This window comes from Vreelandella venusta (genome assembly GCF_007989605.1).
Lineage (GTDB): Bacteria > Pseudomonadota > Gammaproteobacteria > Pseudomonadales > Halomonadaceae > Vreelandella > Vreelandella venusta.
Genome location: NZ_BJUL01000023.1, coordinates 1 through 41,103, shown reverse-complemented (window position 1 = coordinate 41,103; position 41,103 = coordinate 1). Strand labels below are relative to the sequence as shown.

Here is a 41,103-nt window from a genome sequence, read left to right as displayed (position 1 = left end):
ATCTCGCATTTTTCGTAGCACTGTTTGTTGTACGCGGGAATAGCTCAGTGGTAGAGCATCGCCTTGCCAAGGCGAGGGTCGAGAGTTCGAATCTCTTTTCCCGCTCCATACAACGGTTTTACATAGGTGCCAAGGGTCGAGAGCTGGAACGCCAGCCCGGTCGAATCTCTTTTCCCGCTCCAAACAACGGTTTTACACAAGTGCCAAAGGTCGATAGCTGGAGCGCCAGTCTGATCGATTTCTTTTCACGCTCCAAAAAAACACTCCTTTTCTTCCCCTTTGTTACTTTTTTCCTATGTTTTGAACACTGTATCGCACATCAATTGGCGATATTTTCGCGTGGCCGTCTTTCGAGCGACTTGAAAAAATATACGGATGCCCCGATATCCTCTCGTCTAACTTGTTTTTCTTGTGCTCCCCATTTGCTGACAGGACATATTCATGGCCGAACCGGCATTGTCTATCCGTGGCCTCACAAAAGTGTATGGCAACGGCTTTCAAGCGTTAAAAGGTATTGATTTGGACGTCCAGCAGGGCGATTTTTTTGCTTTGTTAGGGCCTAACGGAGCGGGTAAGTCGACCACCCTGGGGGTGGTCTGCTCGCTGGTGCAGAAATCCGCCGGTAAGGTGTCGATTTTTGGTATCGACATCGATAAAGATTTCGCGAAAGCCAAATACCAGCTTGGCGTGGTGCCCCAGGAGTTCAATTTCAACCAGTTTGAAAAGGTCATTGATATCATTTTGGCCCAGGCGGGGTATTACGGAATGACCCGTAATGAGGCGTTGCCCCGTGCTAAGCAGCTGCTCACTGACCTTGGGCTATGGGACAAGCGTAACGGCAGTGCGCGTATGCTTTCGGGCGGTATGAAGCGTCGTTTGATGATTGCCCGTGCGCTGATGCATCGTCCGAAGTTACTGATTCTTGATGAGCCAACGGCAGGGGTCGATATCGAGCTGCGTCGCAGTATGTGGGAATACATGCGGCGTATTAATCGCGATGAAGGCACTACCATTATTCTCACAACACACTATCTCGAAGAAGCCGAAAGCTTGTGTCGCAATATCGCCATTATCAATCAAGGCGAAATCGTGCGTAACACCAGTGTGCGTGAACTGTTGACCGAGCTGAACACTGAAACCTTCCTGCTCGACTTGTCCGCCCCGGTTGAGCAAGCGCCCGTCGTTGAAGGGTTTGAAATTCAGCAAATCGAGCCTTCCCAACTGGCGTTAGTGATTCATCGTGGTCAGCAGCTTAACGACGTGTTCAGTGCCTTAAGCGAACAGGGGCTAAACGTGGTTTCCATGCGCAACCGCGCCAACCGCTTAGAGGAGATGTTTGTTTCCATGGTGGAAAGTAGCCAGCAAGCGATTGATCAACGTAAGCAGCAGGAGGCGCGGATATGAATGCAACGCAGACCCTCATTGCGCTGTGGACCTTAGTGCTTAAAGAGATCAAACGCTTTACGCGGATTTGGCCGCAAACCTTGCTGCCGCCATCAATCACCATGGCGATGTACTTCATCATTTTCGGTAACTTGATTGGTTCGCGCATTGGCGATATGGACGGCTTCAGCTACATGGACTTCATTGTGCCAGGGCTGATTATGATGTCGGTGATCACCAACAGTTACTCCAACGTGGCCTCTAGCTTCTTTTCCAATAAGTTTCAGCGCTCTATCGAAGAGATGATGGTCTCTCCCATGCCTAACTGGGTGATCTTATCCGGCTTTATTTTGGGCGGTATGGCCCGCGGCTTGGGGGTGGGGTTAATTGTTACGTTGGTATCGCTGTTTTTTACCCGTTTAACTGTCGAGCATCCACTGCTCACGGTGCTGGTCGTTGTGCTGACCTCGGCACTGTTTTCCATCGGCGGTTTTATTAACGCGCTGCTGGCCAATAAGTTCGATGATATCTCCATCGTGCCGACGTTTATTTTGACCCCGCTGACATATTTAGGCGGCGTGTTTTACTCGATTTCGATGCTGCCCGATTTCTGGCAAGGCGTCTCCATGCTCAACCCAATACTGTATATGGTGAACGTCTTCCGCTACGGCTTTTTAGGCGTTTCTGATATTCCAGTCGTCTGGGCGTTGGCCGCTATCTTTGCCTTTATCGTTGTGCTGTTTATGGTGGCGCTTACCATGCTAGAGCGCGGCAAAGGCATTCGCAGTTAGACGTGTGATAACGCCCAGTAGAAAGCGCGCTACTAATCAAGCATAACTGGTCAAGAGAGTAACTAGTCAAGAGAGTAACTAGTCAAGAGAGTAACTAGTCATGGCACACCGCCCCGATACCTTAGAACACGCGCCCTTAGGGCGCGATTCCGCCTACCCAGAACAGTATGACGCTGGGCTGTTGTATCCTATTCCCAGGGCTGCGAACCGCGCCCCATTGGGCATTGAAGACAGTAAGCTTCCGTTTGTTGGGGAAGATGAGTGGCACGCGTTTGAAGTTTCCTGGTTGAATAACCGTGGTAAACCCATTGTGGCGGTTGCCCGTTTCCGCCTGCCTGCGGATTCACCCAGCCTGATCGAGTCTAAATCCTGGAAGCTCTATCTCAATAGCCTAAATCAAACGCGCTTTGAAAGCCGAGAAGCGGTTCAGCGTGTGCTTGTGCGCGACCTGGCCGCCGCGGCAGGTGCTTCTGTGAGCGTAGAGCTATTAGGTGTAGACGACGCTGAGCTTGCCCCCCAGCGCTTGCCGGGCGAATGCCTGGATGACCTGGATATCGATATCAGCGACTACACGCCCAGTGCAGCGCATTTGGTCGTCAGCGAAGAGATTGTTGAAGAGACACTGCACTCCCATCTACTTAAATCTAACTGCCCTGTGACTGGCCAGCCTGATTGGGGCAGTGTATTAATTCGCTACAAAGGCCCTAAAATCGACCGTGAAGGGCTGCTACGCTACCTAATCGGTTATCGTCAGCACCAGGACTTTCACGAGCACTGTGTCGAGCATATTTTTACCGACCTGATGCAACTGGCTAAGCCTGAAGAGCTACTAGTGCTGGCCCGTTATGTGCGCCGTGGCGGGCTTGATATTAGCCCATGGCGAGCAACTCCAGGATTAACGCCGCCCAGCCCATTGCGCCTAGCAAGGCAGTAACAACGGCGCTAACCTAGCGCTCAACGATCAATAAAAGGGGAGTCATCATGGACGCACTCACGCTGCTTCACGAACGTAGCTCTATGGGGAAACTCACCGAGCCTGCGCCCAGTGCCGACCAGCTCAGCGCTATCTACCAAGCCGCGCTGCGTGCCCCAGACCATAAAGAGCTGCGTCCCTGGCGGTTTATCGAATTTATCGGCGAAGGGCGCGAGCGCCTGGGTGAGCTGTTTGCAGAAGCAGAGTTTCAAGAAGACCCCAGTGCCAGCGATGACACGCTAAATTCCGCCCGTAAAAAACCGCTGCGTGCGCCGATGATCATTGCTGTGATTGCCAAGGTCACCCCAGATATTCCGGGTGTGCCGAAAATGGAGCAGGTGATTTCAGCTGGCTGCGCCGCCCACGGCATTCTGCTGGCCGCCCATGCGCAAGGGTTAGGTGCCATGTGGCGCAGCGGTAAGTACGCCTTTGACCCCGTGGTGCGTAAAGGTCTATCGCTAGACGAAAATGACGAAGTGGTTGCGTTTATCTATCTGGGTAGCTTGGCCGGTCGCCATAAGCCGCTACCTCAGCACAATGTGGACGACTTTGTAGAGCGTTGGGATTAACGGTCATGAGCCAGTCACGTCATCCTGGAGTGCCTTACCCGCGTTTGCCACTCCCTGAAATCCAGGAAGACCTTGCCGCCTTTCAGCAGTGGCTAGGGGAAGCAATTCCCATGGTGGGCGCGCTGGGAATTCAGAGCATGTCCCAAAGCCCCGCCCGAGAGGGCGGGGCGTTGATGTGGCAGCTAGCGCTTAGCCCTAACTTAAACGACAAAGGCACAGGCTTTGGCGGCGCGCTAACGGCGCAAACCACGCTGCAGGGCTGGTGTTGGGTAACGCTATGGCTGCGTACCCAAGGGCGGGCGCAGGATGTGGTAGTGGCCGAAGCCAGTCAGCGCTTTCTTGCGCCAGTCACTAGCGACTACCGCATCATTTGCACTCCCAGCGCCCCCGAAGGCCCTGAGCAGCTAGCGGAAAAGCTTAATGCGCGGGGCAGGGGCAGCATTGCACTCACCCAGCAGCTCTACTGTGGCGACACGCTCTGCCTGGAAGCCAGCGGACGCTATGCCGTGCTGCCTGTTGCTTAAATCTTTAAAAGGCTTGCTATTTTAGGTCTTAGACCATAGAATATGCGCCGTTCTGTTGGGAAAGGCAACGCCTTAACAACCGAGCAAAAAAGTGGAGAGGTGTCCGAGTGGTCGAAGGAGCACGCCTGGAAAGTGTGTAAGTCGAAAGGCTTCGAGGGTTCGAATCCCTCCCTCTCCGCCACAGAATATAGAAAAAGCCCGCTGAGCAATCAGCGGGATTTTTTGTGCCTGCCATTTAAGTTATCCACATGCAGTTTGCGCTACGTTAGTCCTGTTTTTGCCCATGAAAGGTGACAGAGTTGCTGATAAATATAAATAAAACAATGGTTTATTGTTTTTGTGTTTGTTTTTATACGCAATTTTCAAAGGCTGACGATAATGTTTACGCGTATGCGCACTAATAAACTGTTATAGCGTAATTGAAGTACAGCAAGATTCGGGTCGGCAGTAGTCGTTCGGTCTCCTAATATGGCATCTGTTTGGGCGTATGTCCTTTTATAGTAAACAGATTCTAGAGGAATAACGATGACTATGCTTGCCAATAAAGTCGCTATTGTGACCGGTGCCAGCACCGGAATTGGTTACGCAGCCGCGAAGCTTTTTGCGAAAGAAGGAGCTGCCGTCGTGGTGGCCGCAAGGCGACAAAAGGAGCTTGATGACCTTGCGGACGCAATCAACGGGGAAGGCGGGCAGGTACTGGCACTAGCGGGCGACGTTGGCGAGGAAGCTTTTGCCAAAGCGTTGGTAGATAAGGCGGTAAGTCACTTTGGCGGGTTGGATATCGCTTTTAACAATGCGGCTATCCTGGGTGCTATGGGCCCTGTGCCGGAGATGTCGCATACGGACTGGAATCAGGTTATTGCGACCAACTTAACCAGCGCATTTTTGGGCGCCAAGTACCAACTGCCCGCCATGGCTGCCCGAAAAGGAGGTTCATTAATTTTCACCTCTACCTTCGTTGGTTACACCGCAGGTATTCCTGGCATGGCTGCCTACGCAGCCAGCAAGGCGGGCCTTATTGGGTTGACTCAAGTGTTGGCGTCAGAGCATGGGCCTCAGAATATCCGGGTCAACGCCCTTCTGCCCGGTGGTACTGATACACCAGCGGGACGTGAATTTGCCAATACGCCGGAAGCATTGGCGTTTGTGCATAACTTGCATGCTCTCAAGCGTATGGCGACCCCCGAGGAAATTGCTCAATCCGCATTGTACTTAGCATCTGATGCCTCCAGTTTCACAACAGGTTCTGCGATGCTGGTAGATGGCGGCGTATCCATAAATCGTGTCTGAGAGGCTGTGCCATGTCAGGCTATGACTGAATCATTTGACTAATCGGGCAATGACGATGGTCGCCTCAAATCTGGCCGAGGCTGGTTCGAGTTTTCATCCGCCAGCACGGCCAAGGGACGTTTCTTTATCCATTGCGGTGATGATTCAGCGGTAGAGATACAGCGTCAATCCTGAAATCCCTCAGAACCGTTATTCCCGAGTGGGGGCTTCGGGAATCCACCTTGCCCTTTCAGCCGAAGCCACCAAGCCCAAGGTCAAAATGGATTCCCGCTAAAAGAATACGGGAATGACGATGAGTGCTATTGTAAAAGTTCATTGAGTCTTTTCCTGTTAGGTTTGGTCACCTTTTTAGCTTAGCCAAAAGGTCACGCTGAGCATCAGGCCTCATGATTGGCAGTAGCAGACTCACTTACGTATTTCACTTTAATATTCACATCATTAAGGAATCGTATGCGCACTGGTCTCTTCATCCTCTCGGGTTTTTTGCTCCTGGCTGTTTCATTCATCATGGCCAAGCTATTTTCGAACTACTTTCCCTCGGCGGGAACCGTAGCCACCTCTGCCTTCTTGGTTCTGTGGCTGGCATTGACTGGATTCAACCTGTGGGTTGGTGTGAATAAAGCGGGCTACTCGGTAGCAGAAGAGCTGCCGATTATGTTTTTTTTATATGCCGTTCCTGCACTTGCGGCCATCTTGCTCAAATGGAAACTCCTATGAGTGTCTCTGATGAAAAACTCGACTTTAGAGCCCTCGGGCGAGCATCTGCTCCTATCAGGTCTTGGTTTTGAAGGACATGGAGGGTTTCTTGCTCTCTTTCCCAGTCGTCAGCAATTATGATCACGAAAGCCTCTCTCCGGCACGACGTGTCACTTTAAGGGGCGCGTGTCTACTAATAACTTGTTCTACAAGGCTTTTCAGATTGTCTCTGGATTTTGTTTACACTGATAAAATGCATAACTCCATCATTACGTACGGAAACTCCGTACAACTATGACGCGCAAGCCTTAACCATGCCAATCATGACGACATCTGCTACATTGCGACTTCGCCTTCATTTCGTAGCCGCGCGTGCTCGGTGGCGTTAAACCAGCGCGCATGTAATATGCGCTTTTGGCCGTTAGGTATAACGCTTTTGGCCGTTAGGTATAAATAGTTTCGACCAGCCACTGTAGCCCCTCAGTCGCCCAGTACTCGGCGATGAGGTGGCCACGGTGAGGGGGCACTTCCCCTTAAAAGGGGAGTAGGCCGCTGAAACCTATCCCTGTGACGGCAACGATCACAACAACGATAACCACAATGGTTGTAGTAGAGGGCATTTTTCTCTTCCTTTGAGAAATGAGTGTCATTGAAGCGTAGTCGTCATTGGCGTGTTTCGCACAACTCACGTTTTATGAGCGGCTCTCTTTGCTGAGTGCTTTCCCCAAGCTGGCAAAATAGGCGCTGAATAGCGCGTTGATGCGTTCGCGCTGTTCGCCTTGTGGGTAGAGGCCGCGTGCTGCCTCAGTGGAGGTTTTGGTGCCTTTCACCAGGAAGTGGTTTTTGATGCTGGCGTCTTGCACGAAGGCTTCAAAGGCTCGGGCGCATAGCTCTTCTGGTTTGCTGTAATAGAGCTGGCCGAGTGCTTTGTCCATGGCGGTGGAGTGGTTGAAAAGCGCGCTGGGCTGCTGGCCGTCGGGGTGAAGCAGAATAGCGTGGAAGCAGGTGAGTAGGCGCTGGTTGAGCGGGTGATTAATCGGGGCTGCATCTGCTAGCCATGCCGCCGAGGCGAAGGCGCTAGCGGGCACGTTGTAAAAACACTTCTGGGCAATGTAGTGATCGAAGGCGTGAAACCATTCGTGGGCAATGCTGCCAGGCCCTGCATTCTTGGCGAGCGAAAAGCTGCGCTGGCTGGGGGCGTAATGGGCAGAAACGCCGGGCCTACCGCCGCAGCCGTACTGTAGGGCTAACGAGCCACGCAGCGAAATCAGTGCTTCATTACCGTGCAGGATTAGCATTAAATCGCACAGCGCATCGTGAAAAAGCTCGGCGGCGCGGTCGCGCTCGGCGGTGGTCACCCAGCGGCCTATTTCAATTGAGCGAAAATCGAACTGGCGACGGATCAGCGCAAAGTTGCTGGCACGCTCTGGGCGGTGCATTGGCCCTTGGCGATAAAACTCTCGCGCTTCAATGCTCACGGCGTGCTCGCTAACCTAAAAAAAGAAGTTCACCGCGTTATCTTATCGAAGGTAACGAGTCAGCGCCAAAGGCTGTTCGGCAAGACTGGCTAAGGTGTCTACCCTTATACCTAGGCAGCGAATGATGGACTGCACTTTGTTGCACAACAGGGAGGAAGTATGGCAACGGCACATGTTTATCGCATGAAAACAGATGCGCACCAGTGCCCTTTTGGTTTGAAAACCGTTTCATTGCTGCAGCGTAAGGGCTACGAGGTGCATGACCACCCGTTAACATCCCGCGACGAAACCGATGCATTTAAAGCGAAAGAGCAGGTCGGTACGACGCCGCAAACCTATATTGATGATAAGCGCATCGGTGGCTATGAAGAGGTGCGCGATTATTTGGGGTTAAGCGTGCCGAGTGCTCAGGAAACATCCTATCGGCCAGTGATCGCCATTTTTGCCACGGCGTTGTTGATTGGTTTGGCGATTAGCTGGCTGGCCCATGGGGCGCTATTGACGGCGCGATTACCTGAATATGCAGTGGCTAGTGCCATGGTGTTGCTTGGATTGCAGAAGCTTCAAGACGTGGAAAGCTTCAGCACCATGTTTCTGAATTACGATTTGCTGGCCAAGCGCTATGTGCCCTATGGGTATGTTTACCCCTATGCGGAAACCCTGGCGGGTGTCTTGATGCTGGCGGGGGCATTGATCTGGCTGGCAGCGCCGCTGGCACTGTTCATTGGTACGGTGGGTGCTGTGTCGGTGATTAAGGCGGTGTATATCGATAAGCGAGAACTGAAATGTGCCTGTGCGGGAGGGAATAGCAATGTGCCGCTGGGCTTTATTTCGCTGACGGAAAACCTTGTCATGATCGCCATGGGGTTATGGATGCCGCTGAAGAGTCTGCTGTAACGCAAGTGAGTAGAAAAGGTTATGCGCCTTGCAACCCGGAAAACACGCCCCAAGGTAGGATAAGTAACGCGAGACGCTATCGCACGCTTCACACTTAGGAGTTATTAGATGAGCAAGCGTATTTTAGTGGTGTTGACCTCCCATGATCAGTTAGGAGACACCGGCGAAAAAACTGGCTTTTGGTTAGAAGAGCTAGCAGCGCCTTACTATGTCTTTAAAGATGCTGGTGCAGACGTAACGCTGGCCTCGCCAAACGGAGGGCAGCCGCCACTTGACCCAAAAAGTGACGCAGACGATAGCCAAACCGATGAAACGCGGCGCTTTAAGCAAGATGATGAAGCGAACGCGGCGCTAGCGGCAACGCACCGCCTTAGCGATATGAGTGCTGATGATTTCGATGCTGTGTTCTACCCTGGTGGCCATGGCCCGCTGTGGGACTTGGTTGACGATAAAGACTCTATCCAGCTGATCGAAAACTTTATTGCCCAGGGCAAGCCAGTGGCATCGGTTTGCCATGCGCCCATCGTGTTGATTAATGCAAAAAACAGCAGTGGTGAACCACTGGTAAAAGGGCGTCAAGTCACAGGCTTTACCAACGGCGAAGAAGAGGCGGTCGGCCTGACGAATATTGTCCCGCATTTGGTGGAAGATGCGTTGCAACAGAACGGCGCTATTTACAGCAAAGCAGATGATTTTACACCGTATGTGCGTGAAGACGGCCAGCTAATTACCGGTCAAAATCCACCTTCTTCTGCGGCTACTGCTGAAGCACTGATGGCATGGCTGGCGCGTTAAGTAGTTCTTTTTTAGCGTTAGAAAGCATGACGGCGGGCATGATGCCCGCCGTTTTCATATGCAACTATGAAAGCCATGCTCAAGCAGTCATTTCCAGCAGTGCCGACATCCTGGTCTTGGCCATTGTGATGTGCCTACCATTGGTAATCGTGATTTTGGGATAACTCATCTAAAGTGGTGGTGCTAGGGTTATTTGTTTTTTGGCTTTAGTAGATTTCATTTATCTGGTGTTAGCTTACCCAACGTCTACGAAGGATAGTTTAACAAGGATATAAAAAGCCGAGCTTAAAAAGCTTACTAAATGACTTAAGGAAGAGGTTTCATTATGAGTGTTTTTAATGAGCTTAAAGTACCTCTTGATGAAGCTGTTGAGATGCATCAAGTCAAAATAAGGCGGTGCGCATTACATGCTTTGTAATGCGAAAAAGGAATAAACCTCAAAGAGCTAAAAGGAAGGGGTTAATGGAATGGTTTTGAAGGGGAAGGAGCTTACCCGTGAAAGACATGAGTAGTCGTTGAGTGGTAGGCTCCAAAGGTTAAAACTAGCTATCCAAGAGTTTGCAGCAGTCAGACAACGCTCGAAGCTGTAGGGTGATCGGTCCGTTGTCGATTAGCCCTGACAAAGTTCACGAAATCGAGCGTAATAAACGGCTGCTTAAGAGCAGCCATTTGGACTGAAAATCATCGTATATCACTATTTCTATCTTCTATTGATTCAGATTGTCCAACATACTTTGAAGCCGCTGCTGCGCTGTCTTGTTTAAAGGAAGAAGCGGTTTTCTTGGGTTACCTGCTTCTTTTCCTTGAAGTGTAAGCCCTGATTTAATTGCTGCTGCTAGGCCGAATGAAACGATAAATTCAAGAAACTCGTATTGCTGGTAAAACAGTGCCTTAGCCTTCTCATTGTCACCGCTCTTGACCGCGTCGAACAGTTGTTTCGGTTTATCGCCTATCAGGCAAGGAGCTGCTGTACACCAACCGCTGGCACCTGCATTGAGAGCCTCTAACGCCATATGGTTACAGCCATTAAAGAAGGGCACTTTGCCATCCGATAATGTGTAGATCTTGTGCATTCGTTGTATGTCGCCAGTGCTTTCCTTGATCATGCATGCATTCTGTATGCTGTCGACCATTTTAAGCATGAATTCGGGACTCATATCCACGCCACAGGTAGCGGGGTTGTTATAAACCATTATGGGCAGCGGGCTTGCGCTTGAGACTGCTTCGTAGTGCTGGAAGATTTCAGCTTCGCTCAATTTATAATACGAAAATGGAGAGAGCATAATGACATCGGCCTCGATGTTATGAGCATGCTGCGCGTATTTAACGGCTTGCTCGGTGGTAAGCTCTGCGATACCAATGACCACAGGTACCCTACCTGCAACATACTTCACAGTGTATTCAGCGACCTGCTTCCACTCCTCTTCACTCAAATAGGCGGCCTCACCGGCACTGCCTAATGCAGCAATAGCATCTACTTTGGCTTCAAGCAGCACATCTATCACGCTACCGAGTTTGTTGAGATCTACCTGTTTATTATTTTGGCTAAAGGGAGTTACCGGATAGCCAATGATGCCTGATAAGTTCATGACTTACCCCTTAAATGCAGTTTTGGTGATTTTTTAGAGCCTGTCTTGCGTAGTAAGCAAAATTCACTTTGTTTCGTTTGTCGGACGATACCCAGTCATGTGCTTCCTGGGCCAGGTCATGAGGTAAGGGCTTAATTTGACCAGCAGACATTGCTAGAAGCTGCAGTTTTGCCGCTCGCTCGATCAGGATGGCCAAGTTACAGGCCTCTTCAATCGTTTTGCCGGTTACAAGTTGTCCGTGGTGGGCAAGAAATACAGCTCGGTTATTACCCAGCGCCTTTGAAATTAATACGCCCTCTTCATTTCCAACAGGGACGCCTGGCCATTCAGCAACGAACGAGCAATCGTTGTACAAAGCGGCAGTGTCCATTTGGGAAATGATCAGTGGTACTTCTAGCATCGACAATGCGGCCACATGGGTAGGGTGGGTATGAATGATGCAATTAACTTCTGGGTGCTCTTTATAGATCCAAGTATGGAAACGGTTGGCTGGGTTGGGCATGCCTTTGCCAGCCAATAGTTCGAGGTCATGATCCACGATTAACAAGTTTTCGGCTGTAATTTCATCAAACCCCAAACCCAGTCGTTGAGTTAGAAAAGTATTGGGCTGCTCACTACGGCAGGTAATCTGGCCTGCCAAGCCTGAATCGTGACCTTTATCGAACAGGATTCGGCATGTCAGCGCGAGTTTTTCACGAACAGTCAGCTCTATGTCTTGTATACGCTCTTGCATATTGCTTTCTGCAATCTGCATTAGTTCCTGTTTTGCTTTAGTGGCGGTCTTCATGCTTTTTTCCTCAGGTGGCTTTGATAATGGTTGTACAATATCGCCGTTTTGGACCCTTAATAAGGGCCAGTTTTTTTAATTTAAGTGGTCCAGAAGAGGGGGTGACATGTTAAGACCTTGGCAAACTCAGCTGTGGCTGAAAGACAGCTCTGGTAAAACTTTGCATTCAAAGCTGTTGAACACGTTAACGGCGGATATTAAGGAAGGGCGGCTGACGCCCGGCAGCATGTTGCCGGGGTCCCGCGTTTTAGCCGAGCAACTAGGCGTTAATCGGAAAACCGTACAGCAGGTATACGAAGAACTGGAAGCTCAGGGGTGGCTGGTGACACGCTCTAGGTCGGGTACGTTTGTTTCTGAAATCCTTCCCGAGCAAGGACTGTCCACGTCAGACCACTACTTGGTCAACAGTACCGACAGGACAAAATCGGCCTCGGAGCTGGTTGAAATACTCTACCAGGAGGCACGCGGCTCTTATAACGACATGCCGATAATGAATGATGGTACTCCGGACTCTCGTCTTATCCCTTATGAGCTGCTCGCGCGAACCTATCGACGGGTGTGTATAGACCTTAGCCGTCAATCAAAGCTGGGTTATGGCGACCCTAAAGGGAGCATTGAATTGCGGAAATCGATCGCGAAAATGCTATCCGGCGACCGTTTTATGAACTGCTCTGCCGAGCAGGTTTGTGTTGTCAGAGGGAGTCAAATGGGGATTTATCTCGCTTCTCGTATTTTGGATCCGGGAAAAGGTGCCATTGTCATGGAGGACCTTTGTTATTTGCCCGCTAGAGCTGCGTTTGAGTCAAATGGCTTTAAAGTCTTGAAGTGCAGGCTTGATGATAAAGGGTTAGATATAGAACACTTGAGAGAGATACTGGCTGAACATTCAGTCGCAGCCATTTATGTCACCCCCCATCATCAATATCCTACAACTGTTTGTATGCACATGAGCAGGCGGCTGGTACTTCTGGAACTCTCCAAAACATACAAGTTTGCGGTTCTGGAAGATGACTATGATCATGAGTTTCACTATGAAACGAACCCAATTCCTCCGCTCGCAAGCCTACCGAACTCTGAGAATGTTGTTCATATAGGTTCAATGTCGAAGGTCTTTGCTCCTGGTCTAAGACTTGGATATATGGCGGCCGATGCTCAGTTTATTGAGCGTGCCGCACAGGAAATCGTATTGATTGACAGGCAGGGTAATGCGGTATCTGAACTTGTGCTTTCAAATCTGATGGAATCAGGCGAAGTCAGGCGTCATATCAGAAAAACGCGCAAGGAGTATGAGGCAAGGCGTAATTTCGCTGCAGAAGAATTCGTCCGTTTTTTTGGTGATAAGGTTTCTTTTAAGCTGCCTACAGGAGGAATGGCTATATGGGTAAATATTTCAAAGCTTGTTAATGGGAAGGTACTGGAACAGCTTCCCGGCAAAGACTCAACTTTAAGCACCGTTTACAACGATGATCAGATTATACCGACCCACCTAAGGTTTGGGTTCGGAGCATTGAGTAAAGCTGAGATTACGCAGTCAGTAGAACAGCTTTCAAAGGCCCTGCTTGTATCAGAATGAGTAGGAGTCAACAGGAGGCAGGTATGAGTGTTTAGTTTCTGCTTTGTTATGTCGACACACCACAGGGCAGAGGAGCTCGGCTACGGGAGGATTCTGTCAACCATCTGAGGGCAGTATCAGGTTGATAGGGCTAAAGTGCCCCATCAACCATTAAATCCGTACGCCCCAAAAGCTAGCCTTATTAAGGCATGGCCAACTGCCTATGTTAAAAACGGTCGATTATAAAAACGACCGATTTTAAAAACGATAGCTTAGCGATACTCCGGTGAGAGCTTGCCAATCGCTACCTAGTTCATCAACGATTGGGCTGTCGGCCGCGCTGCCAGTCAAGTGGGTTGCGCCTACGAAACCGGTAGCAGTCCATTCAGGCGTTAGGAAATAGCTAAGGCTGGCATTCACCCCCATTCGCCAGTAACCGCTGTCTGGGTTATAAGCAGCCACGCCGCTACTTACGCTGTCTTGCATTGATACGCCAAATAGCGACTCGGTCCACTTCTCGTTTGAATAGGTAACGCTGGGCGATAGCGTGAAAAATGTCCGTTCACTCACAGGCATACGCATAACAGCATTGGCGGAAAATTTCGCGCCTTCAACGTCACCGCTTACCGGCGTACTGCCTGCAACGCTATAACGCCAGAACCCTTGCTGATAGCTAATCCGCAAGCCTAACGTGGCTCCGTCATCGACTTTTTCAAACCGGCTGATATCGCCCTTGTTGTCTCGCCCAAAGGTGTAGCCAATGAACGGAGATGCGGTCCAGTTTCCGCTACGGATAGCGTGCCACTCAATACCGTCGCGCACATTGATTGAGAGCTGATCGCCGTACGTCAGGTTAAGGACAGGCCACGCTTGTGTTTCATAGTCGTCGCTGCCCAGGTAATCAGGTGAGTAGGTTACGCCTGCGCCTATACTGCCTTCCCAGCTGTCCCCCAAGGCGGGGGCAGCGAATGCGATGCTAATGAAAGCCGCTGCTAACCAGGGGGTGAGGCCCTTATCGTTAGAAGTGCTTTGAGTCGCACGAGAAACGAGAGTCGTCACGGGGTGTCCTTTAAATTGTTTAAACCTGCGAGATTGTATGTTTTTGTTTCAAGCTACTGCAAGCACTCTAGAGACCTGTGTGGCTCATGAGTTGAAACTATTTTCTATTTCATAGCTTAGGTTAGATAACTCAACGGCTATAGGGCTCACTGTGTGCACATGGCGCAGGGATAGCGCTATAGGGAAGTGCAAGCAAGGAGTGCTTGTGGTGCACAAGGATGCATGAACAGGAGGTTCGTGAAGAAAGATCAGGGAGGAACTGATAAAACCCCGGCCAGTGCGATGGTCGGGGTTTTTTTATGAGCAAACGGCACTGCTAGCTAACAAGCGTGATGATAAAACAGTGCGCTGAGTTTGCTTAATGGTGTGGATACCGCCGTTTGGCAATTCATACAGCGTAGTGTCGCGCTGTTTTTGCCAGTGCCCTCAAGGCGAAATCGTTTTAGGTACGACGTTGTCGAGGATTCTGCGTTGCCGCAGTGGCGGCAAATAATATCCACGCCATAGACTGTCGGGCTGATCATGATATGTCTCACGCTGACCTCCTACTGCAAGCGAGTTAATGGGCTCAGTCGTGGTAACGTCCGTGTAGAAATGCATCCGTGACGATGCTTAAAAAGTATAAACAGCAAACGGCTAGTTCGCTATTTATATAAGCTGCTATCTATTGGTGAGCAGGTCGTGAAAAATTTAAAAAACTTATGTTTTGATAGCCCAGGTTAATGTTTTTGACATATATGAGGTTCAAGGTAGGTAGCAACACAAGGAAAAGTGTTAAGGACGAACAAGCAGGATGGCTTGTTTAAACCAGGGATGCACGAACAGGACGTTTGTGAAGAAGGATTATGGAGGAAATACTGCTGCCCCGGCCAGGAATGGCCGGGGCTTTTTTAGGCTAGTGCTTGGCTACACTTGTTCTTCACTAGCTCTTCACTAGCTCTTCACTAGCTCTTCACTAACTTTCTTTTCACGGCTTTTTTGCTTTTTTGGGCTTTGACGTTTTTGGGGCTTCATCAGTATCAGGTTTGTCGCTGCCCTGATGGCTAAGCGGGCTGGCTTGGTCGAGCCGTGGATGGTTGTCCAGGAACTCCCGCTGCAGGTCAGGCAGGGCATCCAATGCTTTTAAGGTGTGGGTCAGCGCGTGAATTGCTGCGAGCACATCCTGGGTGTTGCCGGTTTCGGAAATAGTGTGCATGTTGCGGATCGGGAAGCCGATTGAGGTAGCTGCACTATCAATCGAGGCCAGCACGCCTGCCATGCCATCAGTACCCGTATCCACACCGACGATGTCCCGCTGTAGGGGGATATCCTGCTCTTTGGCAGCGCTGGCGATAATGCGGTTGAGCTGTTCGCTGGCAATCGAGCCTACAGACATCGTGAAGCCTTTGCCCATTTCCAGCGGCTGCATGCGTTTATCACCAATACCGGGGGCGGCTACGTAGTCATGGTTAACGTCTACGCCAATCAGTGCGTCTGGCTTTAGTTCACCAGCCAATACGCGGCTGCCGAAACGGCCAATTTCTTCGTAGCTGGCAATGGCAAACAGTACGCGTACGTTTTCGGTGCCGCCAGCTGCTGCGATTAACTTTGCCACTTCTGCGGTAACAAAGCAGCCCAAGCCATTATCCAGGTAAGCGCCGTAGAAGGTATTCGGGCTAAAACCAGGGCGAATGGGGCGGTCAAAAATAATCGAATCACCCGGGCGAACGCCTAAATTCAGTACTTGCTGCTTTTTATTTTCGCCATGGATTTGCAGGTCCAGGTAGATCTGCTCTTTTTTGATACCTTTGCTGCCATCGCGCTGTGCAGGATCAGAAAAGTGAATAGCGCCCAGGGCTTCTACTGTACCGCCTTGGATGCAGCGGTAGCTGCCGGGAGCGTCAGGATCTTCGCTGAATAGCTTCACTTCATGGCCGATAAGTACGGTGGGCAAGAAGGAGTCAGTGTTGATCCAGATCTTGCCGTCTTCGCCAATCGAGCGAACCTGCATGCGAATTTTGTCTGCATGGCCGATGATCATCACTTTGAACATGTCATCGCGATCAGGGTGGGTGTCCAGCACTACGCCAGCATTGCCTTTAAACTGATGCAGATGCCAGCCGCTGGGTGCGAAGCTTTCAAAGTAGGGCTTCAGTACGCCGTAGGTCATGGCGCCTTCCAGGCCTACCGGGCTAGGGGCGGCAAGAATGTCGCGCATGATGTTGAACTGCGCGTCGGGCATGGGTTGCGTCCAGGGTTTGGCGCTGTCGCTCATGTTAAGCACTCTCCGTTGGGTGGTGTTTATCGCTTACTAGTCTGCCAGATTCTTGCTTCAGATGTGCATGGCTGGTTCGCCGAGTGAGACAAGAATTTTGGGCTTTGGTTATAAAATCCTCTAGGATAGGCGCTTTTTTCTGACAAGGTGGAAGGTCATGGCGTCTTCTGGGCAACCTCGCACTCAGTGGCTGGGCCGCTGGGGCTTTATGCTGGCAGCCACCGGTTCGGCGGTGGGGCTGGGCAATATTTGGAAATTCCCCTATATCACCGGGGAGTATGGTGGTGGGGCCTTTGTGCTGGTGTATCTGGCGTGCATTTTAGCCGTTGGCGTTCCAGTGATGATGACCGAAATTGCCTTTGGTCGGCGTGGGCGCGGCAGCCCGATTGATGCGATACGGCGTGTCGTCAATGAGTCTGGCCGCTCTTCTGCCTGGTCGCTGATTGGTTGGATGGCGATGCTTTGCGGCTTTATGATTCTGTCGTTTTATGTCGTGGTCGCAGGTTGGTCGTTCTCCTATTTATGGAAAATGCTCACCGGTGGCCTCGCAGGCAGTAGCGTTGATGACATGGCGGCGGTCTTTGGAGCCAATAATGCCAACCCGTTTATTCTGGGCGGTTGGAGCACCCTGGTGGCAGTGCTGACCATGGTGATTGTGGGCAAAGGCGTTCAGGAAGGTATCGAGAAAAACGTCAGTTGGATGATGCCCGGGCTGGTGCTCATGCTCATTCTGCTGATTATCTTCGGGGTGTTTTCCGGTGGGTTTGGCGAGGCAGTGAGTTTCTTGTTCTCGTTCAACGCGGGAAGCCTCTCCAGTGAAGGCATGCTGGCGGCGTTGGGCCATGCCTTTTTCACCTTGTCGTTGGCATCCGGTGCGATTCTGACCTACGGTAGCTACTTGCCCAAAGGTGCATCCATTGGGCGTACCACGATAAGCGTGGCCATTGCTGATACCGTGGTTGCGCTAATGGCGGGGCTGGCGATCTTCCCGGTTATTTTTGCTAACGGGATGAATCCTGGCGAAGGGCCGGGGCTTATCTTTATGAGCTTGCCATTGGCCTTCCAGGCGATGCCCATGGGCACGTTATTTGGCATTCTGTTTTTCTTGATGCTCTCGATGGCGGCGCTGACCTCGTCTATTTCGATGGTGGAAGCCACGGTGTCGTGGTTATGCGACAACAAAGGCATGACCCGTAAATCGGCCTCTTGGGCGACGGGCATCGTGCTATGGCTGATCAGCACGCTGGCGATGCTATCGTTTAACCTGGGCGCTGATTGGACACTGGCGGGTAAAAACTTCTTTGACTGGCTGGATTATTTGACCTCGCGCTGGATGATGCCGCTGGGTGGCCTGGGTACGGTCGTGTTGGCGGGATTTGTGCTGAAAAGCGAAACCTTCCGCGACGAACTGGGCCTCGCACCGTTGCCTTATACGCTATGGCTGACCATGGTGCGCTACGTTAGTCCGTTGGGTATTTTGGTTATCTTTGCTGATGCCTTGGGGCTTTACCAAGTTTCGTTCGCGGTGCATTGGCCGTGGCTGCTAGCGATTTTGCTGGTCATGGTCGCAGTGGGGGAGACTCTAAGCCCGCGGCTGCGCCAAGCGCTGCGCTCGCGCTAGCCGCTGTTGTTCACGCTTCGCCCTGGCAGCTGCAATGGCGCCAGGGTGAGTGCCTGCCTCCATGAGTTCGTCCCAGCAGGTGGTGTAACGGTTAGAGCGGTGTGCACAGCGCAACTGCCACGGTGCTTCCGCTTCTGTCATTCCAAAACGAATCGTGCCTTGCCCCATGCGCTGGTTAATCGCGTCAACGGTGTTCATTAAGTGCGGGTGCGCTTTATGTGAAGGCTGCAACAGCGAAAGCTGATACTGCTGTGCATCGACTAAGTCCAATAGCATGACACCGGCTTTGATAAACTGAAAACCCGGCCGATACATCTGTTCCAACCCTTCGCGGACGGCTTCTAAAATGATGCGGGTATCGTCACTTGGCGATGCCAGTGGAATCATCGCGCTAGGTGAAAGCTGAGGCTGGTCTTTACGATGGCGGTTGGTGTTTAGAAACAGTAACACGGCGCGGGTAAGGCTTTTCTGCTGGCGCAGTTTTTCGGCACTACGCTGAGCATGGCGGCGCAGCGCTGCGTGCAACTCCGCTTTTACCCCGGTTGCTTGGCCAAAAGAGCGTGATGTCATAATACGCTGACGCGGCGCTTCTAGTGCGTTCATTTCCAAGCAGGAGGTGCCACGTAGCTCTAACACTGTGCGTGCAAGCACCACTGAAAATCGTTTGCGAAGCTGTTTTGGATCGCACTCCCGCAACTGCCACGCCGTGCGAATACCACTCACTGCAAGCCGTTCTGCTAAGCGTCTGCCGACGCCCCATACGTCATTCACCGGCAGCTGTTTAAGCAGCGCCATCGTGGCCGGGCTATTGGCAGTGAGTAGGCAGACGCCTTGGTAGTGAGGCTGCTGTTTGGCAACGTGATTAGCGAGCTTGGCTAGCGTATGGGTAGGTGCCAGCCCTACGCATACGGGCAGCCCTAAATAGCGGCGAACACGGCGGCGGACAACTTCCCCGAGCGCTTGGCATTGAGCGTCGCTGAAGCCATCCAGGTAGATAAACATTTCATCAATAGAGTAAGGCGCGACGTCTGGACAGGCATCCCGCAGTAGCTGGGCGAGCCGTGCGGACATGTCGCCATATAGCTCGTAGTTAGATGACAGTAAGTGAATCTCTCCCCGTCGGCGCAAACCTTCCAACTGAAAAGAGGGAGTGCCCATGGGAATTTCCAAGGCCTTCATTTCGGCCGAACGGGCAATCACACAGCCATCGTTATTCGACATCACCCCCACGGGTTTGCCTTCAAGCGCGGGGTTAAAAACGCGCTCGCAGGAAACATAAAAATTATTGGCATCAACAAGGCCAATCATGGCAAATACTCATGCACCACAGCGCGTACCACCCCCCATAGCTGGCAGTTTGTCTCTTCTAACGGCAGCGGTGGATAGTGGGGATGTGCCGAGCAGAGGTGTGGCGTGCCTTGATAGAGCGCATAACGCTTTATCAGTACTTCCTCTTCAAACATGGCGACCAGGATATGCCCTAAGCGGGGCGGTATACTGCGATCTACCACCAGTAAATCACCTTCAAATATCCCCCAGCCTTCCATGCTGTCGCCCGCGGCGGTGAGATAAAACGTATGGTTGGGGTGTTTAATCAACCGCTCATTGAGATCCAACGTGCGTGGTTCGTAATCTTGAGCAGGTGAGGGGAAGCCGCTAAACCCAGCACGGCCGTGTAACGTTGGAAATGGCAACGGCTGAGAGGTTAACGGCAGGGCTGTCGCAACCATCGTTGTTGGAAATGTACTCGTTGTTAACGTACTTGTTGTAAACGTGGCTGTTTCTGATGAGGCGGGTTGGGACGGCATCATCGGCATCCTCATGAATAAATAATGTACTTTTATACTGTTTTTATAACCAGTATTTGAGAGCAGTATTTATTCATGGGAGAAAAATTGCAAGCGATGCTCAGCGCTGTGTGTCTGGGAAGTATTGGCTCAAGGGAGCTATTGGCTTAGCGAGCAAGCCACAGGCCAACCACCAACGCACTGATCACGGTAATCAAGAACACAAGATTGCGAGCGCGGGTGTCACGACGTGGTTTCATAGTCATTTTCCTGTTGGTCATCATCGTTAAGAGCATTTCGAAGTAGTCGCAGCACGCAAGCGTTAACCGCATAAAGCGGCAGATGCGCTGCGCTTAGCATGGTAACGTTTACGTCTTAGAGCGTCATCTGACGTATATAACATTGCTTGGTTATCCGGCCTTTAAGAGATCCTGTTTATGAATGAATCGATCCACGTTGCTACCGCTGCGCAGCCACTTTCCCTGGCGAATGGTCGGCTGGCGGCGCTTAGCTGGGGGCGTAGCACTGCGCCTACTTGGGTGGCGCTGCATGGTTGGCTAGACAACGCGGCGAGCTTCAGCCGGCTGGCGCCGCTGTTGGTAAAAGCACTGGATATTCGCATTGTAGCGATCGACTTCCGTGGTCACGGGCACTCAGCTCATGCGCCTGCAGGAAGCGACTATGCACTATGGGACTATACCCACGACGTGCTGGATACCATGGAGTCATTAGAGATCGAAAAGGCGACGCTACTTGCTCACTCGATGGGGGCCGCCGTGGCTTGCCTAGTCTCGGCAGCGTTGCCTGAGAAGGTGGATAAGCTAATTCTGTTAGATGGCTTAGGCGCATTAAATACACCTGCTGAAGAGACGGCCAGCCAACTACGTAAAGGGCTAGTGGCCTATCGGCGGCCGCTTTCCCGTCCTCCTCGTTATCCCGATGTTGAGAGTGCAGTTGCCGCGCGGGTAGCCGGAGGTGTCACGCCGCTGGACAGCATCACCGCCACGCCACTTGTCGAGCGTAACACCCAGGCCACTGCCGATGGGCATGTGCAAATGCGCACTGATAGCCGTTTACTAAAGCCTTCTTTGGTGCGCTTTACGCCCCAGCAGGTGTTGGCGCTACTGGCGGAGATTCAAGCCCCGGTGCTATTGATAGAGGGGGAGCGAGGTATTTTAGGCGAACGGGATTGGGCAGCAAAAGCGCGCCAAGCAGTACCACAGTTAACGCGCCATGTACTCGCGGGTGGCCATCATCTGCACCTTGAGCCACAATCGGTTCATCGCGTGGCCAGCACAATCAGTCAGCAAGCGTAGCGGGTACCTGATTGCTCGCGTTAGGAAGATGACGATGAAGAAAAAAGTAGCGCATGTTGTTAAAGCACCTGTGGCAAGCAGCGGCTTGAATGGCGGTAATAAGGTTGCGCTGGTGTTAGGGAGTGGAGGGGCAAGGGGCTATGCCCATATCGGTGTTATCGAAGCATTAGAAGCGCGCGGCTTCGAGATAATTTCGATTGCCGGTTGCTCTATGGGCGCGCTAATTGCTGGTATCTATGCCGCTGGAAAGCTGCCTGAATACCGTGAGTGGGTGTGTAACCTGGACTATTTAGACGTGCTCAAACTGGTCGATGTGACCTGGAGCCCGATGGGCGCCATGCGCGCGAATAAGGTCATGAGCAAGTTAGAAGAGCTGGTCGGCGATATGCTGATCGAGGACCTGCCTATTCCGGTAACGACCGTCGCGACGGATCTGATTCGTCAACGTGAAGTGTGGTTTCAAAACGGCCCTTTACTCCAGGCAATCCGTGCTTCTATTGCAGTCCCCGGCGTGATTACGCCGGTACATGTGGGGGGGCAGGTACTCGTTGATGGCGGCTTGCTAAACCCACTGCCGATCATGCCGATATTAGCCACCCACGAAGCTGATTTTGTCGTGGCGGTTAACGTGACGGCGCACAGCCCACAACCGATCACCTTAGCAGAGTTGTTACCCAGCGAAGATACAAGCGACAGCCGCACTGCGTTAGAGCGCGACCGTGATGCTAATATTGGCGGTTGGATGGACGATGTGCGTGCCACCACGCGCCGTCTGTGGGATGGGTTGGGGGGTAGCAATGGTGAAGAGAACGATGTTGATGAAACCGTTGACCTGCGTGGTCGGCGTGAATGGGGCAAGCTCGATATGATTCTAGAGTCGTTTGATATCACCCAGGCGGCGCTGGCGAAATATAAAATCGCAGGCTATCCGCCGGATGTATTGATCGAAATTCCCAAAACTGTTTGCAGCACTTACGAGTTTCACCGCGCCAACGAGTTAATTCGGCTGGGTCGGCATCTTGCTGATGAAGCGTTAGAGCGCCGCATGCCTAGCATTGCGTCGGATGCGACCGAGTGACATAGCCGTCTACTGCCCGCGCTTACGCAGTAGAATATACACTGCGCCTGTACCGCCATCGATATCGGTGGCGGAACAGAACGCCAAGACACCGGGCCACTCTCTTAACCACGCATTGGTATGGCTTTTAAGCACCGGAAAGTCTGAGGTGGTGCCCCAGGCCTTACCATGCACGACTAGAACGCAGCGCATGCCTTGTGCAGCGGCGTCGCGCAAAAAACTTTCCAGCTCAATCCTCGCTTCTTCTAGGGTATAACCGTGTAAATCCAACCCCGCTTGCCACGCAGTTTGGCCACGTTTTAACTGGCTAAAGGTGCGCCAAGGTAGGTCGGGCACGCTGAATTCCAGATACTCTGAGGGGCGTACCGCCTCTACTCGACCGTCGGTCGTGCGACCGCTGGTTTGCAGCGTGTTGCTCTCTACTGCCGCTTGTCGACGTGCTTGCAGGGCAGTTTCGTCGTTGCGCTTAGGCTTGCCGGTGTCAGCTTGATTACTGGCAATACGGCGCACGCCTGCTGCCTGCAGCGCTTGGCGAAAGGCACTGATATCGTCGTCGTTGGGCAGGTGTCGCGTCATGGTCGGCTCAAATAGAGAAATGAAGTGTTAACAAATAAGCATAATTGAGAAGCGCACAGTATAGCGAGCTTGTCGTTGCTGTGAACCGTTGCTGTGAACCGTTCCTGTAAACCATGGCTGTGAACCGTTCACCGTGAACCACGCGCTGTGAACCAGACGGCGTCAAAGGTACAATCCTTCCATGAACTTTTTACACGCCAGGAGCCGCTGTGACCACGCATCTCAATGATGAGACCTCCCATTCAATGCTTTCGTTGCCGGAATCGGCATTGGTGAGCGAGCTTTTTACACTGCGCGATTACTTACGCTGGGTGTCCAGCGAGTTTTATCTGGCGGGGTTGCACTATGGGCATGGTACGGAATCGCCCTGGGACGAAGCCGTTGCGCTTTGCTTAGGCGCACTGCATCTGCCATGGAACGTCGACCCGGCTGTGCTGGATGCACGTTTGCTGCCAGTAGAGCGCGAACGCATTATCCGACTAGCGCGAGAGCGGGTGACGACTCGTCGCCCGCTGCCTTACCTATTAGGCGAGGCTTTTTTTGCAGGATTCCCGTTCAGTGTTGACGAACGCGTGTTAATTCCGCGCTCGCCTATTGCTGAATTGATTGAAGACGGCTTTGCTGCATGGTTCCCGGAAGAACCGCCCACCCGAGTATTGGACTTATGTACCGGGTCTGGCTGTATCGGCATTGCCACGGCATTGGTGTTGCCTACCTGCGAAGTGGCGTTGGCGGATATTAGCCAGGATGCTTTAGCGGTTGCTCGTCAAAACATTACCCGTCACGACGTTGGTGATCGCGTGCGGGCTGTCGAATCCGATGTGTTTGATAGCCTGGAAGGGCAGCGTTTTGAACTAATCGTGTCTAACCCACCTTATGTGGATGCGCGGGATCTGGCCACCATGCCTGCCGAGTTCCGCCATGAGCCTGCTCTGGCGTTAGGCGCTGGTAACGACGGGTTGGATATCGTGCGACGCATTCTGCGTGAGGCACGCCAGCACTTAACCGACGAGGGCTGGCTGATTGTTGAAGTTGGCAATTCCGACCGCCATGTGGAGGCTGCTTTCCCTGAAGTAACCTTTATCTGGCTTGAATTCGAGCGTGGCGGCCAGGGTGTTTTTGCCTTGAGCGCCGCTGAACTCGACGCCCATGCGGCGTCTTTTGTGTAAGGAACTAACGCCCATGTCTGGCAATACCTTTGGCAAGCTATTTACCGTTACCACGTTTGGTGAGAGTCACGGCCCTGCTTTAGGCGCTATTGTTGACGGTTGTCCGCCTGGCATACCGATCAGTGAAGCAGACCTGCAGATCGACCTAGACCGTCGCCGTCCAGGTAGCTCTCGACACACCACTCAGCGTAAAGAGCCGGATCAGGTGCGGATCCTTTCTGGCGTGTTTGAAGGCAAAACCACGGGGACGTCGATTGGTTTATTGATCGAGAACACCGATCAGCGCTCCAAAGACTACTCTAAAATCAAAGATCAATTCCGTCCCGCCCACGCTGACTACACCTATCATCATAAGTATGGTCACCGCGACTATCGGGGCGGCGGTCGTTCTAGCGCGCGAGAAACAGCCATGCGTGTTGCTGCTGGCGCTATTGCCAAGCAGGTACTGGCCGCGCAAGGGATTCAGATTCGCGGTTATATGAGCCAGTTGGGGCCCATTAAAATCGAATTCAAAACCTGGGACGCGGTAGCCGAAAATGCCTTTTTCTGCCCTGATCCGGACAAAGTGGCCGAACTTGAAGCCTATATGGACCAGCTGCGTCGGGATCAAGACTCCGTAGGCGCTGAAATAACCGTGATTGCCGACGGTGTGCCGGTCGGGTTAGGCGAGCCGGTCTTCGACCGTTTAGATGCTGATCTGGCGCATGGTTTGATGAGCATCAATGCGGTAAAAGGGATAGAAATCGGCGCTGGATTTGGTTGCATTGCTCAGCGTGGCAGCGAACACCGCGACGAGATGACGCCCGAAGGGTTTTTATCTAATCACGCGGGCGGGGTGTTGGGCGGAATCTCCAGTGGCCAGCCGATCGTCGCTCGATTAGCGTTGAAGCCAACGTCAAGTATTACCACGCCAGGGCGATCAATTGATGTACATGGTCAGCCAGTTGAGGTAATAACGAAAGGCCGCCATGACCCGTGTGTCGGTATTCGTGCGACGCCTATCGCTGAGGCGATGATGGCGATCACACTGCTAGATCATTGGCTACGTCATCGTGGACAGAATGGAGATGTTAGCGTTGATACGCCACGTTTAGAACAACAATAACAGCACGGTGCGCCTAGCGTAACGCTGCTACACTCTAGGAAGATGGTTAAGGAGTCGCCTATGAAGATCAACGTTGAATTTGACCTGACACCGGATGAGTTTCGCCAATCGCTAGGGCTACCGGATGTTGAGGCGTTTCAGCAAAACCTGCTGGAAAATATTCAGCGGCAAATGGAGTCAGGGGTGGATGGCTACGACCCTATGAGTCTAATGCGTCCTTTCCTGCAGCAGCCGATGATGCAACAAGGTCTGTCCCAAGGGTTAGCCAACTTCGGCACATATCAACAGATGATGTTGGACATGTTGCGCAAAGCGGGCTCCTCCGGCAGCGGTGCCGAACAGGATGGCGGCACAGGTCAAGGCGAGTCTCAAGAGGCTACCAAGTCAGCAGCGTCAGGTAGAAGCGCATCAAGTGCGAGAAGCTCCAAAGCGAAAGCGACGGCTTCTTCGCGCTCTCGCACTAAAGGGTAGAACTGTCATGTGAAATGTGTAGCGTTGTTGAGCGTACTGCCAAGAATGTTGCAAAGCAGCATTACAGCGTTTACTCTTTTTGCAGTGCAGCAATTTTGCCATGTGATGAGCCACTCCAGGCTCATGCCAAGGAATGAGAGACAGGAGCAGACACTATGCAAGATAAAATGATGGACGCCTTTAGTACCCAAACCCGCCAAATGTTTGAGCCAATGCGTAAGATGAACTCGCTGATGCTCAACAACATGGAAAAAATGACCCAGTATCAGCTGGAAGCAATGAAGCGCTACAGCCAGATGGGCACCGAGCGTATTCGTAGCGCGACGGAAATTGACGATGCAGAGAGCCTGCGTGATTTTGGCACCAAACAAGCCGAAATGATGAACGAGCTTTCTCAGCAGATGCAGGAAGATGCCCGCGTCATGGGTGAGATGAGTTTGCAGTTCAAATCTGAAATGGAAAAGCTGTTCAGCGAAGCTGGGCAGAAAATGAGCGAGCAAGCCACCTCAGCCGCGAAAAGTGAACAACCTGCGAAAGCGACTAGCCAGTCTTCACGCAAAAGCTAAACGCAATTATGTTCGCGGCGCCTTAAAGGCGCCGCGTTCTTTTGGATGATGTGCCTGGGCAAAGAATGCCAAGCAGGTGAGGGGAGAGTGAGTATGCTGTCAGGATGGAAAATGCCGTCTCAAGGTGTTTCTCAAGAAGAGCTTGAAGCATGGAAAGTGCAGCTAAGCAATGTCGGTGAACAGTACAAAGGCCTACTTGAAGATTTACTGTCACGGATAGCCCCCAGTGAAGCTGCTGACTCCGTCTACAGTGATATGCGTGAAAGCTTTGAAGCTGCCGCGCAATCGCTCATGAGTAACCCTAACTTGTTGTGGCAAACCCAGTCGCGCCTTATGCAAGATCAGTGGCTGCTGTGGCAACAGGGCGTGCGCGCTATGTCTGGTGAGCAGGTGACGCCATTGATAACCCCTGCTAAAGGTGATCGTCGCTTTAAAGACGAAGCCTGGACGCAAGAGCCTTACTATTTAGCGATTATGCAGCAGTATCTGCTGTTTTCGCAGATGGTAGAGGAACTTATAGAAGGCCTGGATGGTTTAGACCCGACGCAAAAGCGTAACTTGGCGTTTTATGCTCGGCAATTGGTAAACGCCATGTCGCCGACTAACTTCGTGTCGACTAACCCGGAAGTGATGCGCTGTACCTTGGAAACTCGTGGGCAGAACTTGGTGGATGGTTTGACGCGTCTGCGCGAAGACCTGGCCAACTCAGCCGAAGGTATCAATGTACGCATGACCGATCGAAGTGCCTTTGGTATTGGCGATAACATTGCGGTTACCCCGGGTGCCGTGGTGTATGAAAATGAGCTAATTCAGCTGATTCAATACACTCCCACCACGGAAAAGACCTTTAAAACGCCACTGCTAATTGTGCCCCCATGGATCAATAAGTATTACATTCTCGACCTGCGAGAAGATAATTCGCTGGTCAAGTGGATGGTGAATCAAGGGCATACCGTATTCTTAATCTCCTGGCGTAACCCCGGTCCAGAGCAGCGTGACATCACCTGGGCTGATTACATGCAAATGGGCCCAGTTAGCGCGATAGAGGCCATTGAGCAAGCCTGTGGCGAGAAGTCAGTCAACCTGTTGAGCTACTGTGTGGGCGGGACACTAACCGCTTCAACGGTCGCTTATCTGACAAGTACGCGGCGTGGTCGCAAGGTGAAGTCTGTTACTTACATGGCGACGCTGCAAGATTTCCGCGATCCTGGTGATATTGGCGTATTTCTTAACGAGCGCGTGGTTGAGGGAATCGAAAGCACGCTAGCCATAAAGGGGTATTTAGATGGCCGCTCAATGGCTTATACCTTTAATTTATTGCGTGAGAATGATCTGTTCTGGTCGTTCTATATTAATAATTATCTGAAGGGCGAAACGCCCGCCGCGTTTGATCTGCTGTATTGGAATACCGATGGCACAAACCTGACAGCAGGTACGCATGCGTGGTATCTGCGCCATATGTATTTAGAAAACCGCTTGGTCGAGCCGGGTGGCATTGAGTTAGACGAGGTGAAGATTGACCTTCGTAAAATATCGGCCCCCTGCTATTTCGTATCGACGAAAGAAGATCACATCGCTAAGTGGAACAGTACGTACTATGGGGCACTGTTGCCCAAAGGGCCGGTGACGTTTGTGTTGGGTGGTTCTGGCCATATCGCGGGCATTGTGAACCCCCCTCATAAAAATAAATACGGCTATTGGACCAACGATGTGCTGCCCGAAACGCATGATGCGTGGCAGGAAGGCTCGACCTTTAATGAAGGTTCCTGGTGGCCGCATTGGCAGGCCTGGGTAACGGAAAATGGCTATGCAGATCCTGATCCGGAAAAAATGGTGACCGCGCGACAGCCAGGAGAAGGTGGGTTAAGTGTTATTGAAAGTGCTCCTGGCCGTTATGTGAAAATGACGATTCCCGAGGTGCTAGGCGAACTCCCTACCAAGCAATGACTTGCCTCCACAAAGTGGTGGGCTGATGACAAGCCGTTACGTATACCTGCGTGCGAACGGTAACATTTAGAGCTGTAAAAATGGCGGTGTATGTCTCAATCAGGGTGACTAAATGAGGCATCATCGCCATTTGCGTCTCTACTATTAATACTCCTTCTGTTAGCAGCCCTTTATTCGTCTCTTTCCGCAATGTCACTGCAATGAGCTTGTCGTGGGCTTGGCTGGCGTTGCTGCCAAGCGAGCCACCAAAGCCACCCGCCATACAGGACGCATAATCCAACCAGTACGCTAATTTCTCGCCCGATACTGAGCAGTGGAGCCCCCATTTGGTTAATCGCCAAAAAACCTTGTATGCCAGGTTTTACGGGAATCAGTAGGCTTAGGGTATCAAGCCACTTGGGCAAGCTTTCTGCAGGCCAAGCAAACCCAGCGGTGAAGACGATCGGTAGTGACGAGAGAAGAACCAGGACAGTGGGAAGTTCCGGTCGTGGAAGAAGGTAGCCAAGCCAAATGGCGAACAGCGTGGCGCTCATGAAAAATAGCACGCTGAAGACGAGTAGTTCGCTAGGCGCAGCAACATGAGGGACACCATAAAGCTGAAAGAAAAAGCCAAAATAAAGCATGGCAAATAACAGGTAGATAAGCATAAAGGTGAAAAGCCGAAGCGGCAGTGCTAATGCAAGCGATGGCGCGGTTTGTCCCAGACGCCTGCGTGCACGATCTTTGATGGTTACGCTACCCGCGGCAATTAGCAGCGTCTGGTGCAGAATTAATACGAAGACAGCAGGCACAATGTAATTGATGTAGCCAGACGTGGAGTTGAACGCGGGCTTAGTAGTGATTCGCATAGGCATGATCTGGCCGGGAATTTGAGCAGGACTTTCCCCTTTCATTAAGCTACCAACGATTTGGGTCTGTACACTGAGTGTCGTCGCGGCTGTCAGCAAGCCCTCGACAACATTGCCGTAAATTAGGAAGTAACTGGCGTCCCCAGCGAAAGACAGGCTGGTAGGGCGGCCTAAATAAACATCCCGCTCGAAGCCAGTCGGAATAATCAGAAGCCCATGAACATCATCATTGGCTAGTAAGGCTTCTGCTTCCGCCATGCTGGAAGGCTGGGCGGCGACTCGAATTTGGGGAGCCGCATCTGCCATGCGGATAAGTTGCCGCGCTAAGTGAGTGTGGTCATGATTCACCACCGCCACCGCTTGCTCTCCCGGCACACTCTTATGATAGGGAAGGGGGTAAAGAACGGCATAAAACAGTAAGCCGCCAACAATAACGAGCAGCACGGCCCGATCAGCAAATATATTCGCAATCTCTACCTGCCACGCTTGCCAACACTGTTGCCAGGCACTCATTAGGACACCTGCTCGGCAGGGTTGATGTTTAACTGTCTTGGTAAGGCATGAATGGCTAAGGGGAGTGGCAGCAGAAACAGCAGCAATATCAATAAGGGCGGTAGCAGAGTAGCCAGCGGTGCTCCGTGGTCAGCCACTGCTACCTGGAGTTCAATATAGTGTGTGGATGGCATTAAGTTACCCCAGACCCGTGCCAGCATATTCATGTCGCCTCTTGGGAAGGTAATTCCCATAAAGGCAAAGGCTGGCGCTAGATAGGCGGCGCAAAGGCTTAGTGCGCGTACTTTGTTGGCAACCGCGGAGAGAATCAGCGTAGCCATACTTTGTACGGCCAGCACCATCAGTGCCATTCCGGCCACTAACCAAGCAAGGCTGTCCTCTGACGACCAACCGAGAAAGTAACTATATAGGCCCAGCATTAACACTCCCTGAAGCCAAAGCAGCAACGAAATAGGCGTCAGTAGTTGCCAAAGTGCGGTACTTCTAGCGGAGAAAGTAGCTGGTAAAGGTGCTTTTTCGAGCCGCCAGCAAAGCGTAAGCAGCGTAGCGACAACAATCACAATTTGCCAAAGTGCGGGCATGATCGTGGTGACTAAGAAGCGGGCATAGCTCATGCCAGAGTTATAAAGGGAGGTGATTTGTGGCCGCACGGGAGCCGCTGCGGCTACTGCTTGTGGTAACGCATAACCTTGACCAAGCCGCAATGCGACACCTGCTTCGGCGGCGAAAGTCATACCTGATTGAGTTAACGCGGAGGATATGAATTTTCCGGCCAGCAAGTATTGGCTATTGTAGAACGCGACGACTTCAGGGCTGAGAGAGAGACGTAAGTCGCGGCCAAAGTCACGTGGAATGATCAAGAGTGCTAAGACGTCACCATGCTGTAGCGCTTCGGCCCCTTCGCTTGCCGAAGGGTAAGGGTTAAGCATATCTAACGCTGGGCTGGCATCTAAATAACGCTGTAGCGAACGGGATTCAGCGGTATGGTCTAAATCGACTACACCCACGGGCAGCGATTGAGGGGTGCCCATTTCAAATACGGCAATAAATAACAGCGTCATTAATGGGGGCAGCCATCCTGCCAGGGCTAGCAGCCAAGGCTGGCTGCGTAGCGCCTGCCAGCCATTCAGCCTAGTCGGTTCCATGTTGGCTACCTGACCGCGCATCCTCAGACGGTAAATCAAGCAATACACTCATGCCTGCCCTTAGGCCAGGTACTGGCTCGACCGGGTGCATTTCCACTTCAAACGTGCGCATATCAAAGCCGCGCCCGGGCACCGTGGCACGCCAAGTAGCAAAGTCGCCCAACGCTGCGATGTGGCTGACTCGAAAGCGTGCCTGTTGGCCAAGAGAGGGAATATCCAGATCGAACTCGGTTCCTTGCGAAAAATGCTGTATCAGGTCTTCGCGCACATTAAAGAGTGCCCATGCCTCATCTAAATCAGTAATCATGACCACTGGGAAACCCTGGGGTACCAGTTCACCTGTATTTAGTAAGACATTGCTGATGATGCCTTGATGATGGGCAAACGCCATTGAGTCTTCAAGCAGTTCGTTGATCTCGTCGCGCAGGCTGGTGGTCATCTCTTCGCCAGCACGGCTAGCGGTGCGTGCTTCTTCGCGAGGGCCAGCCTCTGCTAATCTAAGCACTTCCGCTGCGGTTACCCGCGTCTGTTCCGCTACCCGTAGCAGTGTAAAGGCTTCATCTAGTCGTTGGCGTGCCACAACGCCTTGCTCTGCTAGTACACGAGTACGTTCATAGGTTGTTCGTGCCATGGTTTCTGCTGCCTGGGCTTTCTGAAACTCACTGCGAGCAGCCGCAATTTTTTCTTCCCGAGTTCCGCCTTCCACTGCTTGTGCCAGCGAGCGGCTGATCGTATCGAGGGCATCGACCTGAGTGAGTTTTGCCTCAAGTTCAGGACTATCAATACGGAATACTCGGTCACCGACATTGACGCTATCTCCGCGCCGTACGTCAATCTCTGCAAGCCGACCAGGGACTTTTGAAGACACCATATATTGTCGAGCTTCTATCTGACCCTGTAAGCGAAGAGGGGGTGTGCTATAGGTGTGCCAAAAAACAACGGATACGGCGATGGCGATCCCTGCCAATATGGCCAGGATAAGAAATCTGCGCGTGGTCACGGAATTGGATCCCCCTCGCTAAGGTAAGCAAACAGTGCTTCTTGTTGACCTGTAATACTGAGTAACTGGGTAAGTGACATGACGAACCGGAAGGCGGCAGCATCACGGCGCGTGTGGGTCGTGGATAGAAAGGTTTGGGCATCAATCACATCAAGCGCTCGACCAACCCCTTCTGAGAAAGCCAGTGTTTGCAGGCGCAGGCTCTCTTCTGCCAACGCCACTGTACTTGCGAGGTCGTTATATTCTTCAAGCGCTTGGTTCGCTTCACGGTAGTGTTGGTCAAGCAGTAATTCCAGCTTGCGGGAAGCGGCTTGCTGGCGATAGCGTAATTCCGAAACAGTGCTCACCGCTGCCTGTACTTTGCCACTCCGTCCACTACGGTCTACCAGTGGCATGCTGACGCCAACGCCAACCAGCCAGTCCGGTGTGAGATCGCTTGCTAAAGAGTCGTCTTCATAAAGGTTGTAGCTGCCAAACATGAAAACATTGGGATGATAAAGTCCACGGCTTGCCTCAACGACGCTTTCAGCCTGTGCCTGGGTATTAGCTAATAGCCTGAGAGCAGGATGGTCGGCTAGCCCTGGTTGAAAATGCACAATCGGTGGCAGCGACGCAAGCGTAAACAGGGGAGACGTAGGCGTTGGGCCCGATGAGTGACCTCCTAAGCTAGATCCAGAAGGTGCATAGTGCACCAACGACGCTAATGCTTGCTGGGCGCTATCACGCTGTTCGCGAATAGCGCGGGTAGTGATGCGTGAACGATCATAGGCTGCTTCGGCGGCTAAGCGTTCTACCCGGGCAATTTGATACTGCTCTTCAAGTGCACGAGCAGAGCGGTAATGCTGAGCAAGGGTGTCTTCAGCTTGCTGTTGAGTCGCCAGCGCCCGCTCTGCCATGACTAGTCCGTAATAAGCGGTTACTAGATCCATGAAACGGACTCGGTAGACCTCTTCAAGTAACAGGGAGGCTTCCCGCTCTTCCAGAGTTAATAGTTCCCGCGCAGAGCTGATTTTGCCCCCCGTATAGAGCGGCCAAAACATTGCTAACGAGCTTCTGGCAACATTGCGGTTAGTGACTGGTGTACGAAATGCATTGGGACCACCAATAAGGTCAACTAACAGTTGGCCAGGCAAAGAGTCAGCTACGCTGCTAAGCGGATTAAGCGCAAGTGCGTCTACTTCAATTGGGTTATCGAGATGGGTATAAGAGCCTAACAGGTCTATTTGAGGCAGCAGTAAATTATCGCGGGTGGAAAGCAGTGCAGCGGCGCGTTGTTGGGCGGCTTGTCCTGCGGCAACATCATCGTCTTGACTGCGCAGTTGTTGCCAAGCGTCTTCTAGTGCGAGTGGTTGTGCTTGAGCAGATTGGCTGGGTGACGCTGTGGCTATCACAAGTAGTAATGCCCATAAAAAAATGCCCGAGCTTTTCACAACTCATCACCTCATTTGTTGTTTATTAAAAATGTTAAACCACAATGTAGGTGTTAAGCACAATAAATGAAAAAAGTTTATCGGAAATTCGTTGGTTTTTCGTTGATCATCGCCAAAAGCGTTAGTGATCTATGTTAGCTGGCTAGCATTCATTGCAAGTTTTCAATAAAGCGACTGTTATGAAATTGCCTGTTGGGTAATTTGAGATATATTAAGTAGTGTTAATTGGAATAAATTTGACTTGGTCTTCTGGATTTAAGTCTTGAAAAGTTGCTTGTACTTCTTACTGCTAATCGAGGCTCTAGCCATGCCCCCGAGTGCCCGTTCTTTATTTTCGCCAGTGTTAACAGATGTCCACGCCCATCATAGCCACGGGGCATGCTGTTGTGGGTCGCCGATATTGCAACGCTTTCATGAACGGGTGATGGCAGAAATAACCCGTCGCCAAATGCTTGGGGGAACAGCGGCGGTGATGGCACTCTTCGCAGGTTTACATGTGCCGTTTGCCGTTGGCCAACAACCAAAAGCCGATGATGGACCGCTACTGTTAACCAATTTAAGCCTGTTTGATGGCAGTGGTGGCCCGCTGCGTGATGGCGTATCCGTTAGGGTAGAGAGTGGCCGTATCGACGCTATTCTGGACGGTAGTGGCGAGGTGGGCGGTATTAATGTCATTGATTGCGGCGGTCGTGTATTGATGCCCGGTTTGATTGATGCCCATTGGCATACTACCTTGGCAGCCATCTCTCAAGTGGAAGCTATGACTGCTGATATTGGCTATGTGCATTTGGTGGCAGCCAGAGAAGCAGAGCGAACCTTAATGCGTGGCGTGACTTCAGTCAGGGATGTGGGAGGGCCATCGTTTGCGTTAAAGCGTGCTATTGATGAAGGGATCGTGAATGGCCCTAGGGTGTTTCCCGCAGGGGCGATGATTTCTCAAACATCGGGGCACGGTGATTTTAGAATGCGCCATGACGTACCTCGTGGCAGCACAACGCCGCTAAGTGAAGCAGAACGTCAAGGCGTTGCAATGATTGCGGATGGTGAGGCTGAAGTGCTTAGGCGCACGCGCGAGCAGCTAATGCTAGGCTCCTCGCAGATCAAGTTGATGGCAGGCGGTGGAGTAGCATCGCTCTACGACCCTTTAGACAGTACTCAGTTTACAGAACGAGAACTACGCGCAGCGGTTGAGGCTGCCGATGACTGGGGCACCTATGTGATGGTGCATGTATATACGCCCCGCGGCATACAGCGCGCTCTGCGGGCTGGTGTTAAGTCGATTGAGCATGGCCAATTAGCCGATGAAGAATCGGTAAGAATGATGGCTGGAGAGGGCGCATGGTGGAGCCTTCAGCCTTTCCTACAAGATGAAGATGCCAACGTTTATCCTGATGCCGCGCGCCGAGAGTCTCAGCGCCAAGTAGCTGAAGGCACCGTACGCGCTTATGAAATGGCGCAGCGGTTTAATGTGAAAACTGCCTGGGGTACAGACATTCTTTTTAGCCCTAAAAACACCCCGAACCAGCTGCGACATTTGGCAAAATTGACGCGCTTTTACGATCCGCTAACCGTATTGGCAATGGCAACTGGGCATAACGGTGATTTGTTGTCACTTTCCGGTCCTCGTAATCCCTATCCTGGTGTACTTGGACGAATTGAACCGGGTGCACTAGCTGATCTGTTGGTCGTCGATGGCGATCCAAGTCGCGATCTAGACTTTCTAAACGATCCAGAGAGCAATCTTCGAATGATTATGAAAGGCGGGCGAATTTATAAAGAGCAGCTATAACAACCGCTGAATATAATTTTAAAAATTTTCTGCTAAAACGACATTTTATTACTTGTTGACCAGTGCCTGAATAATATTAAGCGGGCACTGATCATAGGTAATCATTGGTTCGATAGTATCTATATTCTTGCAACGTATGCACCAGCACTTGGCACTGCGACGATAATTCAACTGATACGCATGGCTTAGCAAGGGCGGTTACACCGCCCTTGTCCACTGGAAACGGCCTTCTTGGTTTTAACGCTTGCGTATCAAGCCCGGTAACAGTAGTAGGCCAGCGAATAGCCATGCAGGCCAACTACCTGTGCGGGTAAACGGTGTTGCCCCTTTCATGGCGTAAAATTCGCCAATAAGGTAGGTGGTTTCAAATTGTGCGGCGCTATCTACCAGCTCGCCACGGGGATTAATAATCGCGGTAATGCCGTTGCTGGTGGCGCGCACGACGTAACGGCCATTCTCTAGCGCGCGCAGGCGGGCCATTTGCAAGTGTTGGTGTGGGCCAATGGAAGCGCCAAACCAAGTGTCATTAGATACCGTTACAATCACGTCGCTGTCTGCTGCACGGCGTGCCACCAGTTGCGGGTAGATAATCTCATAGCAAATAGCGTTGCCAATGGTCACGCCGGCGGCCTGCATGGGCGTTTGTTCGGAGGCGCCTTTAGAAAAACTCGACATTGGTAGATCAAAGAAGTCGATAGCACCCCGTAACACACTTTCAAGCGGCAAGTATTCGCCAAACGGCACGAGGTGCTCTTTTTGGTAATTGCCCTCTACGTTGCCAACACCAATCACACTATTGAAATAACGGTTGTCCTCGTCGAGTTGGACAATGCCAGTTAATAGCGCAGTGCTGGGCGGTAAGTTGGCTTGTACGCGTTCTAACACCGGGCGAGCTTGGTTATCGATCATTGGTAGGGCGGTTTCGGGCCACAAAATGAGGTCGGCATCATCCGCGACACGGCGGGTTAAATCGCTATAAGTATTGGCTGCTACGCGCTGGCCTTCGGAGGTCCACTTTAATAGCTGGGGTAGGTTACCCTGAAGTAGCGCAACGCGGGTGGGCTCGCTTGCTGGTGTTGTCCAAAGTGAGGGCAGTGCCAGCGGGATGAACCAAATAGCGGCTAATGGCAGTGCTGCCCACCATTGGCGTCGCAGCAGTTCAGCGCCTAAGGTGCCGGTGAGCACAACCAGTAAGGAAAGCAAGTAAACACCGCCTACTGGTGCCCAGTTGGCCAGCGGTGAATCCACATAGCTGGAGCCAACCAGTAGCCACGGAAAGCCGGTAAACAGATAAGTGCGCAGCACTTCCCCTAGCACCCATGCCCCTGCAAAGCTAGCCAATGCCCAGCGCGGGCTGCAAAAACGTCGATAAAGCCAAAACGTGCCTGCAAAAAAGAGGGCTAATACGGACACAAACAGAGCGGTCAGAAATACCGCCAGGGGAACGCCGGTATAGCCGTAGTCGTGAATGGATACGTATACCCAAGAAGTGCCGCTGGCGAAGAGCGCTACGCCGTATAGCCAGCCTTTTAGCGCTGCTTGAGCAGGACTTAATGTATGCAGGCCAACATAAAGCAGGCCGATGGCGATGGGGCCTAGCCACCATAATTCAAACGGTGAAGCGGTAAGCGTCGTGAAACCACCGGCCACCAGGGCAGCCAGCAGTTGAAGTGCAAAGGTGGGCGTCAACCCCATGGTGATATCCTATCGGCAGGTTGAAGTGGGCGGTTAGCTAGCCGTTGCTGTGGTCGCCATCGGTAGCATTTTCACTAGTGTCATCGGGATAAGCTTCCAGCAACCGGATGCGCCGATTATCGGCATTAAGAATGACGAACCGCCAGCCGCCCAGGCTCGTATGTTCGCCACGGCCTGGTAAGTGACCAAATTGTTGCATCACAAGGCCACCCACGGTATCGAATTCGTCATCAGAAAATTCGCTGCCAAAGCGTTCGTTGAAGTCTTCAATCGGTGTGAGAGCACGAATGGCGAAGTGGCCATTGTCCAGCGTGCGGATATCGTCCTCTTCATCGGTATCATGCTCATCTTCGATATCCCCAACGATCTGCTCCAGAATATCTTCGATAGTAATAATACCCGCTGTGCCGCCGTACTCATCCACCACAATGGCCATGTGATTGTGGGTATCACGAAACTCTTTCAGCAAGCTGTTTAGGCGTTTGGACTCGGGAATAAACATTGCCGGGCGCAGCACGTCTTCCAGCTTAAAGGCATCACGGCTTTCTTGCGTTTGAGAGAGCAGGGGGAGCAAATCTTTAACCAGTAAAATGCCTTTTACATCGTCAAGATTCTCGCCAATGACCGGATAGCGGGAGTGCCCTGTTTCTTGAATTAATGGCAAATAGCCATCGCTGGTTTGATCAAGGGTAATGGCCGACACCTGAGAGCGTGGAATTAATATTTCACGCACTTGCTGATCGCTGATTTCAAGAGCGCCTTCAATAATCATAATAGCGTCTTGATCTAGTTTCAGTTTTCCTGCGGTGTGGCGTAAAAACGTCATTAGCTCATCGCGGGAGCTAGGTTCGTCATTGTCTCCGGAAAGGGCGCCAAAGAGTTTCTCGAGCCAGGATTTTTGATTTGAGTTGCTCGATCGGTCTTCGCTCATTGCGTCTAATCTCTCTATTACGTGCAAATAGTGACTTGCAAATAGTTGTGTGCAAACAGTACGTCAAAGCACTACTAAAAAACAGCTATGAAACCTCTGATTAACTACGCTTGGCCATACTGCGTTAAAAATCGCCTCGAACGTGAGTCCGGTGCTTTTTTCGTTAATTTTTGCCTTGTCTGGCCTGCGCTCATCACATTAATCAGAGGCTTCCTATGTGAAGATGGCTACAGGTAAACAGCCTGTCGTTTTATCACTGAGTCGGGGGATACACCACCCTAAAAGTAATTATCGATCAGGTTAACAGCTTACTCGTGATACGGGTCAGGAATATTGAGAGTGGCAAGCAGCTCGCGCTCTAATTGTTCCATTTCTTCCGCTTCTTGCTCTTCAATGTGGTCATAGCCCATTAAGTGCAGTGTGCCGTGCACCACCATGTGCGCGTAATGATGCTCAAGAGGCTTCTGTTGTTCTTTGGCTTCATGGGCAACCACGGCATGGCAAATAATCAGGTCGCCAAGTAACGGTAAACAGACGCCGGGAGGATTCTCAAAAGGAAACGAGAGTACGTTGGTTGATTTATCATTACCCCGATAATCTCGATTGAGTGCTTGGCTTTCTGCTTCATCCACAAAGCGAATCGTCAGCTCTAAGCGGTCATCATCGGGGTGGTGTGAGAAGACGCAGCCCACCCAGTGGGTGAGCTGCTCAAGGGTAGGAAGCAACGGCTCATTGATGGCCGCCTGGCGGTCAATCACGATGTTACTCATCGAGGTGCCTCTCCTGTGCGCTCAAGTGCCTGCATGCGGGCTTCGCGCTCCTGTTGGCGAGCTTCACGGCGAGCGCGCTCCTGAACTTCCTGCTGCGACTCAAACTCGTCATAGGCTTCAATGATCCGCTGCACCAGCGGGTGACGTACAACGTCTTTCGCAGCAAAGTGGGTCACGCCGATGCCGGGAGTGTCCTTCAGAACATCCAGCACCTGTGAAAGGCCAGAACGCTGTCCGCGGGGAAGATCTACCTGGGTAATATCACCGGTAATCACCGCCGTTGAGCCAAAGCCAATCCGTGTCAGGAACATCTTCATCTGTTCCGGCGTGGTGTTCTGGCTTTCGTCCAGGATGATGTAGGAGTTATTCAGCGTACGCCCACGCATATAAGCCAGCGGGGCAATTTCGATCACTTGGCGCTCAATTAGCTTAGCGACCTGCTCGAAGCCGATCATCTCGTACAGCGCATCGTAGAGCGGGCGGAGATAAGGATCGATTTTCTGGGCAAGGTCGCCAGGAAGAAAGCCTAGCTTTTCGCCTGCTTCTACCGCTGGGCGGACTAACAGAATGCGGCGCACTTCCTGCTGATTTAGTGCTTCTACTGCCGCGGCAACCGCCAAGTACGTTTTTCCCGTACCGGCAGGCCCAATACCGAAATTGATATCGTGCTCGCGAATGCTTTGTACGTAGCGCTGCTGATTAAGGCCGCGAGGCTTAATCATGGTGCGCGGTGTACGCATGATCACGTCGTCGCTGTTAATGTCGCTATCCTCCTCTTCTTCTAGCGCTTCTAAGCCAGATTCCTGAAGGAAGAGGTGAACTGTATCTGCTTCAAGCTCCTCTGCCGCAGTTTCACGGTAAAGGTGCTCAAGCACGTTTGCAGCGGCTTTAATCCGATTGGCGGCGCCGGCCAGCTGAAACACGTTGCCACGGTTGCGCAACGTCACGTCCAGGCGGCTCTCAATCAGCTTTAGATGCTCGTCCTGTTGGCCGCAGAGACTAGCGAGACGCTGCGGGTCATTGGGTTCAAGGCTTAGGGTGATAATGCGATTGGCCTGAGGTGATGGCTGGCTCAAGAGTAAGAAACCCATTAGTTGATGTATGTGAGACTCAGCTTACTGCCCCGACGATGCCGGGGCAATTACCTAGGATAAGTGAGCAGTTAATAACGCTCTGGAGAGGCGAGATCGCCGCGCAGCGAGTTGGGCAGCGCTTCAGTAATCTCCACGTCTACAAAGTAGCCGATCAGTTCTGTTGGGTTGGCCGCCCGGAAATTAACCACGCGGTTATTCTCGGTGCGCCCAGAGAGTTGGCCCGGGTCTCGCGGTGAAAAACCGGATACCAGAACTCGCTGGGTCGTGCCCACCATGCGTCGACTGATCTGAGCTGCCTGCTGCAGAATTCGCTCCTGCAAAATGGCGAGACGCTGTTTTTTGACACTTTCTGGCGTTTCGTCCGGCAGGCCGGAGGCGGGGGTGCCTGGGCGTGCCGAGTAAACAAAACTAAACGAGTGATCAAAGCCGATGCGATGAATCAGGTTCATCGTGGCTTCGAAATCCTCTTCGGTTTCGCCAGGGAAGCCGATGATAAAGTCGGAAGAGAAGCTAATATCCGGGCGGTTGGCGCGGATCCGCTCCATCTTCTCGATGTACTCTTCTGCAGTATGGCCGCGCTTCATCGCACTTAAAATACGGTCAGAACCTGACTGCACCGGTAAATGTAGGTGGCTCACCAGTTCCGGGATGTCGGCAAACGCATCGACCAGGCTATCCGTAAATTCCACCGGGTGAGAGGTCGTAAAACGCACGCGATCAATGCCATCCACTGCAGCAACGCAGGCGATTAGCTCGGCAAGGTCGATTTCATCGCCTTCGTCATTTTCACCGCGATAAGCATTCACGTTCTGGCCAAGCAGGTTAATTTCGCGTACCCCTTGGTCGGCTAAGTGAATGACTTCATCAATAACTGATTCAAAGGGGCGCGAGACTTCTTCACCGCGGGTATAAGGCACAACACAGAATGTGCAGTATTTCGAGCAGCCTTCCATGACAGAAACAAAGGCGGTTGCGCCATCAGATTTTGGCTGTGGCAGGTGATCAAACTTTTCAATTTCTGGAAAAGTGACATCGACCGCGGCAATCTGGTTGCTACTGCGTGCGTCCAGCATTTTTGGCACGCGATGAAGCGTTTGTGGGCCAAAAATCATATCGACAAAAGGCGCGCGCTTACGCAGTGCCTCGCCTTCTTGGCTTGCCACACAACCACCAACACCAATCACAAGGTCTGGGTTGGCGTCTTTCAGCTTTTTCCAGCGACCCAGTTGATGAAACACCTTGTCCTGCGCTTTTTCGCGAATAGAGCAGGTGTTCAACAAGATAACGTCGGCTTCTTTTTCGTTATCGGTCAATTCCAGCTGGTGAGATTCGCCGAGCAGATCTGCCATCCGCGAGGAGTCGTACTCGTTCATTTGGCAGCCGTGCGTTTTGATAAAGAGCTTCTTCGCCATCGGTACCTGTCATCTATGAGTCGTCGAGGGACGAGGGATGAATGAAAACATGAATGCAATCGTAATGGGCAGTGTAACGTACAGCCATTGAATGGCGGCATTATACGGACACAAGAAACCCGGGGCTAGCCGTTAACCTATAATCGATACTTGACCCGAGCGTTTCTATCAGTATACTACGCACCGTGTTTGAGCAGTTCCTC

36 protein-coding genes and 2 tRNA genes are annotated in these 41,103 nt (G+C 51.9%); 21 read left to right on the top strand and 17 right to left on the bottom strand.

The window, feature by feature from the left end; translation table 11 throughout:
* Positions 1-33: 33 nt before the first annotated feature.
* From HVE01_RS17750 to HVE01_RS17710, 9 genes are all read left to right on the top strand, one after another.
* Positions 34-108, top strand: a tRNA-Gly gene (locus tag HVE01_RS17750).
* Positions 109-441: 333 nt separating this feature from the next.
* Positions 442-1,404 carry an ABC transporter ATP-binding protein gene (locus HVE01_RS17745; protein ID WP_146945245.1) on the top strand — a complete coding sequence of 321 codons (963 nt, stop codon included), beginning with the start codon at positions 442-444 and terminating at the stop codon, positions 1,402-1,404.
* Positions 1,401-2,174 carry an ABC transporter permease gene (locus tag HVE01_RS17740; RefSeq protein ID WP_038482594.1) on the top strand — a complete coding sequence of 258 codons (774 nt, stop codon included), beginning with the start codon at positions 1,401-1,403 and terminating at the stop codon, positions 2,172-2,174. Before HVE01_RS17745 ends, HVE01_RS17740 begins: the two co-directional genes overlap by 4 nt.
* Before the next feature lie 100 nt (positions 2,175-2,274).
* Entirely contained in the window at positions 2,275-3,108 is an 834-nt protein-coding gene (queF, locus tag HVE01_RS17735) for an NADPH-dependent 7-cyano-7-deazaguanine reductase QueF (RefSeq protein WP_125746606.1), read from the top strand.
* 47 nt (positions 3,109-3,155) lie between these two features.
* Complete coding sequence (locus HVE01_RS17730) at positions 3,156-3,716, top strand: nitroreductase family protein (RefSeq protein ID WP_125746608.1); 561 nt, start codon at positions 3,156-3,158, stop codon at positions 3,714-3,716.
* A 5-nt stretch (positions 3,717-3,721) separates the two neighbouring features.
* A complete protein-coding gene (locus tag HVE01_RS17725) occupies positions 3,722-4,240 on the top strand; it encodes a YiiD C-terminal domain-containing protein (RefSeq protein WP_146945244.1) in 519 nt (172 codons plus the stop codon).
* 93 nt (positions 4,241-4,333) lie between these two features.
* A tRNA-Ser gene (locus HVE01_RS17720) sits at positions 4,334-4,421 on the top strand.
* A 344-nt stretch (positions 4,422-4,765) separates the two neighbouring features.
* Positions 4,766-5,530, top strand: a complete 765-nt coding sequence (locus HVE01_RS17715) for an SDR family oxidoreductase (RefSeq protein WP_146945243.1) — start codon at positions 4,766-4,768, stop codon at positions 5,528-5,530.
* A gap of 450 nt (positions 5,531-5,980) precedes the next feature.
* Entirely contained in the window at positions 5,981-6,247 is a 267-nt protein-coding gene (locus HVE01_RS17710) for a hypothetical protein (protein WP_146945242.1), read from the top strand.
* A 671-nt stretch (positions 6,248-6,918) separates the two neighbouring features.
* On the opposite strand, the gene HVE01_RS17700 is transcribed toward HVE01_RS17710, so the two are convergent.
* Positions 6,919-7,704, bottom strand: a complete 786-nt coding sequence (locus tag HVE01_RS17700; RefSeq protein WP_146945241.1) for a CLCA_X family protein — start codon at positions 7,702-7,704, stop codon at positions 6,919-6,921.
* 159 nt (positions 7,705-7,863) lie between these two features.
* Between HVE01_RS17700 and HVE01_RS17695 the strand changes: the two genes are divergently transcribed.
* Both HVE01_RS17695 and HVE01_RS17690 read left to right on the top strand, forming a co-directional pair.
* Complete coding sequence (locus HVE01_RS17695) at positions 7,864-8,601, top strand: MauE/DoxX family redox-associated membrane protein (RefSeq protein WP_125746616.1); 738 nt, start codon at positions 7,864-7,866, stop codon at positions 8,599-8,601.
* Between the two features lie 108 nt (positions 8,602-8,709).
* A complete protein-coding gene (locus tag HVE01_RS17690) occupies positions 8,710-9,396 on the top strand; it encodes a type 1 glutamine amidotransferase domain-containing protein (RefSeq protein ID WP_125746618.1) in 687 nt (228 codons plus the stop codon).
* A gap of 707 nt (positions 9,397-10,103) precedes the next feature.
* Here HVE01_RS17690 and HVE01_RS17685 read toward each other — a convergent pair.
* Both HVE01_RS17685 and HVE01_RS17680 read right to left on the bottom strand, forming a co-directional pair.
* Positions 10,104-10,985: a dihydrodipicolinate synthase family protein gene (locus HVE01_RS17685; RefSeq protein ID WP_146945240.1), complete on the bottom strand. Its 882-nt coding sequence runs from the start codon at positions 10,983-10,985 to the stop codon at positions 10,104-10,106.
* Between the two features lie 10 nt (positions 10,986-10,995).
* On the bottom strand, positions 10,996-11,772 hold the full coding sequence (locus tag HVE01_RS17680) for an aldolase (protein WP_125746622.1): 777 nt from the start codon (positions 11,770-11,772) through the stop codon (positions 10,996-10,998).
* 106 nt (positions 11,773-11,878) lie between these two features.
* Between HVE01_RS17680 and pdxR the strand changes: the two genes are divergently transcribed.
* A complete protein-coding gene (pdxR, locus tag HVE01_RS17675) occupies positions 11,879-13,345 on the top strand; it encodes a MocR-like pyridoxine biosynthesis transcription factor PdxR (protein ID WP_186808870.1) in 1,467 nt (488 codons plus the stop codon).
* A 237-nt stretch (positions 13,346-13,582) separates the two neighbouring features.
* On the opposite strand, the gene HVE01_RS17670 is transcribed toward pdxR, so the two are convergent.
* A complete protein-coding gene (locus tag HVE01_RS17670; RefSeq protein WP_146945239.1) occupies positions 13,583-14,383 on the bottom strand; it encodes a MipA/OmpV family protein in 801 nt (266 codons plus the stop codon).
* A 967-nt stretch (positions 14,384-15,350) separates the two neighbouring features.
* Entirely contained in the window at positions 15,351-16,637 is a 1,287-nt protein-coding gene (locus HVE01_RS17665; RefSeq protein WP_146945238.1) for a M20/M25/M40 family metallo-hydrolase, read from the bottom strand.
* A gap of 157 nt (positions 16,638-16,794) precedes the next feature.
* On the opposite strand from HVE01_RS17665, the gene HVE01_RS17660 reads away from it, so the two are divergent.
* Positions 16,795-18,258 (top strand): sodium-dependent transporter, encoded by a 1,464-nt coding sequence (locus tag HVE01_RS17660; RefSeq protein WP_125746628.1) that lies wholly within the window; start codon positions 16,795-16,797, stop codon positions 18,256-18,258.
* On the opposite strand, the gene HVE01_RS17655 is transcribed toward HVE01_RS17660, so the two are convergent.
* Together HVE01_RS17655 and HVE01_RS17650 are read right to left on the bottom strand one after the other, a co-directional pair.
* The gene (locus HVE01_RS17655) at positions 18,220-19,566 is read right to left on the bottom strand and encodes a Y-family DNA polymerase (RefSeq protein WP_125746630.1); all 1,347 of its coding nucleotides are present in this window, start codon (positions 19,564-19,566) and stop codon (positions 18,220-18,222) included. The genes HVE01_RS17660 and HVE01_RS17655 overlap by 39 nt on opposite strands.
* Positions 19,563-19,988, bottom strand: a complete 426-nt coding sequence (locus tag HVE01_RS17650; protein WP_146945246.1) for a LexA family protein — start codon at positions 19,986-19,988, stop codon at positions 19,563-19,565. Before HVE01_RS17650 ends, HVE01_RS17655 begins: the two co-directional genes overlap by 4 nt.
* Positions 19,989-20,482: 494 nt before the next feature.
* Between HVE01_RS17650 and HVE01_RS17645 the strand changes: the two genes are divergently transcribed.
* Positions 20,483-21,361, top strand: coding sequence for an alpha/beta fold hydrolase (locus tag HVE01_RS17645; protein WP_146945237.1), 879 nt, complete (start codon positions 20,483-20,485; stop codon positions 21,359-21,361).
* A 34-nt stretch (positions 21,362-21,395) separates the two neighbouring features.
* The gene (locus HVE01_RS17640) at positions 21,396-22,439 is read left to right on the top strand and encodes a patatin-like phospholipase family protein (RefSeq protein ID WP_125746634.1); all 1,044 of its coding nucleotides are present in this window, start codon (positions 21,396-21,398) and stop codon (positions 22,437-22,439) included.
* Positions 22,440-22,448: 9 nt separating this feature from the next.
* On the opposite strand, the gene HVE01_RS17635 is transcribed toward HVE01_RS17640, so the two are convergent.
* Positions 22,449-23,015, bottom strand: coding sequence for a Smr/MutS family protein (locus HVE01_RS17635; protein ID WP_125746636.1), 567 nt, complete (start codon positions 23,013-23,015; stop codon positions 22,449-22,451).
* A gap of 209 nt (positions 23,016-23,224) precedes the next feature.
* Between HVE01_RS17635 and prmB the strand changes: the two genes are divergently transcribed.
* The 5 genes from prmB (at position 23,225) to phaC (ending at position 28,273) form a co-directional block, all read left to right on the top strand.
* Positions 23,225-24,184 (top strand): 50S ribosomal protein L3 N(5)-glutamine methyltransferase, encoded by a 960-nt coding sequence (gene prmB, locus HVE01_RS17630; protein WP_146945236.1) that lies wholly within the window; start codon positions 23,225-23,227, stop codon positions 24,182-24,184.
* 13 nt (positions 24,185-24,197) lie between these two features.
* The gene (gene aroC / locus HVE01_RS17625; RefSeq protein ID WP_146945235.1) at positions 24,198-25,289 is read left to right on the top strand and encodes a chorismate synthase; all 1,092 of its coding nucleotides are present in this window, start codon (positions 24,198-24,200) and stop codon (positions 25,287-25,289) included.
* A 60-nt stretch (positions 25,290-25,349) separates the two neighbouring features.
* The gene (locus HVE01_RS17620) at positions 25,350-25,760 is read left to right on the top strand and encodes a hypothetical protein (RefSeq protein WP_146945234.1); all 411 of its coding nucleotides are present in this window, start codon (positions 25,350-25,352) and stop codon (positions 25,758-25,760) included.
* 155 nt (positions 25,761-25,915) lie between these two features.
* Entirely contained in the window at positions 25,916-26,326 is a 411-nt protein-coding gene (locus HVE01_RS17615) for a phasin family protein (RefSeq protein ID WP_125746644.1), read from the top strand.
* Positions 26,327-26,419: 93 nt separating this feature from the next.
* The gene (gene phaC / locus HVE01_RS17610) at positions 26,420-28,273 is read left to right on the top strand and encodes a class I poly(R)-hydroxyalkanoic acid synthase (protein ID WP_146945233.1); all 1,854 of its coding nucleotides are present in this window, start codon (positions 26,420-26,422) and stop codon (positions 28,271-28,273) included.
* A 170-nt stretch (positions 28,274-28,443) separates the two neighbouring features.
* Here the strand turns inward: phaC and HVE01_RS17605 are convergent, their stop codons facing one another.
* From HVE01_RS17605 to HVE01_RS17590, 4 genes are read right to left on the bottom strand one after another with little or no spacing between them, the layout of a single operon-like run.
* A complete protein-coding gene (locus HVE01_RS17605) occupies positions 28,444-29,634 on the bottom strand; it encodes an ABC transporter permease (RefSeq protein WP_146945232.1) in 1,191 nt (396 codons plus the stop codon).
* Positions 29,634-30,779, bottom strand: coding sequence for an ABC transporter permease (locus HVE01_RS17600; protein WP_186808869.1), 1,146 nt, complete (start codon positions 30,777-30,779; stop codon positions 29,634-29,636). The genes HVE01_RS17605 and HVE01_RS17600 overlap by 1 nt, the downstream gene beginning before the upstream one ends.
* Positions 30,766-31,779 carry an HlyD family secretion protein gene (locus HVE01_RS17595; protein ID WP_146945230.1) on the bottom strand — a complete coding sequence of 338 codons (1,014 nt, stop codon included), beginning with the start codon at positions 31,777-31,779 and terminating at the stop codon, positions 30,766-30,768. Before HVE01_RS17595 ends, HVE01_RS17600 begins: the two co-directional genes overlap by 14 nt.
* The gene (locus HVE01_RS17590; RefSeq protein WP_146945229.1) at positions 31,776-33,209 is read right to left on the bottom strand and encodes a TolC family protein; all 1,434 of its coding nucleotides are present in this window, start codon (positions 33,207-33,209) and stop codon (positions 31,776-31,778) included. Before HVE01_RS17590 ends, HVE01_RS17595 begins: the two co-directional genes overlap by 4 nt.
* A 424-nt stretch (positions 33,210-33,633) precedes the next feature.
* On the opposite strand from HVE01_RS17590, the gene HVE01_RS17585 reads away from it, so the two are divergent.
* Positions 33,634-34,998 (top strand): metal-dependent hydrolase family protein, encoded by a 1,365-nt coding sequence (locus tag HVE01_RS17585; RefSeq protein ID WP_244973786.1) that lies wholly within the window; start codon positions 33,634-33,636, stop codon positions 34,996-34,998.
* Between the two features lie 237 nt (positions 34,999-35,235).
* On the opposite strand, the gene lnt is transcribed toward HVE01_RS17585, so the two are convergent.
* The 5 genes from lnt to miaB all read right to left on the bottom strand — a co-directional run bounded on the left by lnt (position 35,236) and on the right by miaB (position 40,900).
* Positions 35,236-36,693: an apolipoprotein N-acyltransferase gene (gene lnt, locus HVE01_RS17580; RefSeq protein ID WP_125746658.1), complete on the bottom strand. Its 1,458-nt coding sequence runs from the start codon at positions 36,691-36,693 to the stop codon at positions 35,236-35,238.
* Between the two features lie 37 nt (positions 36,694-36,730).
* A complete protein-coding gene (locus tag HVE01_RS17575) occupies positions 36,731-37,624 on the bottom strand; it encodes an HlyC/CorC family transporter (protein ID WP_146945227.1) in 894 nt (297 codons plus the stop codon).
* Positions 37,625-37,932: 308 nt separating this feature from the next.
* On the bottom strand, positions 37,933-38,394 hold the full coding sequence (ybeY, locus tag HVE01_RS17570; protein ID WP_125746661.1) for an rRNA maturation RNase YbeY: 462 nt from the start codon (positions 38,392-38,394) through the stop codon (positions 37,933-37,935).
* Complete coding sequence (locus HVE01_RS17565; protein WP_146945226.1) at positions 38,391-39,470, bottom strand: PhoH family protein; 1,080 nt, start codon at positions 39,468-39,470, stop codon at positions 38,391-38,393. Before HVE01_RS17565 ends, ybeY begins: the two co-directional genes overlap by 4 nt.
* An 86-nt stretch (positions 39,471-39,556) precedes the next feature.
* Positions 39,557-40,900: a tRNA (N6-isopentenyl adenosine(37)-C2)-methylthiotransferase MiaB gene (miaB, locus tag HVE01_RS17560; RefSeq protein WP_146945225.1), complete on the bottom strand. Its 1,344-nt coding sequence runs from the start codon at positions 40,898-40,900 to the stop codon at positions 39,557-39,559.
* Positions 40,901-41,103 lie beyond the last annotated feature (203 nt).

Coding starts and splice junctions, on each gene's coding strand:
- HVE01_RS17685 (WP_146945240.1), bottom strand. CDS start 10,985: ATGAACTTATCAGGCATCATTGGCTATCCGGTAACTCCCTTTAGCCAA.
- HVE01_RS17725 (WP_146945244.1), top strand. CDS start 3,722: ATGAGCCAGTCACGTCATCCTGGAGTGCCTTACCCGCGTTTGCCACTC.
- ybeY (WP_125746661.1), bottom strand. CDS start 38,394: ATGAGTAACATCGTGATTGACCGCCAGGCGGCCATCAATGAGCCGTTG.
- HVE01_RS17745 (WP_146945245.1), top strand. CDS start 442: ATGGCCGAACCGGCATTGTCTATCCGTGGCCTCACAAAAGTGTATGGC.
- HVE01_RS17655 (WP_125746630.1), bottom strand. CDS start 19,566: ATGATTGGCCTTGTTGATGCCAATAATTTTTATGTTTCCTGCGAGCGC.
- HVE01_RS17680 (WP_125746622.1), bottom strand. CDS start 11,772: ATGAAGACCGCCACTAAAGCAAAACAGGAACTAATGCAGATTGCAGAA.
- HVE01_RS17715 (WP_146945243.1), top strand. CDS start 4,766: ATGACTATGCTTGCCAATAAAGTCGCTATTGTGACCGGTGCCAGCACC.
- aroC (WP_146945235.1), top strand. CDS start 24,198: ATGTCTGGCAATACCTTTGGCAAGCTATTTACCGTTACCACGTTTGGT.
- HVE01_RS17600 (WP_186808869.1), bottom strand. CDS start 30,779: ATGGAACCGACTAGGCTGAATGGCTGGCAGGCGCTACGCAGCCAGCCT.
- HVE01_RS17665 (WP_146945238.1), bottom strand. CDS start 16,637: ATGAGCGACAGCGCCAAACCCTGGACGCAACCCATGCCCGACGCGCAG.
- HVE01_RS17615 (WP_125746644.1), top strand. CDS start 25,916: ATGCAAGATAAAATGATGGACGCCTTTAGTACCCAAACCCGCCAAATG.
- HVE01_RS17740 (WP_038482594.1), top strand. CDS start 1,401: ATGAATGCAACGCAGACCCTCATTGCGCTGTGGACCTTAGTGCTTAAA.
- pdxR (WP_186808870.1), top strand. CDS start 11,879: ATGTTAAGACCTTGGCAAACTCAGCTGTGGCTGAAAGACAGCTCTGGT.
- HVE01_RS17635 (WP_125746636.1), bottom strand. CDS start 23,015: ATGACGCGACACCTGCCCAACGACGACGATATCAGTGCCTTTCGCCAA.
- miaB (WP_146945225.1), bottom strand. CDS start 40,900: ATGGCGAAGAAGCTCTTTATCAAAACGCACGGCTGCCAAATGAACGAG.
- HVE01_RS17710 (WP_146945242.1), top strand. CDS start 5,981: ATGCGCACTGGTCTCTTCATCCTCTCGGGTTTTTTGCTCCTGGCTGTT.
- HVE01_RS17620 (WP_146945234.1), top strand. CDS start 25,350: ATGAAGATCAACGTTGAATTTGACCTGACACCGGATGAGTTTCGCCAA.
- HVE01_RS17640 (WP_125746634.1), top strand. CDS start 21,396: ATGAAGAAAAAAGTAGCGCATGTTGTTAAAGCACCTGTGGCAAGCAGC.
- HVE01_RS17660 (WP_125746628.1), top strand. CDS start 16,795: ATGGCGTCTTCTGGGCAACCTCGCACTCAGTGGCTGGGCCGCTGGGGC.
- HVE01_RS17645 (WP_146945237.1), top strand. CDS start 20,483: ATGAATGAATCGATCCACGTTGCTACCGCTGCGCAGCCACTTTCCCTG.
- HVE01_RS17730 (WP_125746608.1), top strand. CDS start 3,156: ATGGACGCACTCACGCTGCTTCACGAACGTAGCTCTATGGGGAAACTC.
- HVE01_RS17695 (WP_125746616.1), top strand. CDS start 7,864: ATGGCAACGGCACATGTTTATCGCATGAAAACAGATGCGCACCAGTGC.
- HVE01_RS17650 (WP_146945246.1), bottom strand. CDS start 19,988: ATGGTTGCGACAGCCCTGCCGTTAACCTCTCAGCCGTTGCCATTTCCA.
- queF (WP_125746606.1), top strand. CDS start 2,275: ATGGCACACCGCCCCGATACCTTAGAACACGCGCCCTTAGGGCGCGAT.
- HVE01_RS17690 (WP_125746618.1), top strand. CDS start 8,710: ATGAGCAAGCGTATTTTAGTGGTGTTGACCTCCCATGATCAGTTAGGA.
- HVE01_RS17585 (WP_244973786.1), top strand. CDS start 33,634: ATGGCAGAAATAACCCGTCGCCAAATGCTTGGGGGAACAGCGGCGGTG.
- phaC (WP_146945233.1), top strand. CDS start 26,420: ATGCTGTCAGGATGGAAAATGCCGTCTCAAGGTGTTTCTCAAGAAGAG.
- lnt (WP_125746658.1), bottom strand. CDS start 36,693: ATGGGGTTGACGCCCACCTTTGCACTTCAACTGCTGGCTGCCCTGGTG.
- HVE01_RS17605 (WP_146945232.1), bottom strand. CDS start 29,634: ATGAGTGCCTGGCAACAGTGTTGGCAAGCGTGGCAGGTAGAGATTGCG.
- HVE01_RS17575 (WP_146945227.1), bottom strand. CDS start 37,624: ATGAGCGAAGACCGATCGAGCAACTCAAATCAAAAATCCTGGCTCGAG.